This window comes from Streptomyces sp. NPDC002018 (genome assembly GCF_042890865.1).
Lineage (GTDB): Bacteria > Actinomycetota > Actinomycetes > Streptomycetales > Streptomycetaceae > Streptomyces.
Genome location: NZ_JBIASO010000006.1, coordinates 284,439 through 340,311, shown reverse-complemented (window position 1 = coordinate 340,311; position 55,873 = coordinate 284,439). Strand labels below are relative to the sequence as shown.

The 55,873-nt window shown below is 70.0% G+C and carries 54 protein-coding genes and 1 pseudogene (2 of these 55 only partly in view); 36 read left to right on the top strand and 19 right to left on the bottom strand.

All coding sequences use genetic code 11. The features are described 5' to 3' along the window. A protein-coding gene (gene ccsB, locus ACFYYH_RS12870) for a c-type cytochrome biogenesis protein CcsB (protein ID WP_388549539.1) crosses the window boundary here: on the top strand, positions 1–702 show its 3' portion. It extends 390 nt beyond the left edge of the window; only the last 702 of its 1,092 coding nucleotides appear in the window; its start codon lies beyond the left edge, outside the window; its stop codon occupies positions 700–702. A 183-nt stretch (positions 703–885) separates the two neighbouring features. Here the strand turns inward: ccsB and ACFYYH_RS12865 are convergent, their stop codons facing one another. Together ACFYYH_RS12865 and ACFYYH_RS12860 are read right to left on the bottom strand one after the other, a co-directional pair. After that, complete coding sequence (locus tag ACFYYH_RS12865; protein WP_388549537.1) at positions 886–1,380, bottom strand: nucleoside deaminase; 495 nt, start codon at positions 1,378–1,380, stop codon at positions 886–888. A 10-nt stretch (positions 1,381–1,390) separates the two neighbouring features. Then, positions 1,391–1,798 (bottom strand): PLD nuclease N-terminal domain-containing protein, encoded by a 408-nt coding sequence (locus tag ACFYYH_RS12860; RefSeq protein WP_388549534.1) that lies wholly within the window; start codon positions 1,796–1,798, stop codon positions 1,391–1,393. 88 nt (positions 1,799–1,886) lie between these two features. Here ACFYYH_RS12860 and ACFYYH_RS12855 point away from each other — a divergent pair, with 88 nt between their 5' ends. Together ACFYYH_RS12855 and mqnP are read left to right on the top strand one after the other, a co-directional pair. Next, on the top strand, positions 1,887–3,338 hold the full coding sequence (locus tag ACFYYH_RS12855) for a menaquinone biosynthesis decarboxylase (protein WP_388549533.1): 1,452 nt from the start codon (positions 1,887–1,889) through the stop codon (positions 3,336–3,338). Continuing rightward, entirely contained in the window at positions 3,335–4,249 is a 915-nt protein-coding gene (mqnP, locus tag ACFYYH_RS12850; protein WP_388549530.1) for a menaquinone biosynthesis prenyltransferase MqnP, read from the top strand. Before ACFYYH_RS12855 ends, mqnP begins: the two co-directional genes overlap by 4 nt. On the opposite strand, the gene ACFYYH_RS12845 is transcribed toward mqnP, so the two are convergent. After that, a complete protein-coding gene (locus tag ACFYYH_RS12845) occupies positions 4,239–4,841 on the bottom strand; it encodes a rhomboid family intramembrane serine protease (protein WP_388549527.1) in 603 nt (200 codons plus the stop codon). The genes mqnP and ACFYYH_RS12845 overlap by 11 nt on opposite strands. A 258-nt stretch (positions 4,842–5,099) precedes the next feature. On the opposite strand from ACFYYH_RS12845, the gene ACFYYH_RS12840 reads away from it, so the two are divergent. Next, a complete protein-coding gene (locus tag ACFYYH_RS12840) occupies positions 5,100–5,702 on the top strand; it encodes a UbiX family flavin prenyltransferase (RefSeq protein WP_388549706.1) in 603 nt (200 codons plus the stop codon). A 66-nt stretch (positions 5,703–5,768) separates the two neighbouring features. Here the strand turns inward: ACFYYH_RS12840 and ACFYYH_RS12835 are convergent, their stop codons facing one another. Continuing rightward, entirely contained in the window at positions 5,769–5,945 is a 177-nt protein-coding gene (locus ACFYYH_RS12835; RefSeq protein WP_388549525.1) for a hypothetical protein, read from the bottom strand. A gap of 173 nt (positions 5,946–6,118) precedes the next feature. Here ACFYYH_RS12835 and ACFYYH_RS12830 point away from each other — a divergent pair, with 173 nt between their 5' ends. The 5 genes and pseudogenes from ACFYYH_RS12830 to ACFYYH_RS12810 all read left to right on the top strand — a co-directional run. Beyond that, the gene (locus ACFYYH_RS12830) at positions 6,119–6,571 is read left to right on the top strand and encodes an Lrp/AsnC family transcriptional regulator (protein WP_388549523.1); all 453 of its coding nucleotides are present in this window, start codon (positions 6,119–6,121) and stop codon (positions 6,569–6,571) included. Positions 6,572–6,741: 170 nt separating this feature from the next. Next, positions 6,742–7,920 (top strand): aminofutalosine synthase MqnE, encoded by a 1,179-nt coding sequence (mqnE, locus tag ACFYYH_RS12825; protein WP_388549520.1) that lies wholly within the window; start codon positions 6,742–6,744, stop codon positions 7,918–7,920. 9 nt (positions 7,921–7,929) lie between these two features. Then, a complete protein-coding gene (locus ACFYYH_RS12820) occupies positions 7,930–8,460 on the top strand; it encodes a GNAT family N-acetyltransferase (protein ID WP_388549518.1) in 531 nt (176 codons plus the stop codon). 73 nt (positions 8,461–8,533) lie between these two features. After that, a complete protein-coding gene (locus tag ACFYYH_RS12815) occupies positions 8,534–8,830 on the top strand; it encodes a DUF4229 domain-containing protein (RefSeq protein WP_388549516.1) in 297 nt (98 codons plus the stop codon). A gap of 572 nt (positions 8,831–9,402) precedes the next feature. Continuing rightward, positions 9,403–9,888 (top strand): annotated as a pseudogene (locus ACFYYH_RS12810) (long-chain fatty acid--CoA ligase); the annotation flags it as partial. A gap of 327 nt (positions 9,889–10,215) precedes the next feature. On the opposite strand, the gene ACFYYH_RS12805 reads toward ACFYYH_RS12810, so the two are convergent. After that, positions 10,216–10,419: a cold-shock protein gene (locus tag ACFYYH_RS12805; protein WP_017948713.1), complete on the bottom strand. Its 204-nt coding sequence runs from the start codon at positions 10,417–10,419 to the stop codon at positions 10,216–10,218. Between the two features lie 356 nt (positions 10,420–10,775). On the opposite strand from ACFYYH_RS12805, the gene ACFYYH_RS12800 reads away from it, so the two are divergent. The 5 genes from ACFYYH_RS12800 (at position 10,776) to ACFYYH_RS12780 (ending at position 16,693) form a co-directional block, all read left to right on the top strand. Continuing rightward, positions 10,776–11,642 carry a menaquinone biosynthetic enzyme MqnA/MqnD family protein gene (locus ACFYYH_RS12800; RefSeq protein ID WP_388549513.1) on the top strand — a complete coding sequence of 289 codons (867 nt, stop codon included), beginning with the start codon at positions 10,776–10,778 and terminating at the stop codon, positions 11,640–11,642. A 226-nt stretch (positions 11,643–11,868) separates the two neighbouring features. Further along, positions 11,869–13,695, top strand: a complete 1,827-nt coding sequence (locus ACFYYH_RS12795; RefSeq protein ID WP_388549511.1) for a serine/threonine-protein kinase — start codon at positions 11,869–11,871, stop codon at positions 13,693–13,695. A 236-nt stretch (positions 13,696–13,931) separates the two neighbouring features. Beyond that, a complete protein-coding gene (gene mqnC / locus ACFYYH_RS12790; protein WP_388549509.1) occupies positions 13,932–15,146 on the top strand; it encodes a cyclic dehypoxanthinyl futalosine synthase in 1,215 nt (404 codons plus the stop codon). A gap of 100 nt (positions 15,147–15,246) precedes the next feature. Beyond that, positions 15,247–15,906 (top strand): hypothetical protein, encoded by a 660-nt coding sequence (locus ACFYYH_RS12785; RefSeq protein WP_388549507.1) that lies wholly within the window; start codon positions 15,247–15,249, stop codon positions 15,904–15,906. Between the two features lie 94 nt (positions 15,907–16,000). Further along, positions 16,001–16,693, top strand: coding sequence for a demethylmenaquinone methyltransferase (locus tag ACFYYH_RS12780; protein ID WP_388549505.1), 693 nt, complete (start codon positions 16,001–16,003; stop codon positions 16,691–16,693). A 112-nt stretch (positions 16,694–16,805) separates the two neighbouring features. On the opposite strand, the gene ACFYYH_RS12775 is transcribed toward ACFYYH_RS12780, so the two are convergent. Further along, positions 16,806–17,327 (bottom strand): GNAT family N-acetyltransferase, encoded by a 522-nt coding sequence (locus ACFYYH_RS12775; protein ID WP_388549504.1) that lies wholly within the window; start codon positions 17,325–17,327, stop codon positions 16,806–16,808. A 107-nt stretch (positions 17,328–17,434) separates the two neighbouring features. Here ACFYYH_RS12775 and ACFYYH_RS12770 point away from each other — a divergent pair, with 107 nt between their 5' ends. Next, on the top strand, positions 17,435–18,721 hold the full coding sequence (locus ACFYYH_RS12770) for a geranylgeranyl reductase family protein (protein WP_388549502.1): 1,287 nt from the start codon (positions 17,435–17,437) through the stop codon (positions 18,719–18,721). 42 nt (positions 18,722–18,763) lie between these two features. On the opposite strand, the gene ACFYYH_RS12765 is transcribed toward ACFYYH_RS12770, so the two are convergent. The 4 genes from ACFYYH_RS12765 to ACFYYH_RS12750 all read right to left on the bottom strand — a co-directional run bounded on the left by ACFYYH_RS12765 (position 18,764) and on the right by ACFYYH_RS12750 (position 21,585). Then, a complete protein-coding gene (locus ACFYYH_RS12765) occupies positions 18,764–19,312 on the bottom strand; it encodes a glycoside hydrolase family 25 protein (RefSeq protein WP_388549500.1) in 549 nt (182 codons plus the stop codon). Between the two features lie 235 nt (positions 19,313–19,547). Then, the gene (locus ACFYYH_RS12760; RefSeq protein WP_388549498.1) at positions 19,548–19,742 is read right to left on the bottom strand and encodes a DUF397 domain-containing protein; all 195 of its coding nucleotides are present in this window, start codon (positions 19,740–19,742) and stop codon (positions 19,548–19,550) included. A 10-nt stretch (positions 19,743–19,752) separates the two neighbouring features. Then, entirely contained in the window at positions 19,753–20,604 is an 852-nt protein-coding gene (locus ACFYYH_RS12755) for a helix-turn-helix domain-containing protein (protein ID WP_388549495.1), read from the bottom strand. A gap of 138 nt (positions 20,605–20,742) precedes the next feature. Further along, positions 20,743–21,585, bottom strand: a complete 843-nt coding sequence (locus ACFYYH_RS12750) for a C40 family peptidase (protein WP_388549493.1) — start codon at positions 21,583–21,585, stop codon at positions 20,743–20,745. 814 nt (positions 21,586–22,399) lie between these two features. On the opposite strand from ACFYYH_RS12750, the gene ACFYYH_RS12745 reads away from it, so the two are divergent. The 14 genes from ACFYYH_RS12745 to nuoN are packed head-to-tail and all read left to right on the top strand — an operon-like array spanning position 22,400 to position 38,390. Beyond that, positions 22,400–22,759 (top strand): NADH-quinone oxidoreductase subunit A, encoded by a 360-nt coding sequence (locus ACFYYH_RS12745; RefSeq protein ID WP_046505070.1) that lies wholly within the window; start codon positions 22,400–22,402, stop codon positions 22,757–22,759. A 19-nt stretch (positions 22,760–22,778) separates the two neighbouring features. After that, positions 22,779–23,333 carry an NADH-quinone oxidoreductase subunit B family protein gene (locus tag ACFYYH_RS12740; RefSeq protein ID WP_066948586.1) on the top strand — a complete coding sequence of 185 codons (555 nt, stop codon included), beginning with the start codon at positions 22,779–22,781 and terminating at the stop codon, positions 23,331–23,333. Beyond that, a complete protein-coding gene (locus tag ACFYYH_RS12735) occupies positions 23,330–24,052 on the top strand; it encodes an NADH-quinone oxidoreductase subunit C (RefSeq protein WP_388549490.1) in 723 nt (240 codons plus the stop codon). The genes ACFYYH_RS12740 and ACFYYH_RS12735 overlap by 4 nt, the downstream gene beginning before the upstream one ends. Next, entirely contained in the window at positions 24,052–25,386 is a 1,335-nt protein-coding gene (locus ACFYYH_RS12730) for an NADH-quinone oxidoreductase subunit D (protein WP_388549488.1), read from the top strand. The genes ACFYYH_RS12735 and ACFYYH_RS12730 overlap by 1 nt, the downstream gene beginning before the upstream one ends. Positions 25,387–25,421: 35 nt before the next feature. Then, a complete protein-coding gene (nuoE, locus tag ACFYYH_RS12725; protein ID WP_388549703.1) occupies positions 25,422–26,237 on the top strand; it encodes an NADH-quinone oxidoreductase subunit NuoE in 816 nt (271 codons plus the stop codon). After that, a complete protein-coding gene (gene nuoF / locus ACFYYH_RS12720) occupies positions 26,237–27,592 on the top strand; it encodes an NADH-quinone oxidoreductase subunit NuoF (RefSeq protein ID WP_388549486.1) in 1,356 nt (451 codons plus the stop codon). The genes nuoE and nuoF overlap by 1 nt, the downstream gene beginning before the upstream one ends. Then, complete coding sequence (locus tag ACFYYH_RS12715; RefSeq protein WP_388549483.1) at positions 27,589–30,084, top strand: NADH-quinone oxidoreductase subunit G; 2,496 nt, start codon at positions 27,589–27,591, stop codon at positions 30,082–30,084. Before nuoF ends, ACFYYH_RS12715 begins: the two co-directional genes overlap by 4 nt. Next, positions 30,081–31,481, top strand: coding sequence for an NADH-quinone oxidoreductase subunit NuoH (gene nuoH / locus ACFYYH_RS12710; RefSeq protein WP_388549481.1), 1,401 nt, complete (start codon positions 30,081–30,083; stop codon positions 31,479–31,481). The genes ACFYYH_RS12715 and nuoH overlap by 4 nt, the downstream gene beginning before the upstream one ends. After that, positions 31,474–32,079 carry an NADH-quinone oxidoreductase subunit NuoI gene (gene nuoI / locus ACFYYH_RS12705; protein ID WP_388549479.1) on the top strand — a complete coding sequence of 202 codons (606 nt, stop codon included), beginning with the start codon at positions 31,474–31,476 and terminating at the stop codon, positions 32,077–32,079. Before nuoH ends, nuoI begins: the two co-directional genes overlap by 8 nt. Further along, positions 32,076–32,924, top strand: a complete 849-nt coding sequence (locus ACFYYH_RS12700; protein ID WP_388549478.1) for an NADH-quinone oxidoreductase subunit J — start codon at positions 32,076–32,078, stop codon at positions 32,922–32,924. The genes nuoI and ACFYYH_RS12700 overlap by 4 nt, the downstream gene beginning before the upstream one ends. After that, complete coding sequence (gene nuoK, locus ACFYYH_RS12695) at positions 32,921–33,220, top strand: NADH-quinone oxidoreductase subunit NuoK (protein ID WP_388549476.1); 300 nt, start codon at positions 32,921–32,923, stop codon at positions 33,218–33,220. Before ACFYYH_RS12700 ends, nuoK begins: the two co-directional genes overlap by 4 nt. A 14-nt stretch (positions 33,221–33,234) precedes the next feature. Further along, positions 33,235–35,130 (top strand): NADH-quinone oxidoreductase subunit L, encoded by a 1,896-nt coding sequence (gene nuoL / locus ACFYYH_RS12690; protein ID WP_388549473.1) that lies wholly within the window; start codon positions 33,235–33,237, stop codon positions 35,128–35,130. Between the two features lie 6 nt (positions 35,131–35,136). Beyond that, on the top strand, positions 35,137–36,741 hold the full coding sequence (locus tag ACFYYH_RS12685) for an NADH-quinone oxidoreductase subunit M (RefSeq protein WP_388549472.1): 1,605 nt from the start codon (positions 35,137–35,139) through the stop codon (positions 36,739–36,741). Next, entirely contained in the window at positions 36,738–38,390 is a 1,653-nt protein-coding gene (gene nuoN / locus ACFYYH_RS12680) for an NADH-quinone oxidoreductase subunit NuoN (RefSeq protein ID WP_388549469.1), read from the top strand. The genes ACFYYH_RS12685 and nuoN overlap by 4 nt, the downstream gene beginning before the upstream one ends. Before the next feature lie 134 nt (positions 38,391–38,524). Here nuoN and fahA read toward each other — a convergent pair whose 3' ends face one another. Continuing rightward, positions 38,525–39,748 (bottom strand): fumarylacetoacetase, encoded by a 1,224-nt coding sequence (gene fahA, locus ACFYYH_RS12675; RefSeq protein ID WP_388549466.1) that lies wholly within the window; start codon positions 39,746–39,748, stop codon positions 38,525–38,527. A gap of 466 nt (positions 39,749–40,214) precedes the next feature. Between fahA and ACFYYH_RS12670 the strand changes: the two genes are divergently transcribed. The 4 genes from ACFYYH_RS12670 to ACFYYH_RS12655 all read left to right on the top strand — a co-directional run bounded on the left by ACFYYH_RS12670 (position 40,215) and on the right by ACFYYH_RS12655 (position 44,926). After that, a complete protein-coding gene (locus ACFYYH_RS12670) occupies positions 40,215–41,225 on the top strand; it encodes a polyprenyl synthetase family protein (RefSeq protein WP_388549463.1) in 1,011 nt (336 codons plus the stop codon). A gap of 346 nt (positions 41,226–41,571) precedes the next feature. Continuing rightward, positions 41,572–42,807 (top strand): outer membrane lipoprotein carrier protein LolA, encoded by a 1,236-nt coding sequence (locus tag ACFYYH_RS12665; protein ID WP_388549460.1) that lies wholly within the window; start codon positions 41,572–41,574, stop codon positions 42,805–42,807. A 111-nt stretch (positions 42,808–42,918) separates the two neighbouring features. Then, positions 42,919–43,932, top strand: coding sequence for an ATP-binding cassette domain-containing protein (locus ACFYYH_RS12660; RefSeq protein ID WP_388549457.1), 1,014 nt, complete (start codon positions 42,919–42,921; stop codon positions 43,930–43,932). A gap of 121 nt (positions 43,933–44,053) precedes the next feature. Next, positions 44,054–44,926: an ABC transporter permease gene (locus tag ACFYYH_RS12655; protein WP_388549701.1), complete on the top strand. Its 873-nt coding sequence runs from the start codon at positions 44,054–44,056 to the stop codon at positions 44,924–44,926. A gap of 108 nt (positions 44,927–45,034) precedes the next feature. On the opposite strand, the gene ACFYYH_RS12650 is transcribed toward ACFYYH_RS12655, so the two are convergent. Together ACFYYH_RS12650 and ACFYYH_RS12645 are read right to left on the bottom strand one after the other, a co-directional pair. Then, entirely contained in the window at positions 45,035–46,420 is a 1,386-nt protein-coding gene (locus tag ACFYYH_RS12650; protein WP_388549454.1) for a M28 family metallopeptidase, read from the bottom strand. A 211-nt stretch (positions 46,421–46,631) separates the two neighbouring features. Further along, on the bottom strand, positions 46,632–46,856 hold the full coding sequence (locus tag ACFYYH_RS12645) for a hypothetical protein (protein WP_388549453.1): 225 nt from the start codon (positions 46,854–46,856) through the stop codon (positions 46,632–46,634). Between the two features lie 541 nt (positions 46,857–47,397). Between ACFYYH_RS12645 and ACFYYH_RS12640 the strand changes: the two genes are divergently transcribed. Beyond that, positions 47,398–47,640: a hypothetical protein gene (locus ACFYYH_RS12640; protein WP_388549450.1), complete on the top strand. Its 243-nt coding sequence runs from the start codon at positions 47,398–47,400 to the stop codon at positions 47,638–47,640. Then, on the top strand, positions 47,633–48,472 hold the full coding sequence (locus ACFYYH_RS12635; protein WP_388549447.1) for a DUF2637 domain-containing protein: 840 nt from the start codon (positions 47,633–47,635) through the stop codon (positions 48,470–48,472). Before ACFYYH_RS12640 ends, ACFYYH_RS12635 begins: the two co-directional genes overlap by 8 nt. A 97-nt stretch (positions 48,473–48,569) precedes the next feature. Here ACFYYH_RS12635 and rarD read toward each other — a convergent pair whose 3' ends face one another. Beyond that, positions 48,570–49,616, bottom strand: coding sequence for an EamA family transporter RarD (gene rarD, locus ACFYYH_RS12630; RefSeq protein ID WP_388549445.1), 1,047 nt, complete (start codon positions 49,614–49,616; stop codon positions 48,570–48,572). A gap of 181 nt (positions 49,617–49,797) precedes the next feature. Beyond that, complete coding sequence (locus ACFYYH_RS12625) at positions 49,798–50,658, bottom strand: SDR family oxidoreductase (protein ID WP_388549442.1); 861 nt, start codon at positions 50,656–50,658, stop codon at positions 49,798–49,800. Positions 50,659–50,815: 157 nt separating this feature from the next. Here ACFYYH_RS12625 and ACFYYH_RS12620 point away from each other — a divergent pair, with 157 nt between their 5' ends. Further along, the gene (locus tag ACFYYH_RS12620; RefSeq protein WP_388549698.1) at positions 50,816–51,154 is read left to right on the top strand and encodes a winged helix-turn-helix transcriptional regulator; all 339 of its coding nucleotides are present in this window, start codon (positions 50,816–50,818) and stop codon (positions 51,152–51,154) included. A 49-nt stretch (positions 51,155–51,203) separates the two neighbouring features. Here the strand turns inward: ACFYYH_RS12620 and ACFYYH_RS12615 are convergent, their stop codons facing one another. From ACFYYH_RS12615 to ACFYYH_RS12600, 4 genes are all read right to left on the bottom strand, one after another. Then, a complete protein-coding gene (locus tag ACFYYH_RS12615; RefSeq protein WP_388549440.1) occupies positions 51,204–52,262 on the bottom strand; it encodes a 2-oxoacid:ferredoxin oxidoreductase subunit beta in 1,059 nt (352 codons plus the stop codon). Further along, positions 52,255–54,234 (bottom strand): 2-oxoacid:acceptor oxidoreductase subunit alpha, encoded by a 1,980-nt coding sequence (locus ACFYYH_RS12610; RefSeq protein WP_388549438.1) that lies wholly within the window; start codon positions 54,232–54,234, stop codon positions 52,255–52,257. Before ACFYYH_RS12610 ends, ACFYYH_RS12615 begins: the two co-directional genes overlap by 8 nt. Before the next feature lie 348 nt (positions 54,235–54,582). After that, positions 54,583–55,254, bottom strand: coding sequence for a LuxR C-terminal-related transcriptional regulator (locus ACFYYH_RS12605; protein WP_388549436.1), 672 nt, complete (start codon positions 55,252–55,254; stop codon positions 54,583–54,585). A 311-nt stretch (positions 55,255–55,565) separates the two neighbouring features. Next, on the bottom strand, positions 55,566–55,873 hold the final stretch of the coding sequence (locus ACFYYH_RS12600) for a sensor histidine kinase (protein WP_388549695.1). 1,138 nt of this gene lie beyond the right edge of the window; 308 of the gene's 1,446 nt are visible here — the last part of the coding sequence; its start codon lies beyond the right edge, outside the window — the gene reads right to left on this strand; its stop codon occupies positions 55,566–55,568.

Sequence of the window (55,873 nt, the reverse complement as noted above, 5' to 3'; positions counted from 1 at the left end):
ATCGCCCGCGCGCTGTCCGTGCAGCGGGCGCCGTGGGGCAACATGTACGAGTTCAACATCACCTTCTCCACCGTCGTCGTGGGTGTGTATCTCGCGTTCCTCGCGCTGCGGAAGAACGTCCGCTGGATCGGCCTGCCGCTCATCACCACGGTCCTGCTCGATCTCGGCCTCGCCGTCACCGTCCTGTACACCGACAGCGACCAGTTGGTTCCCGCCCTGCACTCGTACTGGCTGTGGATCCATGTCTCCACGGCGATCTTCTGCGGCGCGGTCTTCTACGTCGGCGCGGTCGCCACGCTGCTCTATCTCTTCCGTGAGCGGTACGAGAGCAAGCTCGCGGCCGGTCTGACGCCCGGCTCGTTCGCCACCTCCGTGATGGAGCGGCTGCCCGCCTCCGCGACGCTCGACAAGTTCGCGTACCGCGTCAACGCCGCCGTCTTCCCGCTCTGGACCTTCACGATCATCGCGGGCGCGATCTGGGCGGGCGACGCCTGGGGCCGCTACTGGGGCTGGGACCCCAAGGAGGTCTGGTCCTTCATCACCTGGGTCGCGTACGCCTGTTATCTGCACGCCCGCGCCACCGCGGGATGGAAGGGCCGCAAGGCCGCCTATCTGGCGCTGATCGCCTTCGGCTGCTGGCTGTTCAACTACTACGGCGTCAACATCTTCGTCACCGGCAAGCACTCGTACGCGGGCGTCTGACGCACGGCGGACGCCCCACGCGGAACCGACTCCGCGTGGGGCGTCTTCGTGCGAGGTCTTCGTAGGAGATCTTCGTGCCCGGCCTTCGTACGAGGTCCTCGTGCGGGGGAGCGTGCGTCAGCAGGCGCGGCGCGTCGTGCGCCTTCGGCCCTCCGGTCTTCCGGCCCTTCGCCTTCCGGCCCGTCAGCCGTGGCCGATGTCCTCGTTCCACAGCTCAGGACGTTCCGCGACGAACGCGCGCATCATCGCCGCGCACACGGCGTCGTCGAGCAGCACGATCTCCACGCCGTGCTCCGCCAGCCAGTCATGACCGCCGTGGAACGTCTCCGCCTCGCCGATCACCACCCGCGAGATCCCGAACTGCCGTACCAGCCCGGAGCAGTACCAGCACGGGGAGAGCGTCGTCACCATCGTCGTGCCCCGGTACGAGCGCTGCCGCCCCGCCGCGCGGAAGGCGGCCGTCTCGGCGTGCAGGGACGGATCACCGTCCTGGACACGGCGGTTGCGGCCCCGGCCGAGCAGGGTCCCGTCCGCGCCGTACAGCGCCGCCCCGATCGGGATCCCGCCTTCCGCCAGCCCGGCCCGTGCCTCGGCGACGGCGGTCGCCAGCCACTGCCGTAGCCACTGCCGTTCCGGGGCGTCCCCAGGTGTCGGCGCCGGTCCCGGTTCCGTTCCCATGCCGTCCGGCTCAGGACTTCGGCGGCGTGTCGTCCGCGGCGCCGCCCTGCTCCCGGCGCTTGATCTCCTCCTCGCGGCGGCGCAGATCCTCTTCCCAGTCCTTGAGCAGCGCCTCGTCCTTGGAGTTCCCCTGCTTCAAGGAGGCCAGGAACGCGGGGTTGTCGTCGGGGGCCGTCCATGTCCCGCGCGGGTCGCGGCGGCGCTCGCCCGGCGTCGCGCCACCGCCCGGGGCGCGCCGTACCTTGCCCACCACCAGCCACGCGACCGGACCGACCAGCACCTCGCCGAAGAGCAGGATGATGATGACCCACACCACCTTGGGCAGGCCCTTGACCTCTTCCTCGGGGGTGTTCAGGCAGTCGATGAAGGCGTAGATCCACAGCGCCAGGACCAGCAGGAACGGCAGATACCTGAGCATGGTTGGGCGGTCTCCCCGGAAACGGTTGGGGGCCGTGCGACGGCCCCGGTGACCGGCCCAGGGTACCGGGTGGCCGATACTGGGACGCATGGCTTACGACGATCTTCGCTCGCTGCTCCGGGCGCTGGAGCGCGAGGGCGACCTCAAGCGCATCAAGGCCGAAGTCGACCCGTATCTGGAGGTCGGGGAGATTGTCGACCGGGTGAACAAGTCCGGTGGTCCCGCGCTGCTCTTCGAGAACGTCCGGGGCTCCTCGATGCCGCTGGCCATGAATGTGTACGGCACGGACCGCCGGCTGCTGAAGGCGCTGGGCCTCACCTCGTACGGCGAGATCAGCGAGAAGATCGGCGGGCTGCTCAAACCGGAGCTGCCGCAGGGCTTCATGGGGGTGCGCGAGGCCTTCGGCAAGCTCGGCGCGATGACCCATGTGCCGCCGAAGAAGGTCAAGGACGCGCCCGTCCAGGAAGTCGTCCTGACGGGAGAGGACGTGGACCTCGGCCAACTCCCCGCGCTCTTCACCTGGCCGCGGGACGGCGGGTCCTTCTTCAACCTCGGTCTGACGCACACCAGGCACCCGGAGACCGGTGTCCGCAATCTCGGGCTCTACCGGCTCCAGCGCCATGACCGGCGCACCATCGGTATGCACTGGCAGATCCACAAGGACAGCCGCAACCACTACCAGGTGGCCGCCCGGCGCGGGGAACGGCTGCCCGTCGCGATCGCCTTCGGCTGCCCGCCCGCCGTGACCTACGCCTCCACCGCGCCGCTGCCGGGGGACATCGACGAGTATCTCTTCGCGGGCTTCGTCCAGGGCCGGCGGATCGAGATGGTCGACTGCAAGACCGTGCCGCTCCAGGTCCCGGCCAACGCCGAAGTCGTCATCGAGGGTTGGCTGGAGCCGGGGAAGACCCTTCCCGAGGGCCCCTTCGGCGACCACACGGGCTTCTACACCCCGCAGGAGCCGTTCCCGGCGCTCACCATCGACTGTGTGACGATGCGCAAGCGCCCGCTGCTCCAGTCGATCGTCGTGGGCCGGCCGCCGACCGAGGACGGACCGCTGGGACGGGCGACGGAACGGTTCTTCCTGCCGCTGCTGAAGATCATCGTCCCGGACATCGTGGACTACCACCTGCCCGAGTCGGGCGGTTTCCACAACTGTGCGATCGTCTCGATCGACAAGAAGTACCCGAAGCACGCGCAGAAGGTGATGCACGCGATCTGGGGGGCGCACATGATGTCGCTGACCAAGCTGATCGTGGTCGTCGACGCCGACTGCGATGTCCACGATCTGCACGAGGTGTCCTGGCGGGCGCTGGGCAACACCGACTACGCGCGCGACCTCACCGTCGTGGAGGGGCCGGTCGACCATCTCGACCACTCCTCCTACCAGCAGTTCTGGGGCGGCAAGGCGGGGATCGACGCGACGAGGAAACTCCCCGAGGAGGGGTACACGCGGGACGGCGGCTGGCCCGAGATGGTCGAGTCCGACCCGGAGACGGCGGCGAAGGTCGACCGCCGGTGGAGGGAGTACGGCCTGTGAGCGCAGCGGAGGTCCTCGGGCCCGAACCGGCACAGCCCAGCAGCAGGACCCGGGCGTTCCTGCGGCTGGTGATGATCGAACACTCGGTCTTCGCGCTGCCGTTCGCGTATATCGCGGCCCTGACCGCGATGTTCCAGCTCGACGGGAACATCCACTGGGGTCGGCTGCTGCTGGTCACGATCGCGATGGTGGGTCTGCGTACCTTCGCGATGGCGTGCAACCGGATCATCGACCGGGAGATCGACGCGCGCAATCCGCGCACCGCGGGACGGGAGTTGGTGACGGGCGCGGTGTCCGTGCGCTCGGCGTGGACGGGCGCGCTGGTCGCCGTCGTGGTCTTCCTCGCCGCCGCGGCCGCGCTGAACCCGCTCTGTCTCGCCCTCGCGCCGATCGCCGTGATCCCGATGGTGGTCTATCCGTACGGGAAGAGGTTCACCAACTTCCCGCACGCCATCCTCGGCGTCGCCCAGGCCATGGGCCCGGTGGGGGCCTGGATCGCGATCACCGGGGCCTGGTCGTGGGACGCGGTGATCCTGGGGCTGGCGGTCGGGATCTGGATCGGCGGTTTCGATCTGATCTTCGCCTGCCAGGACGTCCAGGCGGACCGCGCGCAGGGGGTGATGTCCGTGCCGGCCCGCTTCGGTATCCCCGGGGCGCTGTACGGGGCGCGCGCCTGCCATGCCGTCACGACCGTACTGCTGGTCTGGTACGCGCTGGCCACGGACGCCGGGGTGTTCTTCTGGACCGGGCTGGTGATCGTGGTGGCGGCCTTCCTCTACGAGCACACCATCGTGAAGCCGCACGATCTGTCACGGCTCAACCGCGCGTTCTTCACGGTCAACGGCTTCATCGGGATCGCCCTGTTCGTCTGCGCGCTGCTCGATCTGCTGGTGCGCGGACTCACGGGGTGACGGCGGTACGGGGCGCCGGGCGGCGGAACAGGAACGCCGCCGCGACGCCCGCTGTCAGGCCGATCAGATGGCCCTGCCAGCTCACGGTCGTACTGGCGGGGGAGACGCCGAGCAGGATCGAGCTGCCCCATATCGCGCCGATCACCAGGCCGACGAGGATGCCCATCGGTCTGCGCTCCACGAAGCCGCGGACCAGCAGATAACCGAAGAGTCCGAAGATCAGACCGGAAGCGCCCGCCGTGTTGGTGTGCGCGGGGGAGATCAGCCAGACGCCGAGGCCGTCGGCCACGATGATCACGGCGCAGACGGCGAGGAAGCGGCGGATACCGCCGAGGGCGGCCAGGAAGCCGAAGACCAGCAGCGGAACGCTGTTGGCCGCGACATGGGCGAAGCCGAAGTGGATGAACGAGGCCGGGACGACATCGGCCAGCTCGGACGGCTCGCGCGGCACGATGCCGTAGCCGTCGAGGGAGTGGGCCGTGGCCACGTCCACCCCTTCGAGCAGCCACAGCAGCGCCACCCAGCCCACCATCAGCTTGGCCGCTGCCTTGGCCCGCCCCCCGCGGGGCCACTCCATTCCGGTGCCGGTCATGGCGACCCCCCTCGGTTCCCTTGCCGTCACCTCGGGAACGGACGGGACACCTGACCCGGTTCCCGGCGGAGCGTGCCGGATAGGCTCGGATCCGTGAAGCCAGGACCGCACGCAGACCGGGAGCACCGGGAAGATCACGTACGCGGGGAGCACCAGGAGCGGCGGCCGGACCCCGACCGCTCCCGGCTCCGGGACCGGCCCCGGCGCCCCTGGGTCGTCGGTGTCTCCGGCGCGTCCGGCACGCCGTACGCCGCGGCCGTGCTGCGCGCGCTGCTGGCGGCCGGGGAGAGCGTGGACCTGGTGGTGTCGCGCGCGTCACGGCTGACCCTGCTCGACGAGACCGGGATCGCCTTCAGGGACGCGCACTGGCGGGACGATCTGCGGTCCTGGCTGGCGAGGGGCGCGGACGGCAAGCCCGACCGCTTCGGCCCGGAGGCCCTGGATCTCGACGACGTACGGCACTGGGGCGCCGGGGATCTGGCGGCGGGGCCGTCCTCCGGCTCGTACCCCGTCCAGGGGATGCTGATCGTGCCGGCGTCGACGGCGTGTGTGGCCGGGGTGGCGCTCGGGCTGTCGAAGGATCTGCTCCAGCGCGCGGCGAGCGTGACCCTCAAGGAGGGCAGGAAGCTGGTCGTCGCCGTGCGGGAGACACCGCTGAACGGTCAGACGCTCCGGCATCTGGTGACGCTGGACGAGGCGGGCGCCGTGGTGCTGCCCGCCTCTCCGGCGTTCTACGCGGGGGCGACCCACATCCAGGATCTGGTGGACTTCGTCGCCGGGCGGGTCCTGGACGCGGCGGGGGTGCCGCACCGGCTGTACCGCCGTTGGGAGGGAGAGCTCGGCGGCTCCCGCGGGGACTGAGGGCGTGGCCGCCCGGGGCCCGGCCGGCCGGCCCGGTGCCGTGCGGGGCCGCCGACGAGGTGACCGTCAGCGGCGGCCCGACTCGTCGGACACACCCGCGGGAACGGCGCGGCGCGACGCGTGAGGCGCCCGCTCGCGCCGGCGCGCGGCGAGTACCTGGCGGGCACGCGAGCGGTTGGCCTGCTCCTGGAGCGAACGCATCTGGGCGTAGGCCATCTCGATCGTGTACACGGTGAAACTCACTCCTGGAAGTCTGAGAGGTCGGCGAAGTCTGAGAGGTCGGCGAGGTCCGAAAGATCGAACGTTCGTCGTTGATTGCTTGATCGTTTGAAAGATTCGCAGGGCTTCACCCCTGCGTGCCTTAGATTCTACATGTAAGTTTGCGAGATCGCTGAACAATGGAAGGCTTCAGGTATATGGACGCCGTGGATAGGCAGCTCATCCAGGCCCTCAGGGAGAACGGCAGGGCTTCGTACGCCGAACTGGGCCGTCTCGTGGGGCTCTCCGGGCCGAGCGTCACCGACCGCATCAACCGGCTCGAAGCGGCCGGCGTCATCACCGGCTACCGCGCCACGGTCGACTCGGCCTCGCTCGGTCTCGGCGTCACGGCGCTGATCGGGATCTCGCTCTCCGACGCCGCCGACCACGAGGACGTGGCCCGTCGGCTGCGCGATCTGGGGGAGATCGAGGACTGCTGGTTCATCGCCGGCGACGACTCGTACATGCTCAAGGTGCGGGCCGGGGACGTGGACGGACTGGAGAAGACGATCCGTCGGCTGAGCGGCACGAAGGGCGTCTCCCGGACGCGCACCACCATCGTCCTCTCCACGAAGTGGGAGAACAGGGTGGGCGAACTGCCCGAGGAGTGACCGGGCTCGGCGGACGGACGGGAAAGGCCGGACAGGCGGGGACGGCCGGGCGGGGACGGACAGGCGGGTACGGCCGGGCGGGACGGCAGGACGGAGGGCCGCGTCGGCGCTGTCCGACCGGGGGCGTAGGCTCGACTGGCCCGATTGGTAGACGTATGGGAGGCGGCCTGATGACTGCATCTGTCCAAGATGTGGGTCTCAAGCGCGAGCTGGAGGAGAAGGTCAGGGCCGGGGAGAGACTGACCCGCGAGGACGGCATCGCCCTGTACGAGACGGACGACCTGGCCTGGCTCGGCGGTCTCGCCCACGAGGTGCGGACGCGCAAGAACGGCGATGTCGTCCACTTCAACGTCAACCGTCATCTCAATATGACGAACGTGTGCACCGCCTCCTGCGCGTACTGCTCGTTCCAGCGCAAGCCGGGCGAGAAGGACGCGTACACGATGCGCATCGAGGAGGCCGTCCGGCTCGCCAAGGCGATGGAGGGCGAGAGCCTCACCGAGCTGCACATCGTCAACGGCCTGCACCCCACGCTGCCGTGGCGCTACTACCCGCGCTCGCTCAGCGCCCTGAAGGAGGCCCTTCCGCAGGTCTCCCTCAAGGCGTTCACCGCCACCGAGATCCACCACTTCGAGACGATCTCGGGGCTGTCGGCCTCCGAGATCCTCGACGAACTGATCGACGCCGGGCTCGAATCGCTGACCGGCGGCGGCGCCGAGATCTTCGACTGGGAGGTCCGGCAGCACATCGTCGACCACAACACCCACTGGGAGGACTGGTCGCGCATCCACCGGCTCGCGCACTCCAAGGGGCTCAAGACCCCCGCGACGATGCTGTACGGGCATATCGAGGAGCCGCGCCACCGGGTGGACCATGTCCTGCGGCTGCGTGAACTCCAGGACGAGACCGGCGGTTTCCAGGTCTTCATCCCGCTGCGCTACCAGCACGACTTCGTGGACATGAAGGACGGAAAGGTACGCAACCGCCTTCAGGCCCGTACGACGATGGCCACCGGCGCGGAGGCGCTGAAGACCTTCGCGGTCTCCCGGCTGCTCTTCGACAACGTGCCGCACGTCAAGGTCTTCTGGGTGATGCACGGCGTCCAGACCGCGCAACTCGCCCTCCAGCACGGCGCGGACGACATGGACGGCTCGGTCGTCGAGTACAAGATCACGCACGACGCGGACAACTACGGCACGCCCAACAAGCTCAGCCGTGAGGATCTGCTCGACCTCATCCGCGACGCGGGCTTCCGGCCCGTCGAGCGGAACACCCGTTACGAGATCATCCGCGAGTACCCGGGGCCGGATTCCGACCGCCGCGAGTCCCCGCAGCCGATGCGGGTCTGAGAGCGCGCGATGGCACTCGTGTTCACGCTGGACCCGCCGGTGGACCGCGCCCTGCGCGACGGCGTTCTCGCGCTCTGGACGGATGTCTCGAACGCCGACGGCGCCGTGGGGTTCGTCCCGCCGGTGACGGCCGACGACATACGGCCCGAGCTGGTCAAGCATCTCGCGGCGATGGCGGACGGCCGCTGCCGGCTGCTGGTCGGGTACGACGAGGAGGGCACCGTCGCCGCGACGGTGTTCCTCACGCTCAACACCCACCGGCTGATGCGGCACTGGCTCTGGCTCTACACCGTGATGATCCATCCCCGGCACCAGGGCAAGGGGTACGGCCGCGATCTCATGGCCGCCGCGGCCGAGGCCGCGCGCGGTATCGAGGGCATCGAGGCCATCCGGCTCACCTGCCGGGGCGGCACGGGCGTCGACCGGTTCTACGCCTCGTGCGGCTACAAGGAGGTGGGCCGCGTGCCCGACGCGATCAGGGTCGCCCCAGGTGACGACCGTGACGACATCGTCATGCTGCTCCCCCTGAATCAGTACTGAACGGGACGTGCTTGACTGGTCGGGCAGGACCTGCCCGGCAGGAACCAGGACCCAGGAAGAGAGAAGGCCCGCTGTGACCGCTGCGAAGACAAGCGCCACGATCCGGTACACCGCGATGCGCCTCGGCATCTTCGCCGGCTGTTTCGTCGTCGTCGCCGGCCTGGTCCAGGTCGGCGCGCTGCCGAAGGGGCTCGGTGACTCCAACTTCATCTGGGTGCTGCTGCTCGCCCTGGTGATCTCGGCGCCGCTCAGCCTGGTCCTGCTCCGCAAGCAGCGTGACGAGATGTCCGCGCAGCTCGTCACCAAGGTCGACGGGGCCAAGGCGAAGCTGGAGGCCAACCGGGCCCAGGAGGACGGCGCGACCCAGTAACGGCCGCGCCCGGTCACGGCCGCGCCCCGGTCAGGGGCCCTGGCTACGGGCCCCGGCCGACGGCGCGCGCCCGCGGGCGCCCGTCCGCTCTCGTTCCTCGCGACACCCCGGCCCCGGAGCCGTCCCTCCGGCGCCGGGGTGTTTCCGTGGAGCCCCCGTGCGGATCGTGCCCGGCCAGTGTCCGGACTTCCCGGCGGGTCGTAGGTTCTACCGCGAACCAGGGTTACTCACGGGGCAGGAGCGGGCCGGGACGCCTTCCCTCCTGTCCCGCGCACTGGCCTCGAAGACGAGGAGCCGCACGTGTCCGCCGCCCAGCCCGCCGATGCCCCGCCGTCGCCTTCGCCGTCCCTGTCGCCGGTCGAACCGGAGAAGCTCCGTGTGGACGGGACCGTCAGAGAAGTCTCCGTACCCCCGCTGGTCCCGCCCGTCAGGACCGGCTCACTCGCCGACATCCCCTTCGACAACGCCCGTGAGGCCCCGGACGAGGTCGTCCTCAGCCGCAAGGAGACCGAGGGGACCACGAGGCCGGGGGCGGGGCCCGGGAGACGCCCCGGCTGCGCGCGGCGGGGCCCGATGACGGCTGGTTCACCACCGGGGACCTGGGGGCGCTGGACGAGGACGGCTATCTCACGATCACCGGCCGCAAGAAGGACATCATCACCTCGGCCGGCAAGAACGTCTCCCCGGCGCCCCTGGAGGACTGGCTGCGGGCCCATCCCCTGGTCAGCCAGTGCATGGTGCTGGGCGACGACCGGCCGTACATCACCGCCCTGATCACCCTCGAACCGGACGGTCTCGCCCACTGGCGGCAGATGAGGAAGAAGCAGGGCGTCCCGCTCTCCGCGCTGGTGGAGGACGAGGAGCTGCGCGGAGCGCTCCAGCGCGCGGTCGACGAGGCGAACCGGCTGGTCTCCCGCGCCGAGTCCATCCGGCGGTTCCGGGTGCTGCCGGTCGACTTCACCGAGGAGAGCGGCCATCTGACCCCCTCGCTCAAACTGAAGCGGGAGGCGGTCGCGGAGGACTTCGCCACGGAGATAGACGGGCTGTACGCGCCGTAGTGCCGCGCGTGCCGCGGGGATCTCCGGGCCCGCTGGGCCGCCGGGCCCGCTGGGGCCGCCAGGCCTGCTGGGGCCGCCGAGCCCGCCGGGGCCGCCAGGCCTGCTGCGGCCGTCGGGCCTGCTGGGGCCGTCGGGTTCCGGTCGGGCGGATCCGCCGCGACACGCCCGGCGGGAAAGCACGGCCGCGAAGTCGGGACAGGCCGCGAAGCGGCCGGGACGGGAAGGAACCGGGAGCCAAGAGGCAGGAGCCCTGCTTACCCCACCCGAGTGGGGTAAGCAGGGCTCCTTGGTACTGCGTAAGTCGTGCGCGATCGCCGACCCGGGCAACTAGGCCGGGGTGACGTTCTCCGCCTGCGGGCCCTTCGGGCCCTGAGTGACGTCGAAGTTCACGACCTGGTTCTCCTCGAGGGAGCGGAAGCCGGTCGCGTTGATCGCGGAGTAGTGGACGAAGACATCCGGGCCGCCGCCGTCCTGGGCGATGAAGCCGAAGCCCTTTTCAGCGTTGAACCACTTGACGGTTCCGGTAGCCATAAGCCCTCCTTGGGCCAAAGGGTTGCCCTGCTCCAGAACCTGCAAAGAAGTCTGAAAACTACAAAAGCCTGCGGGTCACATGCTCCGCAGGCTCTGTACTGCAAGGGAAACCAAACTGCAACTTGCGGCGAGCCTAGCACGCACTCCGCGCTCGGCGGTAGAGGGAAAGATCACTTCACCCGGACGTTTGTATAGGCGTCTGACGTGCTGACGAACCACGCCCCGGGGCGTTCGCCCGTACCGCACGGGTCTAGCCTCGCGATGTGGACAGTCCCGTGGAAAACACAGAGGCAGAGACGGCGCCGGAGACGGCGGACTCGGCGTCGGAGTCAGCGGCATCGCCACAGGTGGCCCCTGTGGCTGGACCCGCCGGAAGTGATCACGCCCGCAGCCGGCCACGTGTCGGCCATATCCAGTTCCTGAACTGCCTGCCCCTCTATTGGGGGCTCGCCAGGACCGGAACCCTTCTCGATCTGGAGCTGACGAAGGACACGCCGGAGAAGCTGAGCGAACAGCTCGTGCGGGGCGAGCTGGATATCGCCCCCATCACCCTTGTCGAATTCCTCCGCAACGCCGATGACCTTGTCGCATTCCCCGATCTCGCGGTCGGCTGCGACGGGCCCGTCATGTCCTGTGTGATCGTTTCGCAGGTGCCGCTGGAGCAGCTCGACGGTGCCCGGGTGGCCCTCGGCTCCACTTCTCGTACATCCGTACGACTTGCTCAGCTTCTGCTCGCCGAGCAGTACCGCGTCGAGCCCGAGTACTACACCTGTCCGCCCGATCTCGGTCTGATGATGCAGGAGGCCGAGGCGGCCGTCCTGATCGGTGACGCCGCGCTGCGCGCCTCGCTGCACGACGCGCCCCGGCTCGGGCTTCAGGTCCACGATCTGGGGCTGATGTGGAAGGACTGGACCGGGCTGCCGTTCGTCTTCGCGGTCTGGGCGGCGCGCAAGGACTATCTGGCGCGTGAGCCGGCGGTCGTACGGAAGGTCCACGAGGCGTTTCTCGCGTCCCGGGATCTCTCCCTTGAGGAGGTCGCGAAGGTGGCCAAGCAGGCGGCGCGCTGGGAGACCTTCGACGCGGAGCTGCTGGAGCGCTACTTCACGACGCTCGACTTCCGCTTCGGTCCCGAGCAGCTCGCCGGCGTGCGGGAGTTCGCCCGCAGGACGGGGCCGACGACGGGCTTCCCGGCCGGGGTGCGCGTGAAGCTGCTCTCGCTCTGAGCCGGCACCGTTCATGTCCGGGCAACGCGTTCGTACGCCGCCGTTCCCCTCGGCGCCGACCCGCCCCCGAACCGCTTTGCCGCCCGCCGCCGGACCCGTCCGCGCTTCCCTCCCGGGGACCGTTCCCGACCCGTTCCGACCCGTCCCGGCCCGGGGCGTCAGCCCCTACGCTGCTCTCTACAGGCGTGCTGTCCACAGGCGCTGACATGACGGAGGGGGACGGGGCATGCGGCCGCTGGAGGCAGGTGACCCGCAAGCCATCGGCCCGTACCGGCTGCTCGGGCGGCTGGGGTCGGGCGGGATGGGCCGGGTCTATCTCGCGCGCTCGGCGGGCGGCCGTACGGTCGCGGTCAAGGTCGTCCATCCGCACTTCGCGACGGACGAGGAGTTCCGGGCCCGCTTCCGGCGCGAGGTCGAGGCGGCCCGGCGTGTCGGCACGGGTCCCGACGGACCCCGCTGGTCCGCTCCGGTGCTGGACGCGGATCCGGAAGCGGCCGTTCCGTGGGTGGCCACCGGCTATGTGGCGGGCCCTTCGCTGACCGAGGCGGTCGCGGGCCACGGACGGCTGCCCGAACACTCGGTACGGGCGCTGGGCGCGGGGCTCGCGGAGGCGCTGACGGCCGTCCACGCCCTGGGGCTCGTCCACCGGGACGTCAAGCCCTCCAACGTCCTGCTCTCCCTCGACGGCCCCCGGCTGATCGACTTCGGTATCGCCCGCGCCACGGACGGCACCGCCTCGCTCACCTCCACCGGTGTCTCGGTCGGCTCGCCGGGCTATATGTCGCCGGAGCAGATCCTCGGCAAGGGCGTCACGGGTGCGGCCGACGTCTTCTCGCTGGGCGCGGTGCTCGTCTACGCGGCGACGGGCGAGAGCCCCTTCCCCGGCGACTCCTCGGCCGCCCTGCTCTACAAGGTCGTGCACGAGGAACCCGAGCTGGGCGAGCTGGGGGGCGATCTGCGGGAACTGGCCGCGCGCTGTCTCGCCAAGGACCCGTCCGCCCGGCCCGCGCCGGGTGAGATCGCGGGCGCGCTCGCACCCGGCGGGGCCGCGGGGCTGGTGGCCGCGGGCTGGCTGCCGGGGCCCCTGGTCGAGGAGGTGAGCAGGGCGGCGGTGCGGCTGCTGGACCTGGAGGCGGCGGCCCCGGCCGGGGGTGACGGGCACGGCTTCCCGGCACGGGGCGGCGCGCCGCTGGGGGTCTTCGGGCCGCCGCACGACCCGGTGACGGATCCGGGAGCGGCGGACGCGGGAGCGAATCCGGTACGGGACGCCTCTCTTCCCGGGCAGCGCACGTCGGACGGGCGGCTGTCGGTCTCCTTCACCACGGACGCCGGTATGGGTCCGGGCAGTGGCAGTGGCAGCGGCCCCGGCGTGGGAACGGGAGCGGGCGCGGGGACGGGAGCGGGTAACGGCCCCGGCACCGGCTCCGGTCGTCGCGGGCGCACGGTGAGCTGCACGGTGGCCCTGACGGTGGCGGGCGCGCTGGCCGCGGTGATGGTGGGCGGCGCCTTCCTCCTCGACCTGCTGCCGGGCGGCGGGCGCGACGGCGGGAGCGACCACTCGGCCTCCCGCCCGTCCTCTGGCGTCACAGCCTCCGACGCGCCGCCCGATGTCACCGCACCGCCCGACGCCGCCGAACCGTCCGGCTCCGGCTCCGGTTCCGCCTCGGACCCGGGCACCCCGGTCACCGACGTCCCCGCGGAGTTCATCGGCACCTGGAAGGGGCCGACGAGCGAGCGGAGCGGGGTGACGCACGGCGATGCCACCGCCGTGATCAGCGCGGGCGGCAGGGGCGACGACGTGGTGCGTATGACGTACACCCTCTCCGTACTCGGCGTGGAGACGGAGTGCCACAGCATCGGCGCCTTCGACTCGGGTACCACCCGCCGGCTCCGGGTCACGGAACGGACCGACGAGGACGACGCCGGTACCCAGGGGCTGTGCACCGGCGCCGAGGCCGGACTGACCTTCACCCTCACGGGTGATGGGGCTCTGCTCTACCAGTCCGATGAGACGGCGGCCGGCACCCCGAGCGGCACGCTCACCAAACAGTGAGCCGAAGCCACGAGCCACGAGCCACGGGCCGTGAGCCCGAGCGACGAGCCGTGAGCCGTGAGCCCGAGTAGTGAGCCCGAGCCGTGAGCCCGAGCCGTGAGCCCGGCCGGTGAGCGGCGGCCGGTGAGCCGCGGCCAACCGGCCGATCCCGTCGGGGTCATGGCGCCCACGGTCCGCGACACGCCCTGACGTAGGCTGGACCGTCGTCACAGCCCCCTTGGGAAGGACCCGCCCCGGTGACCGAGAAGGCCGACCCCACGTCCGTACACGTCACTGGTGTCCTCGACCGTGCCGCCGCGGGCGGTCGTATCACCCCCGAGGAGGCGCTCGACCTCTACCGCTCGGCGCCGCTGCACGCGCTGGGCGCCGCGGCCGACGCGGTGCGCCGCCGCCGCTACGCCGGCACGGAGCACATCGCGACGTACATCATCGAGCGGAACATCAACTACACCAACGTCTGTGTGACGGCCTGCAAGTTCTGCGCCTTCTACGCCGCGCCCAAGGACACCGCCAAGGGCTGGACCCGCGACCTCGACGACATCCTGCGCCGCTGCGCGGAGACCGTGGAGCTGGGCGGTACGCAGATCATGTTCCAGGGCGGCCACCACCCGGACTACGGCGTCGAGTACTACGAGAAGCACTTCCGCGCCATCAAGGACGCCTTCCCGCAGCTCGTCATCCACTCCCTCGGCGCCTCCGAGGTCGAGCACATGGCCCGGATCTCCGGTGTCTCCGTCGAGGAGGCCATCCGCCGTATCCACGAGGCGGGGCTCGACTCCTTCGCCGGCGCGGGCGCCGAACTCCTGCCCGCGCGGCCGCGCAAGGCGATCGCGCCGCTCAAGGAGTCCGGCGAGCGGTGGCTGGAGATCATGGAGACGGCGCACGGGCTGGGTGTCGAGTCGACGTCCACGATGCTCATGGGCACGGGCGAGACCAATGCCGAGCGCATCGAGCACCTGCGGATGATCCGGGACGTACAGGACCGCACGGGCGGCTTCCGCGCCTTCATCCCGTACACCTACCAGCCCGAGAACAACCATCTGAAGGGGCGGACGCAGGCCACCCTCTTCGAGTACCTGCGCATGATCGCGATCGCCCGGCTCTTCCTCGACAACGTCGCGCACATCCAGGGCTCCTGGCTGACGACCGGGAAGGAGGTCGGCCAGCTCTCGCTGCACTACGGAGCGGACGACCTCGGCTCGATCATGCTGGAGGAGAACGTCGTGTCCTCGGCCGGTGCCAAGCACCGCTCCAACCGGCTGGAGATCATCGATCTGATCCGCAAGGCCGGCCGCGTCCCGGCGCAGCGCGCCACGACCTACGAGCACCTCGTCGTGCACGACGACCCGGCGAACGACCCGGTCGACGACCGCGTGGCCTCGCACATCTCGTCCACGGCGATCGAGGGCGGTACGGCCCATCCGGAGCTGAAGCTGCTCAGCGCCAACTGAGCCGCCGGGACCGCGCCGCCATGCTGTCGTCCGTACCCGCCGGGCCGTCCGTACCCGCCGGGCCGTCCGAGCCGACCGGACCGTCCGGAACGAGCTGTCCGTGCTGACGATCCACCGTGCCGAGCTGCTGCTCCCGGGCGCGGGCCGCGCGCCCGTGCCCGGGGGCGCGGTGCTGATCGAGGGACGTACGGTGGCCGCCGTCGGCCCGTACGAGGAGCTGGCCGCCGCGCGCCCGGCGGCCCGGGTCCGGAGCTGGCCGGGGGTGATCACGCCCGGTCTGCGCAATCCGTACGGTCCCGAACTGCTGGAGCGCGCCTACCATCCCGATCCGCGCGAGGCCGACGAGCTGGGGACCGAGCCGCTCATGGGCGAGGCGCTCGCCGCGCTGGAGATGACCGACGCCCGCTGGGGCGCGAGCGCGCGCCGCGGAGTGGGGCGGATGCTGGCGCACGGCACGGTCGCGGTCGCGGGGGATCTGCGGCGGGTCCCCGTGGCGGACGCGGTGGCCCGCGCGGGGCTGAGGGTCGAGGAGCGCTTCACGGACCCGCCGGGACCCCCGTCGCTCGATCCCTTCGCCGCGGGACGCCCGGCCGGGGAGGTGTTCACGCTCCCCCCGCTGGATCACGCGGGCGGGGACGCCGACTTCGCGGTGTTCGCCGTACCGGCGGAGGGCGATCCGTACGCGGCGCTCGCCCGGTACGGCGCGGGCAGTTGCGTGGCCACGGTGCTGGCCGGCCGGCTGGTCCACCGCCGCCGCTGACCCGGAGGCCGTCCGGTACCGCCCGGCCGGGGTGAGGGGCCGGGGGAGCCGCCCCGGTTTCGGGACGGCGCGGCGCGGGGGACACAATGGACGCGTGACCCGCGCATCCCTGGACAAGCAGCCGCATGAAGTCGCCTCCATGTTCGACGACGTGGCGGCCAACTACGACCTCACCAATGACGTGCTCTCGCTCGGCCAGGACCGGGTGTGGCGCAAGCAGGTCGCCAAGGCGGTGAACGCCCGCCCCGCCGAGAAGGTCCTCGACCTGGCCGCGGGCACCGCGACCTCCTCGCTCCCCTTCGCCGCGACCGGCGCCTATGTCGTGCCCTGCGACTTCTCCCAGGGCATGCTGCGGGAGGGCAAGCGGCGCCACCCGTGGATGCCGTTCACGGCGGGGGACGCGACGCGACTGCCGTTCGCGGACGAGGTCTTCGACGCGGTGACGATCTCCTTCGGCCTGCGCAATGTGCAGGACACGGACCGCGCGCTGAGCGAGCTGTACCGGGTGACGAAGCCGGGCGGCCGGGTGGTGATCTGCGAGTTCTCGCATCCGACCTGGGCGCCGTTCAGGACCGTGTACACCGAGTATCTGATGCGGGCGCTGCCGCCGGCCGCGCGCGCCGTCTCCTCCAACCCCGACGCGTACGTCTATCTCGCCGAGTCGATCCGCGCCTGGCCGGACCAGCCCGCGCTCGCGGCGCGGTTGCAGGCGGCGGGCTGGTCCGAGGTGGCCTGGCGGAATCTGACCGGTGGGATCGTGGCGCTGCACAGGGGCGTACGGAACTGAACCGGGCCCGCGCGTCGGCCCCCACCGTTTCGGTGCCCTCAGCCTCGGGCCCCACCGTCTCGGCGCCCACCGCCTCGGCCCCCTCGGCGTCGGCCCCCACAGCGTCGCGGGCCTACAGCTCCAACCGGAAGCAGTGCGCCCGCTGTTCTGCGCCGTACGCCGTGAACGGATAGGTCTCCACCAGCTCCATCCCCAGCCGCCGGGTCACCGCGACCGAGCGCTCGTTGCGCGCGTTCACCATCGCCACGACCCGGCCCACGCCCGCCGCCCGCACCCGCTCCAGCGTGGCCCGCGCGGCGGCCGTCGCGTAACCGCGGCCCCAGTGCGCCCGGCCGAGACGCCAGCCGATCTCGATCTCACCGACCGGCCCGAAGGACGGGTGCGGCCAGGGCTGGGCGCCGGTGAAGCCGATCACCTCGCCGTCCTCGTCCAGCATCGTCCAGAGGCAGAAGCCGCGTTCGGCGTCGTGCCTGCGCTGGCGGGCCGTCAACTCCTCGTACACCGAGAGCTCCGCCGCTGTACCGCCGTGGAACTCCATCACATCGGGATCGTCGAACACCCGGTGCCAGGTGAGCGCGTCCTCGTCGGTGGGGACGCGGAGCTGCACCACGGGGGCGGGGAGCGGCGTGGTCATGTTGTTCATGAGAGCAGCCCTTCAGTGGAGGCGTCGGTGCGCCCCCATAGACTGCACATGTCCAGTGCCGTCCGGTACGCAATTTCGAGTCTTCGGGAGATCCCGCCGTGACCGAGCCCCGCTCCGAAAGCACCGCGGATGTGATTGTCGTCGGCGCCGGCCCCGCCGGTTCCACGACCGCGTACTACCTGGCCAAGGCGGGCCTGGACGTCCTGCTGCTGGAGAAGACGGCGTTCCCGCGCGAGAAGGTCTGCGGTGACGGGCTCACCCCGCGTGCCACCAAGCAGTTGGTGTCGATGGGCATCGACATCTCCGAGGAGGCCGGCTGGCTGCGCAACAAGGGCCTGCGGATCATCGGCGGCGGGGTCCGGCTCCAGCTCGACTGGCCGGACCTGGCCTCCTACCCGGACTACGGACTGGTCCGCAAGCGGGACGACTTCGACGAGCAGCTCGCCCGGCAGGCGCAGAAGGCGGGCGCGCGGCTGTACGAGCGCTGCAATGTCGGCGCTCCGATCACCGACGAGCGCACCGGCCGGATCACCGGCGTGCACGCCAAGCTGGGCGAGGAGAAGACGCCGGTCACCTTCCACGCGCCGCTGGTCGTCGCGGCGGACGGCAACTCGACGCGGCTGTCGCTCGCGATGGGGCTGCACCGGCGCGAGGACCGGCCGATGGGCGTGGCCGTCCGTACGTACTTCACGTCCCCCCGCCATGACGACGACTATCTGGAGTCGTGGCTGGAGCTGTGGGACCGCCGGGGGCCCGGCGAGGACCGGCTGCTGCCCGGGTACGGCTGGATCTTCGGGATGGGCGACGGCACGTCCAATGTCGGTCTCGGTGTCCTCAACACCTCCGACTCCTTCAAGGAGCTGGACTGGCGCGAGGTGCTGAAGGCGTGGTGCGCGTCGATGCCGCAGGAGTGGGGCTACACCCCGGAGAACATGACGACGCCGATCCGGGGCGCCGCGCTGCCGATGGCGTTCAACCGCCAGCCGCACTACACCAAGGGTCTGCTGCTGGTGGGGGACGCGGGCGGTCTGGTCAACCCGTTCAACGGGGAGGGCATCGCGTACGCCATGGAGTCGGGCCAGATCGCGGCCGATGTGATCGTCCAGGCGCATGCCCGTGCCACCCCGGCCCAGCGCGAACTGGCCCTGCACCACTACCCGAGGGTCCTCAAGGACACCTACGGCGGGTATTACACGCTGGGCCGCGCGTTCGTGAAGCTGATCGGCAACCCGAAGGTCATGAAGCTGGCGACCCAGCGCGGTCTGACACATCCGCTGCTGATGAAGTTCACGCTGAAGATGCTGGCGAACCTGACGGACCCGACGGGCGGCGACGCGATGGACCGGATCATCAACGGTCTGTCGAAGGTGGCCCCGAAGGCCTGACCCTCCGGTGCGGACGGCTGGCGCCTTCGGGCGCCGCCCGTCCTACCCGTCCGCCCACTTCCGCAGCGCGGCCCGGTCGGTGAACGCGCCGACGTTGGTGTCGACCGGGGTGTCGGTGTACTGGTGGAACCTCCACCTGGCCTTGATCCGAGGTTCTCCGGGGGTGACGTAGTCCGCGATCCACAGGGCGTCGCCCGCGTCGCTGGTGGTGTCCCGGTTGAGCCAGTAGTACTGCCCGCAGTACAGGCCGACGCGGTGCGTGGCGCCCCGGAGCCGCTTCACCTCCGCGAGGAACGCGTCCTTCTCGGCGCAGGAGACCCCGTCGTCCTCCCAGTCCGCGAAGAGCGGATCGCCCTCGATGCTCGCGCACTCCTCCACGAAATACCTGGCCTGGGCCTTCATACTGCCGGGGCGCAGAAAGTGGTAGAAGCCGACCACCAGCCCGGCCGCCCGCCCGTGCGCGGCCTGTGCGTTCATCTTCGGATTGATGTACGAGGTGCCTTCGGTGGCCTTCACAAAAACGAACGAGAGTCCGTTGGTACTGAAGGTTGAATTTTGATGTGATGAAACGTCGATCCCACGAATACTCATGGGTGGTACCTCCTGGGGGCGGTGCACTTCGTTCGTATCTGCTGTTCTACCCAGGAGCGAAAGACGCCGACCACCCACGGGGCGACGGTGTTGTGTGCGAGTGTCGTATAAATGAACGGCCTCGGTCGGCGAACGGCCTGCGGCCCGGCGAGGTTACGCGAGTGGGGGCGTCGGCCTGTCGGCCGGTTCCGCCGTCACGCGACTCAGCAGGAACGGGGTTCAGCCGGAACGGCCTTCAGTCGACGAAATGGTCGAACTCGCCCGCTTTGACGCCGAGTATGAAGGCGGCGAGCTTCTCGGGTGTCGTGGCGATGATCTCGTCCGGCTGTTCGCTCTCGCGGATGAGGATGGCTCCACCGTCACGCCGGACGCCGACACACGAGTTTCCCGCCTGGCAGTATGAGGATTCCTGCCACGTTCTGTCAGACATCTCGAACCTTTCACAAATTCACTGTTATATGACGGATAAGGTCGCGTGATTCATCCATGGAAAGCGCCTTGGACTTCATCCGGTCCAGGAGATTCCGGTAGTTGCGCAGTTGCGTGGGGGAGTCGAGGAAAGCGACACCGTGGGTGGCGTCGAGCTGAACGGTGTCGAGCGCGCGGACATCGCCCAGGGCGTAGAAGATCGACTGTCCGGACCCGGCGAATCCACCGGCGCTGAACGGAATCACCTGAATCGTGACATGGTCGCGCTCGCTGACGCTGAGGAGGTGTTCCAGTTGGCCTCGCGCCACCTTCCGTCCACCGAACTGCATATGCAGCGCGGCTTCGTGGATGACCGCCTCGTAGCTCGGCGGCCGCTCGCCCTTCAGGATCACCTGGCGCCGCAGACGATGGCTGATGCGCCTTTCGAGATCGGCGTCCATCAGCGGTGGATCGGTCTCCGCGAAGATGGCGTTGATGTGTTCCTCGGTCTGGAGCAGACCGGGGATATGGGCGATCTGGTAGGTGCGCAGCGCGCGGCAGTGGTGTTCCAGCTCCGCGATGTCGAGGAAGTCGGCCGGGAGGACCTCGTGGTAGTCCGTCCACCAGCCCCTGGTCCGGTCCTCGGCGATCCTGACCAGGGCCTGGACGTACTCCTGGTCGTCGCAGCCGTAGATGGAGGCGAGGGCGCGGATGCGCTCCCCGCTCACGCCGAACCGCGCGGTCTCCATATGGCTGATCTTCGTGTGATCGATCCCGAGGAGGCGTGCGGCCTCGCGCGAGTTGAGGCCGGCGGCATCTCTGAGCCGTCGCAACTCCGCGCCGAGACGGCGCTGTCGAGCGGTGGTGACTGTCCTCGGTGGCATGCCGCAAAGTGTGCCCCGGCGAGGTGACTCGGTCCACCCGGATCGGAAACAGAGAGCGATCGCGGATTCCGGGACGGCGAGGGCCCGCATCCCCCCGAGCGGGGTGCGGGCCCTCGGTAACACCTATCAGGCCGGGCGTCAGAGGACGCGGACCGCGCCGCTCGGCGGGTCCCAGTCCAGGGACTTCTGGACGACGCCGGAGCTGGGGTTCTGCGCGCCGATGAACTCGCCGCCGCCCACATAGATCGCGGTGTGGTACGCGCTGCCCGCGCCGCCCCAGTAGAGGATGTCCCCCGGCTGGAGGTTGCTCAGGGAGACCTGGGTGCCGGCCGTGGACTGGTCGCCCGAGACACGCGGCAGGTCGACGCCGATCTGCCGGTACGCGGCCTGCACCAGACCGGAGCAGTCCCACGCGTTGGGGCCCGTGGAGCCCATCACATACGCGTCACCGAGCTGGGCCTGCGCGAACGCGATGACCGAGGCGGCGGAGCCGGTGGCCTGCGTGGTGGCCTTCTTGGCGGTACCGGCGACCGTGCCGGAGCCCGAGTCGCTGCTCCCGGACGCGGTGGCGAGCGTGGTGCGCTCGGCCGTACGGGACGCCCGTGCGGCGGCCTCCGCCGCCTTGGCGCGGGCGGCGGCCTCGGCCTTCTCCTTGGCCTCGGCCCGGCGCTCCGCCTCGGCCCTGGCCTTCTTGGCGGCCTGCGCGGCCTTGGTGGCGGCGGCGTTCTCCTCGGCGTTGAGTTCGAGGTTGAACGCGACCCTCTGGGTGGCCTCCGCCGACTGTGCGACGGTGCCGGCGAGCCCGGACGTGAGCGTGGGCATTTCGATGGTCTCGGTCACCGGCTCGGCGTTCGCCGGCCCGGCGGCGCCGGCCACCGCGATCGTGCTGAGGACGCCACCGGCAACCCCGGCGCGAAGGGCGACCTTCGACGCGCTGCGGCGGGGTTTCCGGTGGCTGGGTATGTGAGCGGTGTGGGACATGGGTACACCGCTATCAGGAGTGACCAGGTTGCCGTCAAGCATCGTGTGTTGCGCCACAGTTACGTCCGGAATATTTGAATCCGCTTACTTGTCACCCTTATTGACGCCGTAACGGGCAAAACGGGCATCGATGATCATGGCCTTGATCATGGACTTTCAAGGAAAGGTCCGAATTGCCCACCACTTACCACCCCTTCACACTCATGGCCAAGCCCGCTTCTCCGGGGGGTTGAGTGAAGTGGTACAGGTCACAGGATGGTCACCACCCGGCAGTCGAAATGATCACGGAGGCCGACCGGGGCGTTCGCACGGGTGAATCGGGGGTGCGCCGAGGGTGAAGCCGGGGCGGGGTGACGGACGGACCGGTGCGCCGCGACGCCGTCCCGCCCGCTCGTGAACGCGCGCACGTGTCCACCTCGGTCCTCGCGATCCCCTCGCCCGGGTGAGCCCCGGCCCCTTACCACTCCTGGCCGTCCCAGGGCCAATTTGCCTGTACGGTGCATCCCTTGATAGAGCCATGCGGCTCCCACCAGCGGAAACGGGCTCGGATGTCACATCTGGTGATGGCCCGGCCGCTTCGCGTATGAAGATCACCGCTCATCCGACTTCATGATCGTTCGTCAGGTGGTGGAGATCACAAAGGTGTTGCCGCACCCCGTGTCGCAGATCACAGACCACCAGGCATAGGATGCGGGGCAGTCGGGCTTGTGAACTGCCTCACATGTACGCGATCTTCAGTGATCGGGGTTGGGGCGGCGAGGTGAATGCCCGGTGCGGTCCAACGGTCAAGGACGACTGGAAGGAGCTGAGGAGCGTGAATTCCTACGCGCCGATCCTCGCGCTCGGCGCCCTCGGGGCTGGGTTTGCGATCTTCTCCGTGGTCATGGCCACGCTTATCGGCCCAAAACGGTACAACCGGGCGAAGCTTGAGGCGTACGAGTGTGGCATCGAGCCCACGCCCACGCCGGCCGGAGGCGGCCGTTTCCCCATCAAGTACTACCTGACGGCGATGCTCTTCATCGTCTTCGACATCGAGATCGTCTTCCTTTACCCCTGGGCCGTCACCTTCGACGCGCTGGGGATTTTCGGGCTCGTGGAGATGCTGCTCTTCGTGCTCACCGTCTTCGTCGCCTACGCCTATGTGTGGCGGCGCGGCGGCCTAGAATGGGACTAAAGGGGCCAAGGGGGCACCAATGGGACTCGAAGAGAAGCTGCCGAGCGGTTTTCTGCTCACCACCGTCGAGCAGGCATCGGGCTGGGTGCGGAAGTCGTCCGTCTTCCCCGCCACCTTCGGCCTCGCCTGCTGCGCCATCGAGATGATGACGACCGGCGCCGGCCGTTACGACCTGGCGCGGTTCGGCATGGAGGTCTTCCGCGGTTCGCCGCGACAGGCCGATCTGATGATCGTGGCCGGACGGGTGAGCCAGAAGATGGCGCCCGTCCTGAGGCAGGTCTATGACCAGATGCCCAATCCCAAGTGGGTGATCTCCATGGGGGTTTGTGCGTCTTCGGGCGGGATGTTCAATAATTACGCGATTGTCCAGGGTGTTGATCACATTGTCCCTGTTGACATCTATTTGCCCGGCTGCCCGCCGCGCCCCGAGATGCTGATGGACGCCATCCTCAAGCTTCACCAGAAGATCCAGGGCTCCAAGCTCGGGGTCAACGCGGAGGAAGCGGCCCGTGAGGCGGAGGAAGCGGCTCTCAAGGCGCTCCCGACGATCGAGATGAAGGGCCTGCTGCGGTGAGCGACGAGCAGCAATCCGGAAATAACGTTCCGTCCCCCCGTGACGACACCGGTGAGGTCATCGGTGTCCGGAAGGGCATGTTCGGCGCCAACAACGGCGGCGACACCTCCGGGTACGGCGGTCTCGTACGGACCGTGACGCTGCCCGGTGCCTCGGCCCGGCCGTACGGCGGCCCCGGCGGTGTCTTCGACGAGATCGCCGACGAACTCGAAGGCGCGCTGGAGGAGCAGGGACTCGTCCCCGAGAACGCCATCGAGAAGACGGTGGTCGACCGCGACGAGATCACCTTCCACATCGCCCGGGAACACCTCGTACAGGTGGCACGCACGCTCCGTGACGACCCCGCGCTCCGCTTCGAGCTGTGCACCGGGGTCTCGGGCGTCCACTTCCCCGGTGACAAGGGCCGTGAGCTGCACGCCGTCTACCATCTGCGCTCGCTCACCCACGGCCGGCTGATCCGGCTGGAGGTCTCCGCCCCCGACGCCGACCCGCATGTCCCGTCCCTGGTCGCGGTCTATCCGACCAACGACTGGCACGAGCGCGAGACGTACGACTTCTTCGGCCTGATCTTCGACGGCCATCCCGCGCTGACCCGGATCATGATGCCGGACGACTGGCAGGGCTTCCCGCAGCGCAAGGACTATCCCCTCGGCGGCATCCCCGTCGAGTACAAGGGCGCCCAGATCCCGGCTCCGGACCAGCGGAGGTCGTACTCCTGATGTCTGCTCCCCACGAAACCCCGCACGCCACGGCCCGCGCGACCACCGAGGGCACGGTCTACACCGTCACCGGCGGCGACTGGGACGAGGTCGTCCAGTCCGCCGCCAAGGCGGACGACGAGCGGATCGTCGTCAACATGGGTCCCCAGCACCCCTCCACCCACGGGGTGCTCCGGCTGATCCTGGAGATCGAGGGCGAGACCGTCACCGAGGCCCGCTGCGGCATCGGCTATCTGCACACGGGGATCGAGAAGAACCTCGAATTCCGCAACTGGACGCAGGGCACCACCTTCGTCACGCGCATGGACTACCTGACGTCGTTCTTCAACGAGACGGCGTACTGCCTGGGCGTGGAGAAGCTGCTCGGCATCGAGGACGACATCCCGGACCGCGCCACGCTTCTGCGGGTCCTGCTGATGGAGCTGAACCGGCTCTCCTCGCACCTGGTCTGTATCGCCACCGGCGGTATGGAGCTGGGCGCGACCACGATCATGATCTACGGATTCCGCGATCGTGAACTGATTCTCGACGCCTATGAGCTGATCACCGGCCTGCGCATGAACCACGCGTTCATCCGGCCCGGCGGACTCGCCCAGGATCTGCCCCCGGGCGCCGTCGACCGGCTGCGCGAGCTGGTCAAGACCCTGCGGAAGAACCTGCCGGAGTACGACAAGCTCGCCACCGGCAACCCGATCTTCAAGGCCCGCATGCAGGACGTCGGCTATCTCGACCTGGCCGGCAGCATGGCGCTCGGCGCCACCGGCCCGATCCTGCGCTCCGCCGGGCTCCCGCACGATCTGCGCAGGTCGGACCCGTACTGCGGATACGAGACCTTCGAGTTCGACGTCCCGACCGCCGACTCGTGCGACGCGTACGGCCGCTTCCTCATCCGGCTGGAGGAGATGCGCCAGTCGCTCCGGATCGTCGAACAGTGTCTGGACCGGCTGGAGCCGGGCCCGGTCATGGTCGCCGACAAGAAGATCGCCTGGCCCGCGCAGCTCGCACTCGGTCCCGACGGTCTGGGCAACTCGCTCGACCACATCAAGAACATCATGGGCACCTCCATGGAGGCTCTGATCCATCACTTCAAGCTGGTGACGGAGGGCTTCCGGGTGCCGCCGGGACAGGCGTACGCCGCCGTCGAGTCGCCCAAGGGCGAGCTGGGCGCGCATGTCGTCTCCGACGGGGGCACCCGCCCCTACCGGGTCCACTTCCGCGACCCGTCGTTCACCAATCTCCAGGCCATGGCGGCCATGTGCGAGGGCGGCCAGGTCGCCGACGTCATCGTCGCCGTCGCGTCCATCGACCCCGTGATGGGAGGCGTCGACCGGTGACAGCCACACCGCCCAATTCCGAGGTCAGCCTGGGCATGCCCCAGCTCCCCGCCCCCGACTACCCGGCCGAGGTACGGGCCAGGCTGGAGGCGGACGCCAAGGAGATCATCGCCCGCTACCCCGGATCGCGCTCCGCGCTGCTCCCCCTGCTGCATCTCGTGCAGTCGGAGGAGGGGTACGTGTCCCGTACGGGCATGGCCTTCTGCGCCGAGCTGCTCGAACTCACCACCGCCGAGGTCACGGCCGTCGCGACCTTCTACTCCATGTACCGGCGCAAGCCGGGCGGCGACTACCAGGTCGGCGTCTGTACGAACACGCTCTGCGCGGTGATGGGCGGCGACGCCATCTTCGACGAGCTGAAGGAGCACCTCGGCGTCGGCAACGACGAGACGACCGAGGACGGCAAGGTCACCCTCGAACACATCGAGTGCAACGCGGCCTGCGACTTCGCGCCCGTGGTGATGGTCAACTGGGAGTTCTTCGACAACCAGACGCCCGACAGCGCCAAGCGGCTCGTCGACGATCTCCGGGACGGCCGCCCCGTCGAGCCCACCCGGGGCGCGCCCCTGTGCACCTACCGGCAGACCGCGCGCATCCTCGCCGGCTTCCCCGACGAGCGCCCCGGCGCCGTCGAGGCCACCGGCGGCGCCGGTCCCGCGTCACTGATCGGTCTGCGGCTGGCCAAGGGCGAGGGGCCCCGGCCGCGCGTGGTCCGGCCGCGTGACTCGGAGGGCCCGCGGGACGCGCCGCAGCCCGGCGCGCAGCACCTCAGTTCGCACGACGCACCGCAGCAGACGTCGGCCTCCGACCCCGCGCACCCGGCCGGACCCGCCGCTGAGGAGGGGGAGTGATGACCATGACAGCCGAGCTGGACGAGAACGGGACGAGTCCCGAGAAGCTCCTCGCACCCGTTCTGTCCGCCTTCTGGGACCAGCCGGAATCCTGGACCCTGGCCACCTACGAGCGGCACGACGGGTACGAGGGGCTGAAGAAGGCCCTCGCGATGGCGCCCGACGACCTCATCGCGTACGTCAGGGAGTCGGGTCTGCGCGGACGGGGCGGCGCGGGCTTCCCCACCGGGATGAAGTGGCAGTTCATTCCGCAGGGCGACGGCAAGCCGCACTACCTCGTCGTCAACGCGGACGAGTCGGAACCGGGCACCTGCAAGGACATCCCCCTCCTCTTCGCCAATCCGCACTCCCTCATCGAGGGAATCGTGATCGCCTGCTACGCGATCCGCTCGCAGCACGCCTTCATCTATCTGCGCGGCGAGGTCGTCCCCGTTCTGCGCAGGCTGCACGAAGCCGTCCGCGAGGCCTACGCGGCGGGCTATCTCGGCAAGAACATCCTGGGCAGCGGCCTCGATCTCGATGTCACCGTGCACGCCGGCGCCGGCGCGTACATCTGCGGCGAGGAGACCGCGCTGCTCGACTCGCTGGAGGGCCGTCGCGGCCAGCCCCGGCTGCGTCCCCCCTTCCCGGCGGTCGCCGGTCTGTACGCCTGCCCCACCGTGGTGAACAACGTCGAGTCCATCGCCTCTGTTCCCGCGATCCTGAACCGCGGCAAGGACTGGTTCAGGTCCATGGGCAGCGAGAAGTCCCCGGGCTTCACGCTCTACTCCCTCAGCGGGCATGTCACCAACCCCGGCCAGTACGAGGGCCCCCTCGGCCTCACCCTGCGCCAGCTCCTCGACATGGGCGGCGGTATCCGCAAGGGCCACCGGCTCAAGTTCTGGACGCCCGGCGGCTCGTCGACCCCGATGTTCACCGACGAGCACCTCGACGTCCCGCTGGACTACGAGGGGGTGGGCGCCGCGGGCTCCATGCTCGGTACGAAGGCACTCCAGTGCTTCGACGAGACCACCTGCGTCGTACGCGCCGTCACCCGCTGGACCGAGTTCTACGCCCACGAGTCCTGCGGCAAGTGCACGCCCTGCCGCGAGGGCACGTACTGGCTGGTCCAGTTGCTGCGCGACATCGAGGCGGGCAAGGGCCAGATGTCCGATCTCGACAAGCTCAACGACATCGCCGACAACATCAACGGCAAGTCGTTCTGCGCGCTCGGCGACGGCGCCGCCGCCCCGATCTTCTCCTCGCTCAAGTACTTCCGCGGGGAGTACGAGCAGCACATCACCGGCAAGGGCTGCCCCCTCGACCCGTCCAGGTCGACCGCCTGGGCCGACAACCACCTGGAGGTGAACGCATGACCGTCACAACGTCGGCCGCCAACTCCGGGAGCGGTGAGGCCCCGGTCCCGCCCGAGGACCTCGTCTCGCTGACGATCGACGGCATCGAGATCTCCGTCCCCAAGGGGACCCTGGTGATCCGCGCCGCCGAACTGCTCGGCATCGAGATCCCGCGCTTCTGCGACCATCCGCTCCTCGACCCGGCCGGCGCCTGCCGGCAGTGCATCGTCGAGGTCGAGGGCCAGCGCAAGCCGATGGCCTCCTGCACCATCACCTGCACCGACGGCATGGTCGTCAGGTCGCAGCTCACCTCGCCGGTCGCCGAGAAGGCCCAGCGCGGGGTGATGGAGCTGCTGCTCATCAACCATCCGCTGGACTGCCCGGTCTGCGACAAGGGCGGCGAGTGCCCCCTCCAGAACCAGGCGATGCAGGTCGGCGAACCGGACACCCGCTTCGAGGGCAGGAAGCGCACCTTCGAGAAGCCCGTCCCGATCTCCACCCAGGTGCTGCTCGACCGTGAGCGGTGTGTGCTCTGCGCCCGCTGCACCCGGTTCTCCAACCAGATCGCGGGCGACCCGATGATCGAGCTGCTGGAGCGCGGCGCGCTCCAGCAGGTAGGCACCGGCGAGGGCGACCCCTTCGAGTCGTACTTCTCCGGCAACACCATCCAGATCTGTCCGGTCGGCGCGCTGACTTCGGCGGCGTACCGCTTCCGCTCCCGCCCGTTCGACCTGGTGTCCTCGCCGAGCGTCTGCGAGCACTGCGCGGGCGGCTGCGCGACCCGTACCGACCACCGGCGGGGCAAGGTCATGCGGCGCCTGGCGGCGGACGACCCCGAGGTCAACGAGGAGTGGATCTGCGACAAGGGGCGGTTCGGCTTCCGTTACGCGCAGAAGCCCGACCGGCTCACCACCCCGCTGGTACGGAACGCGGACGGCGTCCTCGAACCGGCGAGCTGGCCCGAGGCGCTGGAGGCCGCCGCCCGCGGTCTGGGCGCCGCGCGCGGCCGGGCGGGTGTGCTGGCGGGCGGCCGGCTCACCGTCGAGGACGCGTACGCGTACGCCAAGTTCGCCCGGGTCGCCCTCGACACGAACGACATCGACTTCCGCGCGCGCGTGCACAGCGCCGAGGAGGCCGACTTCCTCGCCGCCCATGTCGCGGGACGCGGCCGGGACCTGGACGGTACGGGACTCACCTACTCCACCCTGGAGAAGGCCCCGACGGTCCTGCTGGTGGGCTTCGAGTCCGAGGAGGAGGCGCCCGGCGTCTTCCTGCGGCTGCGCAAGGCGCACCGCAAGCACGGCCAGCGCACCTTCTCGCTCGCCACGCACGCCACCCGCGGTCTGGAGAAGGCCGGGGGCACGCTGCTTCCGGCCGCTCCCGGCACCGAGACCGAGTGGCTCGACGCGCTCACGTCCGCCACCGGGCTGGACGGGGAGGGTGCCCGCGCCGCCGAGGCGCTGCGGGAACCCGGCGCGGTGATCATCGTCGGCGAGCGGCTGGCGGCCGTGCCCGGCGGGCTCACGGCCGCGGCGCGCGCCTCCACCGCGACCGGCGCCCGGCTGGTGTGGATCCCCCGGCGGGCCGGCGAGCGCGGCGCGATCGAGGCGGGCGCGCTCCCGTCGCTGCTGCCCGGCGGCAGGCCCGCCACCGACTCGCGGGCACGCGAGGAGACCGCGGCGGTCTGGGGCGTACGGGAACTCCCGCACCACTACGGCCGCGACACCGGCCAGATCGTCGAGGCCGCCGCCACCGGCGAACTGGGCGCCCTGGTCGTCGCGGGTGTCGAGGTCGCGGACCTGCCCGACCCGGCGGGCGCGCTGGCCGCGCTGGACGCGGTCGGCTTCCTGGTCTCCCTGGAGCTGCGGCCCAGCGAGGTCACCGAGCGGGCGGACGTGGTCTTCCCGGTCGCGGCCGTCGCCGAGAAGCCGGGCACCTTCCTCACCTGGGAGGGCCGGGCGCGGACGTTCGAGGCCTCGCTCAAGCCCGAGCAGATGACCCGGCGCCTCGCGCCCAGCGACGCGCGGGTGCTGCACATGCTCGCGGACGCGATGGACACGCACTTCGCGCTGCCGGACCTCAGGGCCGTACGCGCGGAACTCGACCGGCTCGGCGGCTGGGAGGGGACACGCGCCACCGAACCGCTGGAGTCGTCCCGTCCGGTGCCGCGCCCCGGTGACGGCGAGGCGGTCCTCGCGGGCCACCGGCTGCTGCTCGACCAGGGCAGGCTCCAGGAGGGCGACGAGGCGCTGGCGGGCACCCGCCATGCCGCGGTCGCCCGGCTCTCCGCCACGACGGCCGCCGAGACGGGCGTCAAGAACGGCGACGAACTGGCCGTCACCGGGCCCGCGGGCACGGTCACTCTGCCGCTGCTGGTGACGGAGATGCCCGACCGGGTCGTGTGGCTGCCGCTGAACTCCACGGGCGGCGGTGTCCTCGCGGACACCGGGTCACGCCCCGGCACGCTGGTCCGCATCGGCCCGGCCAACCCGGCACCGGAGGTGCGCGCATGACCGCCCTGGCCCACTTCGCGGCGGCTCCGCAGACGGTTCTCGCGGCCGAGGACCTGTCGATGTTCGGCCGCGATCCGTGGTGGCTCGTGGCCGTCAAGGCCGTCTTCTGCTTCGCGTTCCTGATGGTGACCGTGCTCTTCTCCATCGTGTGGGAGCGCAAGGTCGTCGCCTGGATGCAGTTGCGCATCGGACCCAACCGGCACGGCCCCTGGGGCATGCTCCAGTCGCTCGCCGACGGCATCAAGCTGATGCTCAAGGAAGACGTGATCGTCAAGCGCGCGGACAAGGTCGTCTATGTCCTCGCGCCGATCATCGCCGCGGTGCCGGCCTTCATGGCGATCGCCGTGATCCCGTTCGGACCGGCCGGCAACGAGGTCTCGATCTTCGGCCACCGCACCACGATGCAGCTCACCGACCTGCCGATCGCGATGCTCTACATCCTCGCCGTCGCCTCGGTCGGGATCTACGGCATCGTCCTCGCGGGCTGGTCGTCGGGCTCGACCTATCCGCTGCTCGGCGGACTGCGCTCGTGCGCGCAGATGATCTCGTACGAGATCGCCATGGGCGCCGCGTTCGCCTCGGTCTTCCTCTACTCGGGGTCGATGTCGACCTCGGCGATCGTCGAGGCGCAGGCCGACCGCTGGTACATCATCCTGCTGCCGGTCTCCTTCATCATCTACATCGTCACGATGGTGGGCGAGACCAACCGCGCCCCCTTCGACATGCCCGAGTCCGAGGGCGACCTGGTCGGCGGCTTCAACACCGAGTACTCGTCGATCAAGTTCGCGATGTTCATGCTCGCCGAGTACGTCAACATGGTCACCGTCTCGGCCGTCGCGACCACCCTCTTCCTCGGCGGCTGGCGTGCCCCGTGGCCCATCTCGACGTTCTGGGAGGGCGCGAACCACGGCTGGTGGCCGATGCTCTGGTTCGTTCTCAAGGTGCAGCTCCTGCTCTTCTTCTTCATCTGGCTGCGCGGCACCCTGCCCCGGGTCCGCTACGACCAGCTCATGAAGCTCGGCTGGAAGGTCCTGATCCCGGTCTCGGTGGTCTGGCTGATGCTCGTCGCGACCGTACGGGCGCTGCGCAACGAGAACTACGACTTCCAGTCGATCGTGCTGTACGTCGGCGGGGCGGTCATCACGCTGCTGCTGCTCTCGTTCCTCGTGGACATCTTCCGCGACAAGCAGGAGAAGGCCGCGGCGGCGAGAGAGCCCGAGCCGCCGGCCTTCGACCCGATGGCGGGCGGATTCCCCGTACCACCGCTGCCCGGACAGACGCTGCCACCCGTACCGCGCAGGCGGCCGCGGCGTGAGCGCGAACTGATTGTCAGTGGTGGGGCCAATACTGTGAGTGACGGTACCGAGAGTGACGGAAAGGAGGCTGACGGTGTCTGACTCCTCGCACGGGGACATCCCCCGTCCTCCCCGGAATCCGGTGGCCGGCTTCGGCGTGACCTTCAAGGCCATGTTCAAGAAGCGGCTGACCGAGCAGTATCCGGAACAGCAGAAGGTGACGGCTCCGCGCTTCCACGGCCGGCACCAGCTCAACCGGCATCCCGACGGCCTGGAGAAGTGCATCGGCTGCGAGCTGTGCGCCTGGGCCTGCCCGGCGGACGCGATCTATGTGGAAGGCGCGGACAACACCGAGGAGGAGCGCTACTCCCCGGGTGAGCGGTACGGCCGCGTCTACCAGATCAACTACGCGCGCTGCATCCTCTGCGGCCTGTGCATCGAGGCGTGCCCGACCCGGGCGCTCACGATGACGAACGACTTCGAGCTGGCCGACAGCTCCCGCGAGAACCTGATCTACACGAAGGAGCAGCTCCTCGCGGGGCTGGAGGAGGGCATGGTCGAGTCACCGCACTCGATCTTCCCCGGCACGGACGAGCAGGACTACTACCGGGGGCTGGTCACCGAGGCCGCGCCCGGCACGGTCCGGCAGGCCGCGGTGAGCAAGGGCGAGACACCGTCCGGCGAGGGGGCCGGCGCATGAGCACGCTTGCCGCCTCCGCCGGTTCGCTGGCGACGTTCACCTCCGCGGCCTCCACCACCTCGACCGGTGAGGCCGTCCAGTTCTGGGTTCTCGGCACCGTCGCGGTGATCGGCGCGCTCTGTACGATCCTGATGAAGAAAGCCGTGCACAGCGCGCTGAGCCTCGCCGGGACGATGATCGTCCTGGCGGTCTTCTATCTGGCCAACGGGGCGTACTTCCTGGGCGTCGTCCAGATCATCGTCTACACCGGCGCGATCATGATGCTGTTCCTCTTCGTGGTCATGCTGGTCGGTGTCACGGCCGCCGACTCCCTCAAGGAGACGCTCAAGGGCCAGCGGTGGCTGGCCGCCCTGTGCGGGCTGGGCTTCGGTGTGCTGCTGATCGCGGGCATCGGCAACGCCTCGCTGGACTCCTTCACGGGGCTCGGCCAGGCCAACGCCGGCGGCAATGTCGAGGGACTGGCCGCCCTGCTCTTCACCAAGTACGTCTTCGCGTTCGAGATCACCGGCGCGCTGCTGATCACCGCGTCGGTCGGCGCGATGCTGCTGACGCACCGGGAGCGCACCGAACGCGCCAAGACGCAGCGGGAGATGGCCGAGGAGCGGGTGCGCGCCGGCACACAGCTCCCGCCGCTGCCCGCGCCCGGTGTCTACGCCCGGCACAACGCGGTGGACATCGCCGGGCTCCTGCCCGACGGCACCCCCTCCGAGCTGACGGTCAACAAGACGCTGAAGGACCGGGGCCAGATCCGCGACGTGTCGAACGAGGCCATCGCGGACCTGAAGGCGCTGGAGCGGCGTTCCGCGGAGCGGCTCGGCCGCGACGAGGAGGAGGTCAACTCGTGAACCCGGTCTACTACCTCTATCTCGCCTCTCTGCTCTTCACCATCGGCGCCGCCGGTGTGCTGATCCGGCGGAACGCGATCGTGGTCTTCATGTGTATCGAGCTGATGCTCAACGCCTGCAATCTCGCGTTCGTGACCTTCTCCCGGATGCACGGCAATCTCGACGGCCAGATCATCGCCTTCTTCACCATGGTCGTCGCAGCCGCGGAGGTCGTGGTCGGGCTGGCGATCATCGTGTCCGTGTTCCGTTCCCGCCACTCGGCCTCGGTCGACGACGCCAGCCTGATGAAGCTCTGAGGGGTCGCTGAATCGTGGAGAACTTGATCGCGCTGCTCATCGCGGCGCCTCTACTGGGAGCCGCGGTCCTCCTCTGCGGGGGCCGCCGGCTCGACCGTGTGGGCCACTGGCTCGGCACGCTGCTGGCCGCGGCGTCGTTCGTGACCGGCGTGGTGCTGTTCACCGACATGCTCGGCAGGAGCGGCGACGGACGTACGCTGCACCAGCACCTCTTCAGCTGGGTTCCCGTCGAGAGCTTCCAGGCGGACATCGCCTTCCAGCTCGACCAGTTGTCGATGACCTTCGTCCTGCTGATCACCGGTGTGGGCACACTGATCCACATCTACTCGATCGGGTACATGGAGCACGACGAGCGGCGCCGCCGCTTCTTCGGCTATCTGAACCTGTTCCTGGCGGCGATGCTCCTGCTGGTCCTCGCCGACAACTACCTCCTGCTGTACTTCGGCTGGGAGGGCGTCGGTCTCGCCTCGTACCTGCTCATCGGGTTCTGGCAGCACAAGCCCAGCGCGGCCACCGCCGCGAAGAAGGCCTTCCTGGTCAACCGCGTCGGCGACATGGGTCTGTCGATCGCCATCATGCTGATGTTCACCACCTTCGGGACCTTCGCCTTCGGTCCGGTCCTGGGCTCCACCGGGGACGCCTCCGAGGGGAAGATGACGGCGATCGGCCTGATGCTGCTGCTCGCCGCGTGCGGCAAGTCGGCCCAGGTGCCGCTCCAGTCGTGGCTCGGTGACGCGATGGAGGGCCCGACCCCGGTCTCGGCCCTGATCCACGCGGCGACGATGGTGACCGCGGGCGTGTATCTGATCACCCGGTCCGGTGCCATCTTCAACGCCGCCCCGGACGCCCAGTTGGTCGTCGTGGTGGTCGGCGCGGTGACGCTCCTCTTCGGTGCGATCGTCGGTTGCGCGAAGGACGACATCAAGAAGGCCCTCGCCGGGTCCACGATGTCGCAGATCGGCTACATGATCCTGGCGGCGGGCCTCGGCCCGATCGGCTATGTCTTCGCGATCATGCACCTGGTGACGCACGGCTTCTTCAAGGCCGGGCTCTTCCTCGGGGCCGGTTCGGTCATGCACGGCATGAACGACGAGGTCGACATGCGGAAGTACGGCGGTCTGCGGACCTACATGCCGGTCACCTTCGTGACCTTCGGGCTCGGCTATCTGGCGATCATCGGCTTCCCCGGTCTGTCCGGGTTCTTCTCCAAGGACCTGATCATCGAGGCGGCCTTCGCCAAGGGCGGCACGCAGGGCTGGATCCTCGGCTCCGTCACGCTGCTCGGCGCCGCGATCACCGCGTTCTACATGACCCGCGTGATGCTGATGACCTTCTTCGGCGAGAAGCGCTGGCAGCCCGACGAGAACGGACACCAGCCGCATCCGCACGAGTCCCCGAAGTCCATGACCATTCCGATGATCATCCTGGCCTTCGGCTCGGTCTTCGCGGGCGGGTTCTTCGCCATCGGCGAGCGGTTCGTCCACTGGCTGGAGCCGGTCACCGGCTACCACCACGGAGAGCCGCCGGTCAGCGCGGCGACCGTCACCGGGGCCACCATGGTCGTCCTGGCGATCGGGGTCGCGCTCGCCTGGGTGATGTACGGACGCCGGCCGGTCCCGGTGACCGCCCCGCGCGGCTCGCTGCTCACCCGGGCCGCCCGCCGCGATCTCCTCCAGGACGACTTCAACCATGTGGTCCTGGTCCGCGGCGGCGAGCACCTCACCCGCTCGCTGGTCTATGTCGACCACACCCTGGTCGACGGGGTGGTCAACGGCACCGCCGCGTCGTTCGGCGGGCTCTCCGGCCGGCTGCGCAAGCTGCAGAACGGCTACGCCCGCACCTATGCGGTCTCGATGTTCGGAGGTACGGCAGTGCTCATCGCCGCGACCCTGTTGATGAGGGCGGTGTAACCGGATATGTCGTTCCCTCTTTTGACGGCCACGGCGGCGCTGCCCGCGCTCGGCGCGATCGCCACGGCGGCCGTCCCGGCCGCCCGGCGCACCGCCGCCAAGTGGCTGGCGCTGGTCTTCTCCCTCGCCACGCTGGTGCTGGCCGCCCTGGTCGTGGTCCGCTTCGAGCCGGGCGGCGCCCGGTACCAGCTCACCGAGTCGCACGCCTGGATCGCCGACTTCGGGGTGCGGTACGAGCTGGGCGTGGACGGCATCGGGGTGGCGCTCCTCGCGCTGACCGCGCTGCTGATCCCCTTTGTGATCCTGGCCGGCTGGCATGACGCCGACCCGCTGGAGGACGCCCGCCCGAACCGCCGCTGGCGGCCGACCCAGGGCTTCTTCGCGCTGATCCTGATGGTCGAGGCGATGGTGATCCTCTCCTTCGAGGCCACCGACGTCTTCCTCTTCTACATCCTGTTCGAAGCCATGCTCATCCCGATGTACTTCCTCATCGGCGGCTTCGGGGACCGGGCGGCCCCCGCCCAGTTCGCCGCCACCACGGCGGGCGGCGGGGACGAGGCGGCGGCGACCCAGCGTTCGTACGCGGCGGTCAAGTTCCTCCTCTACAACCTGGCCGGCGGCCTGATCATGCTGGCCGCGGTCATCGGGCTCTATGTCGTCGCGGGCACCTTCTCGCTCTCCGAGATCGCCGAGGCGCGGGCCAACGGCTCCCTGTCGATCGCGACCAGCACCGAGCGATGGCTCTTCCTCGGCTTCTTCTTCGCGTTCGCGGTGAAGGCGCCGCTGTGGCCGCTGCACACCTGGCTGCCCAACGCCATGGGCGAGTCCACCGCGCCCGTCGCCGTACTGATCACGGCGGTGGTCGACAAGGTCGGCACCTTCGCGATGCTGCGCTTCTGCCTCCAGCTCTTCCCCGAGGCGTCCACCTGGGCCACCCCGGCGATCCTGGTGCTGGCGCTGATCAGCATCGTCTACGGAGCGCTGCTCGCGGTGGGCCAGCGCGACATCAAGCGGCTGATCGCCTACGCGTCCATCTCGCACTTCGGCTTCATCATCATGGGCATCTTCGCGATGACCAGCCAGGGCCAGTCGGGCGCCACGCTCTACATGGTCAACCACGGGATCTCGACGGCCGCGCTGATGCTGGTGGCCGGGTTCCTGATCACCCGGCGCGGCTCGCGGCTCATCGCGGACTACGGCGGTGTGCAGAAGGTCGCCCCGGTCCTCGCGGGCACGTTCCTGATCGGCGGTCTGGCCACGCTCTCCCTGCCGGGGCTCTCCCCGTTCGTGAGTGAGTTCCTGGTCCTGGTCGGCACCTTCAGCAGATATCCGGTCGTCGGCATCATCGCCACCGTCGGCATCGTGCTCGCCGCCCTCTATGTCCTCGTGCTCTACCAGCGCACGATGACCGGGCCGGTGAAGGCCGAGGTCAGGACGATGCCCGATCTGAGGATCCGGGAGCTGGTGGTCGTCACCCCGCTGATCGCGCTGCTCCTCTTCCTGGGTGTCTACCCGAAGCCGCTCACCGAGATCGTCAACCCGGCGGTGGAGCACACGTTGTCCGACGTACAGCAGTCCGACCCCAAGCCCGAGGTGGAGGCCGCCCCGTGAGTGCGACAGTCGTCCACAGCCTGTGGACAACGGCGGCGGCCGACGGGATCGACAAGATCCCGGCCCCGACCATCGAATACGCCCAGTTGGCGCCGACCCTGATCGTGGCGGGCGCCGCCGTCCTGGGGATCCTGATCGAGGCGTTCGTCCCTCGTAAGGGGCGCTACTACGCCCAGGTCTTCCTCTCCGTCGTCGCCCTGGCCGCCGCCTTCGCGGCGGTGGTCGCCCTGGCGGCCGGCGGATACGGCACGACCAAGAAGCACCTCGCGGCCATGGGCGCCATCGCCGTCGACGGCCCGGCGCTCTTCCTCCAGGGCACGATCCTGCTGGCCTCGATCGTCGCCGTGTTCACCTTCGCCGAGCGCCGGCTCGACCCGGAGTCGCACGGCAACCGGCTCGACTCCTTCGTCGCGCAAGCCGCGGCCGTGCCCGGCAGCGAGAGCGAGAAGTCCGCGGTCAGGGCCGGGTTCACCACCACCGAGGTGTTCCCGCTGGCCCTGTTCGCCGTCGCGGGCATGCTGGTCTTCCCGGCGGCCAACGATCTGCTGACGCTCTTCATCGCGCTGGAAGTCTTCTCCCTGCCGCTCTATCTCCTGTGCGCCCTCGCCCGCCGCAAGCGGCTGATGTCGCAGGAGGCCGCGGTCAAGTACTTCCTGCTGGGCGCCTTCTCGTCGGCCTTCCTGCTCTTCGGGATCGCCCTGCTCTACGGTTACGCGGGCTCCGTGTCGTACGCGCGGATCGCGGAGGTCGTCGACGGCACCGTCCAGAACATCAGCCCGACGCTCGCGGACACCATGGGCAACGACGTGCTGCTGCTCATCGGCGGCGCGCTTCTCCTGATGGGGCTGCTCTTCAAGGTCGGCGCGGTGCCGTTCCACATGTGGACGCCGGACGTCTACCAGGGCGCCCCCACCCCCGTCACCGGCTTCATGGCGGCGGCGACCAAGGTGGCGGCCTTCGGCGCGCTGCTGCGGCTGCTGTATGTCGTCCTGCCGGGGCTGAGCTGGGACTGGCGGCCGGTCATGTGGGCCGTCGTGATCGTCACCATGCTGGGCGGCGCGATCGTCGCGATCACCCAGACCGACATCAAGCGGCTCCTGGCGTACTCGTCCATCGCGCACGCGGGCTTCATCCTGGCCGGTGTGATCGCCGCGACGCCCGAGGGCATCTCGTCCGTCCTCTTCTATCTGGGCGCGTACTCCTTCGTCACGATCGGCGCGTTCGCGGTCGTCACGCTGGTACGGGACGCGGGCGGCGAGGCGACGCACCTGTCCAAGTGGGCCGGGCTCGGGCGGCGTTCGCCGCTGGTGGCGGCGGTCTTCGCGGTCTTTCTGCTCGCCTTCGCCGGTATCCCGCTGACCTCGGGATTCTCCGGGAAGTTCGCGGTGTTCAAGGCGGCGGCCGACGGCGGCGCGGGTGCGCTGGTGGTGGTCGGTGTGATCGCCTCCGCGATCGCGGCGTTCTTCTACATCCGGGTCATCGTGCTGATGTTCTTCAGCGAGCCGAGGCCCGAGGGCCCCACGGTCGCGGTGCCCTCGGCGCTGACGAGCGTGGCGATCGGGGTCGGTGTGGTGGTCACGCTGGTGCTGGGGGTGGCTCCGCAGTACTTCCTGGATCTGGCGAGCCAGGCCGGGGGCTTCGTGCGCTAGCGCCTCGCGGCCGCCGTACGGGCGCGGCCGCTGTACGGGCCACCGTCCCCGTACGGGCCACCGTCCCCGTACGGCGGCTCCATGGACACGACAGGGCCCGGCACCTCACCGAGGTGCCGGGCCCCGCGCGTGGGTCATCCGGAGACGATCCGGCCCGTCACCTCGCCGAGTCCGACCCGGGTGCCGTCGGGGCCCGGTGCCCAGGCCGTCAGGGTGACCTCGTCGCCGTCCTCCAGGAACGTCCGCTTGCCGTCGGGCAGTTCGAGCGGCTCGGTGCCGTTCCAGGTGAGTTCCAGGAGCGAGCCCCGCTCCTCGCGTGCCGGGCCGCTGACCGTACCGGACGCGAAGAGGTCGCCCGTACGGAGCGAGGCGCCGTTGACCGTCATATGGGCCAACTGCTGGGCCGCCGTCCAGTACATCGTGGAGAACGGCGGCTCCGAGACCACCTGGCCGTTGAGGGACACCGTGATCCGCAGATCGAAGCCGCCCGGCTCCTCGTCGTCCGCGTCGTCCAGATAGGGGAGCAGCGCTTCGGTACGGGCCGGGGGCGCCACCCGGGCCGCGTCCAGGGCCTCCAGCGGGGTCACCCAGGCCGAGACGGAGGTGGCGAAGGACTTCCCGAGGAACGGGCCGAGCGGTACGTACTCCCAGGCCTGGATGTCGCGTGCCGACCAGTCGTTGAGGAGGGAGAGGCCGAAGACATGGTCGCGGAAGGACGCCGGCTCCACCGCCGTGCCCCGCCGCGAGGGCGTCCCGACGACAAAGCCGACCTCCGCCTCGATGTCGAGCTTGCCGGAGGGCCCGAAGACGGGCGCCGGGTCGGACGGCGCCTTGCGCTGGCCCGAGGGGCGCACCACCTCCGTACCGGAGACGACGACCGTGCCGGCCCGGCCGTGGTAACCGATCGGAAGGTGCTTCCAGTTGGGGGTCAGCGCGGCACCGTCGGGCCGGAAGATCCGGCCCACATTGGTGGCGTGGTGCTCGCTCGCGTAGAAGTCGACATAGTCCGCGACCTCGTACGGCAGATGCAGGGTGACGGCGCCGAGCGGGTGGAGCAGGGGCTCTATGTCCGCGCGGTGCGCGGGGACCGTGACCCACGCGGTCAGGGCGCGGCGTACATCGCGCCAGGCCGTGCGCCCGGCGGCCATCAGGGGGTTGAGGCTCGGACGGTCGAGCAGCGCCGCGTACGGGGAGCCCAGGGCCTTGGCCGCCGCCCCCGCGTCGAGCACCTGATCGCCGATACGGACCCCCAGCCGGCGGCGGTCGGGCTCGTCGGCCGTGGAGAAGACTCCGTACGGCAGGTTGTGCGGGCCGAAGGGGTCGCCCTCGGCCGGTACGAGCGGGCTCTGCTCGGGCATTGGTGCTGCCTCGCTTTCCGGATCGATGCAGGACACGTTACGTCGGCGTTGCCCCGCCGCGGCAGTGGTGAAAAGCCTGATCAGTCGCGAAAGCGCGGGGTGTACCCGACGGGTGGGCGACCGTACCCGCGGTAGCCCCGGACGGGCGCCCTCCCGGGGCCCCGGCGGTCCCCGGCGGGCCCGCCGGGGACCGTCCGGCCGAGACGGGGGCCCGGGGGAGTCGCCGGCGCCTGAGCGGGCAGACGCCGACAGACGCCGACAGACGGCGGCTGTCCCCTGTTCGCCCGGGTGTCGGTCGCCGTTCCGGACAAAACGACTGCTCCCGGTCGTATGACTGATCCCGAACATACCGGCGGTGCCGGGAAGGCGCCCATGGTGATCGAAAGGCGACCGGATACGCTGACTTGAGTGATGACAGCGACACATCGACAATCCGTGTGATCGTCAGCAGACAGGAGTACCTCTCGTGACCGTCGTCGGGCCGTTCGGGCTGAGCGTGCGGGACCAGGCTCTTGAGGCCGATGTCCAGACCGGACTGGCGGCTGTCGAGGCGGGGCTGCTCGAAGCCACCAAGAGCGAGGTGCCCTTCATCACGGAGGCCGCCCAGCATCTGGTACGGGCCGGCGGCAAACGGTTCAGGCCGCTGCTGGTGATGCTCGCGGCCCAGTTCGGTGACCCGTACGCGCCCGGGGTCGTGCCCGCGGCCGTGGTCGTCGAGCTGACGCATCTCGCGACGCTGTACCACGACGACGTGATGGACGAGGCGGAGGTCCGCCGCGGGGTGGACAGTGCCAACGCCCGCTGGGGAAACTCGGTCGCCGTCCTCACGGGTGACTTCCTCTTCGCCCGCGCCTCGCACATCCTGGCGGACCTGGGCCCCGAGGCCGTCCGTGTCCAGGCGGAGGCGTTCGAGCGGCTGGTGACGGGCCAGATCCTGGAGACGGCGGGACCGCGTGACGGACGCGATCCGGTCGACCACTACCTCGATGTCGTCGGCGGCAAGACGGGCTCGCTGATCGCCGTCTCCGGCCGGTTCGGCGCGATGATGTCCGGCGCGGACGAGACCGTCGTCGACATCCTGACGCAGTACGGGGAGCGGCTCGGCGTCGCCTTCCAGCTCGCCGACGACGTCCTCGACATCGCCAGCGACTCCCACGAGTCGGGCAAGACCCCCGGCACGGATCTGCGCGAGGGCATCCCGACGCTGCCGGTGCTGCTGCTGCGCGCACAGGCCGCGGCCCACGGGCTCCCGGACGATCTGGCACTGGTCGAACTGCTGGACGGCGACCTGGCGGACGACGCGCGGCACGCGGAGGCACTGCGCCGGCTGCGGGCGCATCCGGCGCTGGAGCAGGCGCGGCGCGACACCGTGCGGTACGCGGAGGAGGCGCGGGCGGCGCTGACGCCACTGCCGGAGTGCTACGCGAAGTCGGCGCTCGTGGAGCTGTGCGACGCGGTGGTCCACCGCGCGGGCTGACCGCGCGAGCTGACCGTGCGGGCTGACTGTGCCGTCTGGCTGTGCGGGCTGACGGGCCCTCATCGCCCGGGATCACTCCGGTGGTGGGGGTGGCCGCCGCTGTTGAGACCCTCCCCGGCACCCTCCCGAGTGGATCACCGGGCGGTCCCCTACGGGGCGGAGGAGGCATCTCATCCGAATGTCATCCCATAGCAGTACGGGAAGTTGCTCCCGGGGTCTGACGCTTACTGCGGGCCGATTTGGTCAGATGGACAACACCACTCCTGACCAATTCGGGTGAGAATGGCGGCGCGGAGTGGACGAGTGCAGAGGACGGAAGGCCGCCGACCACGGAGGTAGGGCACACATGGCACCGAACGACAGCGCACAGGCCACCGAGGAGGACAGGGAGCCCCGCGCGGGCCGTCGTATGGCGGCGCGTTACGCGGTCCCTGTCGCGGTGGCGGGGGTGGCTGCGGCGACCATCGGGCTCGTCCCGGCACTCGCCGCGAGCGGAGATCCCGAACTGCCGAAGATCAGCGCGCAGGAACTCATCGAGAAGATCGCCGCGTCGGACACCGAGCGGCTCTCGGGCTCGGTGAAGATCACCACGGATCTGGGGCTCCCCTCGCTGGGCGGCCTCGGATCCGCGGCGGGCAGCACCTTCGCCCCCCAGGGCGGCGCGGGCGCGAGCGGATCCACCGCGGACCCCAACGCCAAGCTGATGGAGCTGACCTCCGGCACGCACACCCTGCGGGTCGCGGCGGACGGCCCCGACAAGCAGCGGGTCTCGATCCTGGACGACGCGGCCGAGTACAGCCTGATCCGCAACGGCGGCGAGGTCTGGGCCTATGACAGCGCCACCGACGAGGCGTACCACGCCACCTCCCCGAAGGACGGGAAGAAGGGCACGCACCAGCGCGGCGATGGGCACGCGGGCGCCAAGGGCGCGCCGGCCACGCCCCAGGACTTCGCGGAGGAGGCGCTGAAGGCCTCGGCCGGCACCACCTCGGTGACGGTCGACGGGACGACCCGGATCGCCGGGCGTGACGCCTACCAGCTTCTCGTCAAGCCCAAGCAGGCCGGTTCGACGGTCGGCTCGATCAAGATCGCGGTCGACGCGAAGACCGGCACCCCGCTCAAGTTCACCCTCACGCCGAGCAGTGGCGGCAAGGCCGTGGTCGACGTCGGCTTCACCAAGGTGGACTTCGCCAGGCCCGCCGCCTCCACCTTCGACTTCACGCCTCCCAAGGGCACGAAGGTGACCCGGGACGACGACCACAAGGCGCCGAAGATCCCCGAGGCGGACACGGACGCCTTCACCGAGTCCGGCGGCGGGAAGGTCATCGGCAAGGGCTGGAACGCCGTCTACGAGCTGACGACCCCGGGCGGCGCGGACGTGCCCTCGGCGGCGTCGGGCGAGCTGCCGGCCGAGGCGCAGTCGTTCCTCGACGCGCTGGGCGACAAGGCCACCGGGAAGTTCGGCTCGGGCACGGTCTACAAGACCCGTCTCGTCAACGCTCTGCTGACGGAGGACGGCAAGGTCTATGTCGGCGCCGTGACGAAGGACGTGCTGGTCAAGGCGGCCAACGAGGCCAAGTGACCCGTTGAAGGACCGCCCCGTCGTACGGTGTGTGCGGCGGGGCGGAACGCTGACCGGGGCCGGTCCGTTCCTCGAAAGGGTGCCCGACGCGTACGGGAACGGAGGAGCGGGATGACAGCCGTCACCGGGACAGAGCCCGGCGGGCCCGGCGTACCGGGCGCGCTCGGCGCTCCCGGCGTGCCCCGGGTGATCGAGACACACGGACTCACCAAGCGCTTCCGCGGCGGACAGCTCGCCGTCGACCACCTCGATCTGACCGTGCCCGCCGGGAGTGTCTTCGGCTTTCTCGGCCCCAACGGCTCGGGCAAGACGACCACCATCCGGATGCTGATGGGGCTGATCCAGCCGACCGCCGGCTCGGCCACACTCCTCGGCCGTCCCGTGCCGCGCGCGGCCCACGCCGTACTGCCGCAGGTCGGCGCGCTGATCGAGGGGCCCGCGCCGTACGGATATCTGACCGGCCGGGACAATCTCGTGCGGTACGACTCGGCGGATCCGACGGCCGATCCCCGCACCCGCCGCGCACGGGTGGCCGAGGCCCTGGACCGGGTCGGGCTGACCGCGGCCGCGGGCAAGAAGGCGAAGGCGTACTCCCTCGGGATGAAGCAGCGGCTCGGGCTCGCCTCGGCCCTGCTGCGACCGCGCCGGCTGCTGGTGCTCGACGAACCCACGAACGGGCTCGATCCGCAGGGCATGCGCGAGATCAGGACCCTGGTGCGGGAGCTGGCGGCGGACGGCACGACCGTCTTCCTCTCCTCGCATCTCCTCGACGAGATCGAGCAGGTGTGCACGCATGCCGCCGTGATGGCCCGGGGACGGCTGATCACGCAGGGGACGGTCGCCGAGCTGGCGGCCGGGACCCGGGGCAGGCTGGCCGTCACCACCCCCGACCCGGGCGAGGCCGCCCGGGTGCTGAAGGAGCTGGGGGTGGTGGGAGTGACCGTGACGGACGACCGGGTGAGCGGGGAAGTGCCGACGGGCGAGGGAGAGCCGGTGGACCCGGCGGACCTGAACGCCGCGCTCGTGCGGGCCGGGGTGCGGGTGCGCTCCTTCGGGATCGAGCATGTCTCGCTGGAGGACGCCTTCGTCGCGCTGACCGGGGAGGGATTCGATGTCGCCGGCTGAGGGCGGAGCGGGCTCCGTGACCGGCGGCGAGGCCGTGACCGATGCCGGGGCCGACACTGTGACCGGAGCCGGAGCCGGAGCCGAGGCCGTGACCGATGCCGGGGTGGCGGGCGCGGCGGATATGCCGTCGGACGGGGTCCCGGGCCGCGCGTCCCGGCTGTGGTGGACGCTCGGACTGTTCCGCTCCGAGCTGACCCTCACCTTCCGGCGCTGGCGCACCCTCGCGCTGCTGGGGGTGCTGGCGGCCGTCCCGGTGCTCATCGGGGTCGCCGTGCGGATCCAGACGAGCGACAGCGCGGGCTCGGGCGGCGGCCCGCAGGGCGGTCCCGCCTTCCTCACCCAGATCACCAACAACGGACTCTTCCTGGTCTTCGCCGCGCTCGCCGCCACCCTGCCCGTCTTCCTGCCGATGGCGGTCGGGGTGGTCGCGGGCGACGCGATCGCGGGCGAGGCCGGCGGCGGCACCCTGCGCTATCTCCTGGTCGCTCCGGCCGGCCGGACCCGGCTGCTGCTCGCCAAGTACGCCTCCACGGCGGCCTTCTGCCTGGTCGCCACGGTGACCGTGGCGGTCTCGGCCCTTGCCGTCGGCGCGCTGCTCTTCCCGCTGGGTGATGTCACCACCATCTCGGGCACCCGGATCCCGTTCGGGGACGGGCTGATACGGGCCCTGCTGATCGCGGTCGTCGTGGCCGCCTCGCTGACCGGGCTCGCGGCGCTGGGGCTGTTCGTCTCCACCCTGACCGACAGCGGGATCGCGGCGATGGCGACGACCGTGGGACTGGTGATCACGGTCCAGATCCTGGACACGATCCCGCAGTTGCACGCGATACAGCCGTATCTCTTCCCGCACTACTGGCTGTCTTTCGCGGATCTGCTGCGTGAGCCGGTCCGCTGGGACGAGATCGTCAGAAACCTGGGGCTCCAGGCGCTGTACGCGGCCGTGTTCGGCTCGGCAGCCTGGGCACGGTTCACCGCGAGGGACATCACGGCCTGACTGTCCGCCCGGACGCCGGTGGCCGGTGCGTCCGGGCAGACAGGGGACTCCAAAGGGTCAGGAACTCCGAACGGGTTCAGGAACTCCGCAGGGGTCGGGCCGGGGGCGTCAGAAGGTCAGCCGCCAGCTGTTGATGTATCCCGTGTCCTGGGCCGCGACATCCTGGACCCGGAGCCTCCAGACACCGTTGGCGGTCTCGGTCGGTGTGTTCACCGTGTAGGTGGCGATCACATTGTCCGCGGAGTCGCTGCTGCTGGAGTTCTTCAGCCGGTACGCCGTACCGCTCGGGCCGACCAGGTCGATGACCACGTCACCGCGCCAGGTGTGCTTGATGTCCACGTCCACCCGCACCAGCGGGGCGCCGCCCGTACGGCCCGAGACGGTCACCGACGAGGTGACGGCGGCGCCGTTGTCGGGGATGGTGACATCCGTGAGGTTCTCGTAGACCGTGCCGGTGGGCGGCGGCACGCTGGCGGCCGACAGCGTCCAGACCGCGTGGGCGACGGCGTCGCTGTTGCGGTCGAGCGCGGTGTCGTTGATGTTCGCCGTCGAGTCGCAGGAGGAGTGGTAGCAGCGGTCGAAGGCCTGCCCCGAGGTGCCGCCCCACTTCTGTGCCTGGGCCGCGGTCTTGATGTAGTCGGCGCCGCTGAAGAGCCCGCCGACGGGGACGCCCACGTTCTTGAACGGGGCGTGGTCGGAGCGGCCGTCGCCCTCGGTCTCGATCTCGGTGGAGACACCGAGCCCCGCGTAGTAGTCCTTGAAGGTCTGCTCGATCGTCGGGTCGTCGTCATAGACGAAGTACCCGGCGTTCGGGGAGCCGATCATGTCGAAGTTCAGATAACCGCTGATCTTCGCGCGGTCGGCGGTCGGCAGGTTGTTGACGTAGTACCGGGACCCGACCAGACCCAGTTCCTCGGCGCCCCACCAGGCGAAGCGGAGGTGCTTGGCCGGCTGGAGCTGGGCCCGCGAGACGGCGAGCGCGGTCTCCAGAATGGCCGCGGAGCCCGAACCGTTGTCGTTGATGCCCGCGCCCGAGGTGACCGAGTCCAGATGGGAGCCGGACATGAGGACCTGATTCGGGTCACCGCCCGGCCAGTCGGCTATCAGGTTGTAGCCGGTGGCACCGCTGGAGGTGAACTGCTGGACGGTGGTGGTGAATCCGGCCGCGTCCAGCTTGCCCTTCACGTAGTTGACGGAGGCCAGATAGCCGGCGCGGCCGTGGGCGCGGTTGCCGCCGTTGGCGGCGGCGATCGACGAGAACTGCGTCAGATGCGCCTTGACGTTGGCGAGCGGGATGTCCGGGGCCGCGAGGACGGCCGCGGACGCGGACTGCACGGGTCTCAGAGAGGTGACGGGGGCCGCGGTCGCACTCGGCGCGGTGGCGGCGACCAGACCGGCGAGGGCCAGCCCGACGGGCAGGGCGACGCGGGCCGATATCGCGGGAATGCCGGGTATGGCCGATATTCGGCGCACTCCGGGAACGGAGAGTTTCATGTGGGGGCTCCGGATTCCGTACGGGGACAGGGACGGAACGTGCGAGACGCCCCACGGCGACTGTGGCGCGGGGCGTTGGAGCTGATGGTGCGCTGTGCGTGCTGAATGGTGAGTGAGAGCCTGACTCACCGTCAAGGGCGCCTACCGGTCACGGGTGTTCGCTGAGCGGATCCGGGGCGCTCGGTTCCAGGTGGGATCCCGGTGAGAGGTCTCAGGGAACCTGGTGGATGAAGAGGGCGCCGCAGGCGTGGCAGAGCGGCTGTCCGGCCGGGGTGCCCCATGCGTCCGCCGACTGGGTGAGGGCGTCCGCGTCCAGGTCCCGCCCGCACAGCCCGGTCGTCTCGTCCAGCCGGGTCATGTGCCACACCTCCAGCCGGGGGTACCGGTCGCGGGGCGACGAGCCGTCCGCGTACTCCGCGCGCATTTCGTACTGCATGCCGTATCTCCTGACCGGTGCGACAACCCGCGGCACCGCACCGGTGGCGCGGGAGGCGGGGGCGGGGGACCGGGGGAACAGAACCAGCAATGTCCGCGCCGAAGGGTGCCCGCCGCGCCGCCGTGGCACGAATGGGCGCCGACGAATCGATTCTGCGTTCAGCCGTTCGGCGGTGTGGCCGTGTCCTGACAGCGCTTGGACGCGATGACCACCGTGCGGGTGAAGTCCATCACAGGTGCGTTACGCCGAGTTCGAACCCCTTTTGCGCGCACCGCTGCCGGTCCGGGGGCGGTGTCGATTCCTGCTGGATTCAGTCAGCCGTGTGATCGGATACGACCATCACCTACCGTCCTCATGGCGATATCGACCCGGGCGGGCCGTTAGGCCGATGGTCATTTTCGCGCGCTCCGGGCGTGCGATCGGCAACGGTATGGTCATGTGTTGATGGGTCACTCTATTGCCGGGCATCTGCCAGAAGGTGTTCGTTCGTTTACCGCGTATGACGTCAGCGAATTCGCATTCTTGGCCCATTAGTTGGAGCTTGGGAACCGGCGCCGTCGGCGTGGTCGGATCCCCCGTGGACACGGAGCGGGAGGGCGACGCGAGACCGACGGTGCACACCGTCCGTCTGGTGGGGCCTGACCAGTGCGGGGATCTGCTCGACGAGTTCATGCGGGCCATGGACCGTATCGAGGACGGATTCCACCGCCATATCGGAATGCCGGCGTCCAGGGCCGCCGCTCTCGGTTCCGACGGTGGACCGGGACAGGTGTGCCATGCATGATCACGCCGATTTCCATGATCCGCACTACATTCGTTTCGCCGAGTCCAGGGAGCCCTATGGGACGGACCTGTCGGAGGGGATCGGTTCTCCGCAGGAGCACGGCGGCTATCCGGATCCCGGTGCCTTCGTGGAATCCGGCGGGTATCAGGACCCCGGCGCCTACCGGGATTCGGGCCTCTATCCGGAGCCCGGTTTCGATCCGGTCCTGGACACGATCAGTCTTGAGGAAGGACTCGCCCAGCTTCTGCGCGCGTCGGCCCCCGACGGTGTCCCGGCCCCCGCCTCGACCCCCGTCCCGCCGCCGGTGCCCGTACCGCGCCCGCGCTCCCGCAACCGCCGCAAGCCCAAGGAGCCGCGCTGGCGTGCGGGGACCTGGGTGAGGGTGTTCAGCCTGCTGCTGTCCGCGCTGACGGCCGCCGCGGTCACGGTGATCAGCGCCCTGGGCGCGAGCGTCTCGTACCACCCGCTCGAAGACATGGCGCTGACCGTCGCGCCGCCCGGACTGGCCCACTGGTGGCCGCTGCTGGTCTTCGGCCCCTGGCTGGTGGCGACGTTCTCCATCCTGCGTTCCGCGCTGCACCGCCGCAGGATCACCCACCCCTGGCTGATCCTGCTGCTCTTCTCCTCCGTCGCCGTGGCCCTGTGTGTGAGCGCCGCCCCCAAGACGCTCCCCGGAATCGCGGTGGCCGCGCTGCCCCCCATCTCGGCCTGTGCGTGCCTGTACCAGTTCATCCGGCAGATCGCGCTGACCCGCTTCCCCGAGCCCCGGCACACCACCACCCCGACCACCCACCGTTCCGTGCCCCGTCGGCGGCCTGTCGCCAAGAGGTGACCGGGGGCGGACGGTGTCGGCCCTCTTGCCTCTTCCCTGGTGCGCCGCCGCTCGTTCTGTCCTGAACGCACAGAGAATTCCTGCCCTCGGGGGGAGGTCAGGTCGCCGGTTCGCGACGGCCCGGGTCCTGCGCCGACAGTGCCGGTTCTGAGGACGACGGAGCCGGGGGCGCCGGTTCCGGGGACGGGACGGCCGGGGCCGCCGGTGGAGCCGCGGCGGCGGCGTTCGCCGCGAGCCGCAGTGCCTTCGCCCTCGCCCTCGTGCGGCGGGCGTTGCGCAGCGCGTCCCAGGTCAGGATCGCCAGTGCCAGCCAGACCAGTGAGAAGCCCGCCCACCGCTCCGGGGGCATCGCCTCGTGGAAGTAGAGGACTCCCAGCAGGAACTGGAAGACGGGGGCCAGATACTGGAGCAGCCCCAGTGTCGACAGCGGTACCCGTATCGCCGCCGCGCCGAAGCAGACCAGCGGCAGGGCGGTGACCACACCCGTCCCGGCGAGCAGGGCCATCTGTCCGGTGCCCTCGCTGCCGAACGTGGCCGAGCCCGACGCGCCCAGCCACACCAGATAGCCGAGCGCCGGCAGGAAGAGGACCGCGGTCTCCGCCGCCAGCGACTCCAGACCGCCGATGTTGATCTTCTTCTTGATCAGCCCGTATGTCGCGAACGAGAAGGCCAGGACCAGCGAGATCCACGGCGGCTCCCCGTATCCCACGGCCAGGACCAGTACGGCGGCGAAGCCGACGAAGACCGCCGTCCACTGGGCGGGCCGCAGCCGTTCCTTGAGCAGCAGGACGCCCAGGGCGATCGTCACGAGGGGGTTGATGAAATAGCCGAGCGAGGCCTCCACGACCCGGCCGGAGTTGACCGCCCAGATGTAGAAGCCCCAGTTGAGGGAGATGGTGACGGCGGCCACGGTGATGAGCCCCAGCTTGCGGGGCCGGCGTATCAGCTCGGTCACCCAGCCCCAGCGGCGCAGGGCCAGCAGCCAGAGTGCGACCACGCCCGCCGACCAGACCATCCGGTGGGCGAGGATCTCCGTCGCCCCGGCCGGTTCGAGCAGCGGCCAGAAGAGCGGGACCAGCCCCCACATCCCGTAGGCGCCGATCCCGTACAGCAGTCCGCTCCGCTGCTCGCTGTTCGCCTTCACTGACCCTCCCGGCCCCGACCGTCCCTCACCCCGTTCCGCCACGAAGGTAGCGCCGCGCGGGGCCCTGTGTCATTCCCGTACCGTCATACGGTCATGACAGTACGGGGCGGCGCGGGGCGGTACGGAGACGGTACGGAGGCGTCACGGGGGGTACGGAGGGCGTACGGCCGGTGAGGGGGCGTCAGGCCTTGAGCGCCTCGGCGACCGTGTCGGCGAGCGGGGTCGTCGGCCGTCCGGCCAGCCGCGCCAGATCGCCGGTCGTGCGGGCGAGCAGTCCCCGCGCCGTCGCGCGGTCCACGTCCACGAGGATCGCGGCGAACGGCTCGGGCACTCCGGCGCCGGTGAGGATCTCCAGCCGGGTCTCGGCCGGCACGTCGTTGTACACGATGGTCCTGCCGGTCTGCCGTGACAGCTCCGCCGCGTACTCCGCGAACGACCACGCCGTGTCACCGCTCAGCTCGTACACCGCGTTGAGATGGCCGTCGCCGGTCAGTACGGCCGCCGCCGCCGCGGCGTAGTCCGCGCGGGACGCGGAGGCGATCCGGCCCTCGCCCGCGTTGGCGACGACGGCGCCGTGCTCCAGCACGGGAGCGAGGTTCTCGGTGTAATTCTCGGTGTACCAGCCGTTGCGCAGGAAGGTGTACGGCAGCCCGGACTCCAGGATGAGCCGCTCGGTCACCTGGTGCTCGGCCGCCAGCTCGAAGTCGGCCTCGGGGCCGCCCAGCACGCCCGTGTACGCGAGCTGGGCCACGCCCGCCGCCCGCGCGGCCTCGATGACGGCGGTGTGCTGCGGCACGCGCCTGCCGACCTCGCTGCCGGAGATCAGCAGCACCCGGTCGCCCGCGTGGAAGACGCCGGCCAGTGTCTCGGGGCGGTCGTAGTCGGCGACGCGCAGCTCGGCACCGAGGGCCGCCAGGCCCGCCGCCTTCTCCTCGTTCCGTACGACGGCCGTGATCCCGCCGGCCGGGACATCGGCGGCGAGCAGGGCCTCGACGACCAGTCGGCCGAGGTGTCCGGTGGCTCCGGTGACAACGATGCTCATGGGGGGTTTCTCTCCAGTTCGTACGCGTTTACGACGTTCATCGGTTTCGTACCGCTCCGACGCTCACCCTAGGGGCTGCACTAACCGAGGGAAAGTACCCACTTTGAAGTAAGGTACTGGTGTGACCGTAACCAGCGCGCCGGACGTCAACCGGCAGATGTGTCCCTCCCGGCTGGTCCTGGAGCATGTGACGAGCCGCTGGGGCGTGCTCGTCCTGGCCGCCCTGCTGGAGCGCTCGTACCGCTTCAGCGAACTGCGGCGCGAGGTCGGCGGCGTCAGCGAGAAGATGCTCGCGCAGACGCTCAGGACCCTGGAGCGCGACGGCTTCGTCCATCGCGAGGCCCAGCCCGTCATCCCGCCGCGCGTGGACTACACGCTGACCGGACTGGGCAGGGAGGCCGCCGAGCAGGTCTGGGGGCTGGCCCGCTGGGCCGAGCGGCGGCTGGACGAGGTGTTCCTGGCCCGCGAGACATACGACAAGGCCCGGACCTCCTAGAGGAGGAGATCCGGGCCTCGGACGCGCGACGCGCCCGGCCGATGGCGGCTCAGCCGACGACGGTCCAGGTGTCGCCGCCCGCGAGCATCGTGGACAGATCGCCCTTGCCCTGCTGTTCCACGGCCCTGTCGAGCTGGTCCGACATCAGGGTGTCGTAAACCGGCCGTTCGACACTGCGCAGCACACCGATGGGCGTGTGGTGCAGGGTGTCCGGGTCCGCGAGCCGCGACAGCGCGAACGCCGTGGTGGGGCTCGCCGCGTGCGCGTCATGGACGAGGATCCGCGACTCGTTCTCGGGCGTGACGGCCACGACCTGGAGATCTCCGCTGGCGGGGTCCCTGACCACGCCCTTGGAGCCCTCGGCGCCGAAGCGGATCGGCTGCCCGTGCTCCAGCCGGATCACGGCCTCCTCCGCCTGCTGCTTGTCCTTCAGGACGTCGAAGGCGCCGTCGTTGAAGATATTGCAGTTCTGGTAGATCTCGACCAGGGCCGTGCCCGGGTGGTCGGCGGCCTGCCGCAGCACCTCGGTGAGGTGCTTGCGGTCGGAGTCGACCGTACGGGCCACGAACGACGCCTCCGCGCCGATCGCCAGCGACACCGGGTTGAAGGGCGCGTCGAGCGAGCCCATCGGCGTCGACTTGGTGATCTTCCCGACCTCGGAGGTGGGGGAGTACTGGCCCTTCGTCAGTCCGTAGATCCGGTTGTTGAACAGCAGGATCTTGAGATTGACGTTCCTGCGCAGCGCGTGGATGAGGTGGTTGCCGCCGATGGAGAGCGCGTCACCGTCGCCCGTGACGACCCAGACCGACAGATCGCGGCGCGAGGTGGCCAGTCCGGTGGCGATCGCGGGGGCCCGGCCGTGGATGGAGTGCATCCCGTACGTGTTCATGTAGTACGGGAAACGGGAGGAGCAGCCGATGCCGGAGACGAAGACGATGTTCTCCTTGGCCAGGCCCAGTTCGGGCATGAAGCCCTGGACCGCGGCGAGGACCGCGTAGTCACCGCAGCCGGGGCACCAGCGGACCTCCTGGTCCGACTTGAAGTCCTTCATGGACTGCTTGGCCGCGGCCTTGGGCACCAGCGTGAGCAACTCGTTCGCATCAGACATCGATGGCCTCCTTGAGAGCCGTGGCGAGCTGCTCGGCCTTGAACGGCATGCCGTTGACCTGGTTGTACGAGTGCGCGTCCACCAGGTACTTCGCCCGCAGCAGGGTGGCGAGCTGGCCGAGGTTCATCTCCGGCACCACGACCTTGTCGTAACGCCCCAGAATCTCGCCGAGGTTGCGCGGGAAGGGGTTGATATGACGCAGATGGGCCTGCGCGATGGGTGTGCCGCCCCTGCGCAGCCGGCGGACGGCGGCGGTGATCGGGCCGTAGGTGGAGCCCCAGCCCAGCACCAGCGTGCGGGCGCCGTCCGGGTCGTCGACGGTCACATCGGGGACCTCGATACCGTCGATCTTCGCCTGGCGGGTGCGCACCATGAAGTCGTGGTTGGCCGGGTCGTACGAGATGTTGCCGGTGCCGTCCTGCTTCTCGATCCCGCCGATCCGGTGTTCGAGACCGGGGGTCCCGGGCACCGCCCAGGGCCGGGCCAGGGTCAGCGGGTCGCGCTTGTACGGCCAGAACACCTCGGTGCCGTCGGCCAGTTCATGGTTGGGTCCGGTCGCGAACCGCACCCGCAGATCGGGGAGTTCCCCGGTCTCGGGGATCCGCCAGGGCTCCGAACCGTTGGCCAGATAGCCGTCGGAGAGCAGGAAGACCGGGGTGCGGTAGGTCAGCGCGATCCGGGCCGCCTCCAGGGCGGCGTCGAAGCAGTCCGCCGGGGTCCGCGGCGCGATCACCGGAACGGGGGCCTCGCCGTTGCGCCCGTACATCGCCTGGAGCAGGTCCGCCTGTTCCGTCTTGGTCGGCAGACCGGTGGAGGGACCGCCGCGCTGGATGGCGACGACCAGCAGCGGCAGCTCCAGCGAGACCGCCAGCCCGATCGTCTCCGACTTGAGCGCCACACCGGGGCCCGAGGTCGTGGTGACGGCGAGCGAGCCGCCGAAGGAGGCTCCGAGCGCGGCGCCGATGGCGGCGATCTCGTCCTCGGCCTGGAAGGTCCGTACGCCGAAGTTCTTGTGCCGGGACAGCTCGTGCAGGATGTCCGAGGCGGGGGTGATCGGGTACGAGCCCAGATAGAGCGGCAGCTCCGCCTGGTGGCCGGCGGCGATCAGCCCGTACGACAGGGCCAGGTTCCCGGAGATGTTGCGGTAGGTGCCCGCCGGGAACGCGCTGTCGGCCGGGGCGACCTCGTAGCTGACCGCGAAGTCCTCGGTGGTCTCGCCGAAGTTCCAGCCCGCGCGGAACGCGGTCACGTTCGCCTCGGCGATCTGCGGCTTCTTGGCGAACTTGGCGCGCAGGAAGCGCTCGGTGCCCTCGGTCGGCCGGTTGTACATCCACGACAGCAGCCCGAGCGCGAACATGTTCTTCGAGCGCTCGGCCTCCTTGCGGGAGAGCCCGAACTCCTTGAGCGCCTCGATCGTCAGCGTCGTCAGCGGTACCGGGTGGACCTGGTAGCCGTCGAGCGAGCCGTCCTCCAGCGGCGAGGTCAGATAACCGACCTTGGCCATCGGACGCTTGGTGAACTCGTCGGTGTTGACGATGATCTCCGCGCCCCGCGGCACATCGCCGATGTTCGCCTTCAGGGCGGCCGGGTTCATGGCGACCAGGACGTTCGGCGCGTCGCCCGGGGTGAGGATGTCGTGGTCGGCGAAGTGGAGCTGGAACGACGAGACACCCGGCAGGGTCCCGGCGGGCGCCCGGATCTCGGCGGGGAAGTTCGGCAGCGTCGACAGGTCGTTCCCGAACGACGCCGTCTCCGAGGTGAACCGGTCACCCGTGAGCTGCATCCCGTCCCCGGAGTCGCCCGCGAAGCGGATGATGACCCGGTCCAGACGGCGGATCTCCTTCTCGCCCGTGCTTTCCCGGCCCTCGTACCCGGACAGCGGGGCAGGCCGTCCGAGGACGGTGCGCGCGCTCCTGCCCGCGTCGTCGGCCTCATCGGCATGCTCTGCTGGGCTACTGACCTGGCTGGTCACTGAACTGGACCTCCCTCGAGGCGGCGGCTCGGGACCGGCCGGGCGCCCGGCAGTCCCGAAGGCCACCCTACGTCGGTAAGGGTCGCCTTCCCTTGGCCGATCGTATGATGGACGCATATCTGAGATGAACTGACGTGCCGGTTTGCCATAGTTTGCCCGCCCCCGTTTTTCTCCTCGACGTCGCTCGGTTCTCATCCTTTGGTACTACGTCCTGCTCGGGACTCGGTCGGGTCCGCGGACGGCCGGGGCCGTGAGCGGGACCGGCCGGCTCCGCGAGGGAGACCGGCCGTCCCCGCGGGGAGACCGGCCGTCCCTGCGGGGAGACCGGCCGTCCCTGCGGGGACGTGGTCAGTTCCGCAGATACGTGAGCACGGCCAGGACCCGGCGGTGATCCCCGTCACTCGGGGAGAGCCCGAGCTTCTGGAAGATATTGCTGACGTGCTTCTCGACCGCGCCGTCGCTCACGACGAGTTGTCTGGCGATCGCGGAGTTCGTCCGTCCCTCGGCCATCAGACCGAGGACCTCCCGTTCCCGGGGGGTCAGTCCGGCCAGCACGTCCTGTTTCCGGCTCCGGCCCAGAAGCTGGGCCACCACCTCGGGGTCCAGCGCGGTGCCGCCCCTGGCCACCCGTACGACGGCGTCCACGAACTCACGGACCTCGGCCACCCGGTCCTTGAGGAGATAGCCCACGCCCCGGCTGCTGTTGGCCAGCAGCTCGGTCGCGTACTGCTCCTCGACGTACTGGGAGAGCACCAGCACCCCGATCCCCGGATGGTCCCGGCGCAGCCGCACCGCCGCCCGTACCCCCTCGTCGGTGTGGGTCGGCGGCATCCGTACGTCCGCGACCACCACATCGGGCAGGGCGTCCCGGTCCGCCAGCTCGCCCACGGTCTTGATCAGCGCTTCCCCGTCACCGACACCGGCGACGACGTCGTGCCCCCGGTCGGTCAGCAGCCGGGTCAGGCCCTCCCGGAGCAGCACCGAGTCCTCGGCGATGACCACCCGCACCCTGTCCTCCACGACCCTGTAGCCCCCACTGTCCGTCGATGTCCGTGTCCGTCCGGCACCCGCGCGTCCCAGCATCCCAGCATTCGGATCGGTCCGCGCCCACGTACGACGAAACAGGACAGTCATGTGCGGATGCCTCCCGGGGAGGGGCACCCCGGGAGGCCTCGCTCCTACGGTCAGGTCCGCCATGCGCGATCCGCCCACATGCGATCCGCCCACACGCGTGGCCTGTGGCTCGGGGGCTGCGAGGGCTGCGAGGGCTGGGGGCTGGGGCTGCGGGGCCGGCTCGGGGGGCTTGGGGCCCGGGGGCCGGGCCGGGCGCGTCAGCCGCGCCAGGGCAGCTCCGCCGTCACCGTCGTCGGGCCCCCGGCGGGGGAGTCGATGACCAGGATGCCGTCCACCGCGTCCAGCCGCTCCGCCAGCCCGGCCAGTCCGCTGCCCGCCGAGGTGTCCGCGCCGCCCTTCCCGTCGTCCGTGACCTGGAGCATCAGCCGGCCGGACGTCTGCCACACCTCGACCGTGGCCCGCCGTGCCCGCGCGTGCTTGCTGACGTTCTGGAGCAGCTCGGAGACCGTGAAGTACGCGATGCCCTCGATCGCGGCGGCCGGCCGGGAGGGCAGATCGACGCTCA

Excerpts from the sequence above, each read along its gene's own strand:
- ACFYYH_RS12865 (WP_388549537.1), bottom strand. The coding sequence starts at position 1,380 with ATGGGAACGGAACCGGGACCGGCGCCGACACCTGGGGACGCCCCGGAA.
- ACFYYH_RS12860 (WP_388549534.1), bottom strand. The coding sequence starts at position 1,798 with ATGCTCAGGTATCTGCCGTTCCTGCTGGTCCTGGCGCTGTGGATCTAC.
- ACFYYH_RS12855 (WP_388549533.1), top strand. The coding sequence starts at position 1,887 with ATGGCTTACGACGATCTTCGCTCGCTGCTCCGGGCGCTGGAGCGCGAG.
- ACFYYH_RS12845 (WP_388549527.1), bottom strand. The coding sequence starts at position 4,841 with ATGACCGGCACCGGAATGGAGTGGCCCCGCGGGGGGCGGGCCAAGGCA.
- ACFYYH_RS12830 (WP_388549523.1), top strand. The coding sequence starts at position 6,119 with ATGGACGCCGTGGATAGGCAGCTCATCCAGGCCCTCAGGGAGAACGGC.
- mqnE (WP_388549520.1), top strand. The coding sequence starts at position 6,742 with ATGACTGCATCTGTCCAAGATGTGGGTCTCAAGCGCGAGCTGGAGGAG.
- ACFYYH_RS12820 (WP_388549518.1), top strand. The coding sequence starts at position 7,930 with ATGGCACTCGTGTTCACGCTGGACCCGCCGGTGGACCGCGCCCTGCGC.
- ACFYYH_RS12805 (WP_017948713.1), bottom strand. The coding sequence starts at position 10,419 with ATGGCTACCGGAACCGTCAAGTGGTTCAACGCTGAAAAGGGCTTCGGC.
- ACFYYH_RS12795 (WP_388549511.1), top strand. The coding sequence starts at position 11,869 with ATGCGGCCGCTGGAGGCAGGTGACCCGCAAGCCATCGGCCCGTACCGG.
- ACFYYH_RS12775 (WP_388549504.1), bottom strand. The coding sequence starts at position 17,327 with ATGACCACGCCGCTCCCCGCCCCCGTGGTGCAGCTCCGCGTCCCCACC.
- ACFYYH_RS12765 (WP_388549500.1), bottom strand. The coding sequence starts at position 19,312 with ATGAGTATTCGTGGGATCGACGTTTCATCACATCAAAATTCAACCTTC.
- ACFYYH_RS12760 (WP_388549498.1), bottom strand. The coding sequence starts at position 19,742 with ATGTCTGACAGAACGTGGCAGGAATCCTCATACTGCCAGGCGGGAAAC.
- ACFYYH_RS12755 (WP_388549495.1), bottom strand. The coding sequence starts at position 20,604 with ATGCCACCGAGGACAGTCACCACCGCTCGACAGCGCCGTCTCGGCGCG.
- ACFYYH_RS12750 (WP_388549493.1), bottom strand. The coding sequence starts at position 21,585 with ATGTCCCACACCGCTCACATACCCAGCCACCGGAAACCCCGCCGCAGC.
- ACFYYH_RS12740 (WP_066948586.1), top strand. The coding sequence starts at position 22,779 with ATGGGACTCGAAGAGAAGCTGCCGAGCGGTTTTCTGCTCACCACCGTC.
- ACFYYH_RS12730 (WP_388549488.1), top strand. The coding sequence starts at position 24,052 with ATGTCTGCTCCCCACGAAACCCCGCACGCCACGGCCCGCGCGACCACC.
- nuoE (WP_388549703.1), top strand. The coding sequence starts at position 25,422 with ATGCCCCAGCTCCCCGCCCCCGACTACCCGGCCGAGGTACGGGCCAGG.
- nuoF (WP_388549486.1), top strand. The coding sequence starts at position 26,237 with ATGACCATGACAGCCGAGCTGGACGAGAACGGGACGAGTCCCGAGAAG.
- ACFYYH_RS12715 (WP_388549483.1), top strand. The coding sequence starts at position 27,589 with ATGACCGTCACAACGTCGGCCGCCAACTCCGGGAGCGGTGAGGCCCCG.
- nuoH (WP_388549481.1), top strand. The coding sequence starts at position 30,081 with ATGACCGCCCTGGCCCACTTCGCGGCGGCTCCGCAGACGGTTCTCGCG.
- ACFYYH_RS12700 (WP_388549478.1), top strand. The coding sequence starts at position 32,076 with ATGAGCACGCTTGCCGCCTCCGCCGGTTCGCTGGCGACGTTCACCTCC.
- ACFYYH_RS12685 (WP_388549472.1), top strand. The coding sequence starts at position 35,137 with ATGTCGTTCCCTCTTTTGACGGCCACGGCGGCGCTGCCCGCGCTCGGC.
- fahA (WP_388549466.1), bottom strand. The coding sequence starts at position 39,748 with ATGCCCGAGCAGAGCCCGCTCGTACCGGCCGAGGGCGACCCCTTCGGC.
- ACFYYH_RS12665 (WP_388549460.1), top strand. The coding sequence starts at position 41,572 with ATGGCACCGAACGACAGCGCACAGGCCACCGAGGAGGACAGGGAGCCC.
- ACFYYH_RS12660 (WP_388549457.1), top strand. The coding sequence starts at position 42,919 with ATGACAGCCGTCACCGGGACAGAGCCCGGCGGGCCCGGCGTACCGGGC.
- ACFYYH_RS12655 (WP_388549701.1), top strand. The coding sequence starts at position 44,054 with ATGCCGTCGGACGGGGTCCCGGGCCGCGCGTCCCGGCTGTGGTGGACG.
- ACFYYH_RS12650 (WP_388549454.1), bottom strand. The coding sequence starts at position 46,420 with ATGAAACTCTCCGTTCCCGGAGTGCGCCGAATATCGGCCATACCCGGC.
- ACFYYH_RS12645 (WP_388549453.1), bottom strand. The coding sequence starts at position 46,856 with ATGCAGTACGAAATGCGCGCGGAGTACGCGGACGGCTCGTCGCCCCGC.
- ACFYYH_RS12635 (WP_388549447.1), top strand. The coding sequence starts at position 47,633 with ATGCATGATCACGCCGATTTCCATGATCCGCACTACATTCGTTTCGCC.
- ACFYYH_RS12625 (WP_388549442.1), bottom strand. The coding sequence starts at position 50,658 with ATGAGCATCGTTGTCACCGGAGCCACCGGACACCTCGGCCGACTGGTC.
- ACFYYH_RS12620 (WP_388549698.1), top strand. The coding sequence starts at position 50,816 with ATGTGTCCCTCCCGGCTGGTCCTGGAGCATGTGACGAGCCGCTGGGGC.
- ACFYYH_RS12615 (WP_388549440.1), bottom strand. The coding sequence starts at position 52,262 with ATGTCTGATGCGAACGAGTTGCTCACGCTGGTGCCCAAGGCCGCGGCC.